A 55033-nucleotide genomic window follows, 5' to 3' on the forward strand; every position below is an offset into this window, starting at 1 on the left:
CGTGGCTGGCATCCGCAACTGCTGCGGCACACCGCGTTTCCAACCGGAAAGATGGCTGGTGTTGCCACGGCCGTCGGCGACCGACGCAACCGTACCGTCGGCTGCGTAGGTCACCTGCTGTGCCAGACGCCCGAAGGCATACGCCCGTATCGGCAACGCATTGGTCGTGTCGAACTCGGTGCGTGATTGCTCAACACCATTGACTACGCTACGCGCTGACTGACCGTTCACCCATAGCGCCAGGTTGTCGTAGTAGGTGGTTGTGCTGGTGCGGCTCTGTCCGGCTGAATTGCCCTCGACGACGCTCACCTCACGTGCAAAGGCATCGAACGTCTGCACCGTGCGGGTGAACTGCACGCCGTCCTGATCCACGACAGTGGACTGGACAGGACGGTTGTAGTGCGCCTTGAGATCGTTCGCACCGTACTTGAAGTCCTTGCCGGCTTCCTTCGGGAATGGCGCCGAGTCCAGCTGGGCGTCGGGATAGTAGTTGTTGCGATCAACGCGCACGACAGTGCCGCCCGAACGCGTCGTGGTCGACAACAGCAGACCATCATTGTAGGCAACCTCCTTGCCGAACTCGTACACACGCACGACGCCGTCGGGCAGCGTTTCGGTGGTGATCTTCGGTTCTGCCTGGCCCGGAGGAATGGCCGGTCCACCGAGATCCTGCGCGTAGGCGCCATCAAGATTGGTGTACTGATAGGTCCACTGCGCAGTGGGCATACCTGGACCACTGATTGTTTTCGCTACCAGCGACTGTGCGTCGCGATAGATCGGCGTGTAGTTCCAACCATCAGCAAACAGGTGATTGTCGCCGGAAGTCTGGCAGTCCAACTTGACGTTCTTCCGGCCGTGACGGAATGGCCGGAACAGGAACGACCCCACGGCGCCCGAAGGATGCTGGACAGTCGCGGTGATTTCAGTTGGCACAATCTTGTTCATCCGTGAACAGGTAGCCGGATAACTCATGTACTCCCAAATGTTCTGTCCCGTGTACTCGGGGTACTTGTGTGTGACCCACAGGGGCGGCAGGTTGTAGATCCACTGCGTACCATCGGGCAGTGTCACCGTTCGCATAATGTTCGCTTCGGTATAACCGTAGGTCCACGTCCGACCTGCTGCGGTAGCCGAAGCGATCAACCCGTTTGCGGTGTACGCCAGGCTGATCTCGCGTCCGTCGCTGGCGACCATGCGCTGCAGCCGGTCGCCGCTCCACTCATAGCGCACCCAGTTGCCAAAGCGATCGACGATCTGCGATGGGTACAGGAACACGCGTTTGCGTTTCAGCATTGCGTTGCTTTCCGGGCCATACGGCTGCAGGGTTGCCTCGGTGTTGTAACGGGCCACCATCCAGTCGAAGTAGTACTTTGTGCCATCCGGTGCATGGCCGAGGAATCCCTCACCCGGCTGACCGCTCTTCAATGCGGTCAAACAGCTGAAGGTCCATCCGCCTTTCGTGTTCCAAGGTGCCGGCTGACCAAACTGCGGCTGCGGCTGGCGCGGGTCACCGTTGCCGCCGAGCACCGGCTCTCCGCCGCCCCCCGGCAGGGAGAGGCGCACGCCGTCCCAGAACGTATGGGTACTGAATGTAACGATCTGGGTATTGCGGCGATTCCAGACATCGAGCGCCGGCGGCGCGCCCACCGTCGAACAGCGCGCTGCTGGCGCCCAATAGCCGGCAGCAGCAGTTTCTGGCAGGTCGCCGTAGACACCAGACAACGACGGAATATCCAGGCCCCAATCGGAGAAAGGGCTCTCGCTGCTGCCGTCACCATCGCTGTAGCTGCGGCTCAGCGTCATCGGCAAGCTGCCATTGCCCGGGATCGAAATATCCGTCGCCTTGAAGCTGATCGAACCGTCATACAGGTTGACCTGCTCACCAAAGATCTCGCCCTTCAAGGGCTCGACCAGGTCGCCGTACTTCAAGCGCTTGTCGTACTCCTCGCGCCAGGTCGGCACGATCTGGGCAGAGGCGGCGACCGGTGCGAGTACGCACAAGGCCAGTGCTGTCAGAAGCAGGCGCTTGGCGGCGCTGGCGGCGCGCGGATTGGAGGTGGCACGTGACTGCATGAAGATCCTCCCTGGATCGACCTTCCTTGAGAGCCCCGCCCACATCGCGCCACTGTCGATGATCAGATCGGACGGTGCCCACTCCGGCAGACAACCACACGCTTGAACACGGTGGGCGGGCATTGCTTCATTTATGAATGAAAAATGAAGGATGTGTCAACAAGGCGTATCCGACACACTTGGCAAAGCCAGCCGGATCAGCAACCTCCCCGCCTGCCCCCACCCCACCTAGAATGCCCCCATGAGCACCCTGACCTTCCGCGCCGCCACGCCGGCCGACATCCCCGCCCTGATCTCCCTGGTCACCTCGGCCTACCGCGGCGACGCCAGCCGCGTTGGCTGGACCACCGAAGCCGACCTGCTGGACGGCGCCCGCATCGACGCCGAAGGCATCCAGGGCGACCTGGATCGCCCGCGCTCGACCATCCTGCTGGCCGAACGCGACGGCCAGCTGGTGGCCTGTGCCCACGTCGCCGACGTCGACGGCAAGGGCTACTTCGGCATGTTCTCGGTCGACCCGGCCCAGCAGGGCGGCGGCGTTGGCAAGCAGCTGATGGACGCGGCCGAGGCCCACGCCGCGCGCGAATGGAACGTGCCGGTGATGCAGATGACGGTGATCGACGTGCGCGATGAACTGATCGCCTTCTATGAGCGCCGCGGTTACCAGCGCACCGGCATCAAGAAGCCGTTCCCGTATGGCGACGAACGCTTTGGCATCCCCAAGCGCGACGACCTGCGCTTCGAGATCCTGGAAAAGCCACTGGCCGGGGCCACCGCGTGAGCGAGGCCTGGACCTTTGTCTGCGCCGGCGCCGAACTGCTGCCGGGCGAAATGAAGAGCGTGTTCGACGAAGTGACCGGTACGCCGATCGTGGTGTTCAACCTCGACGGCGAACTGTATGCCCTGGAAGACCAGTGCACGCATGAGGAATTCGAGCTGTCCTCGGGCGAGTTCAACACCACCGAAGGCAGCGTGGAGTGCGTGCTGCACGGGGCGCGCTTCGACGTGCGCGATGGCCGTGCGCTGTGTGCCCCGGCCTATACCGCAGTGCCGAAGTTTCCGGTGAAGCGCGAGCACGACGCGGTGTGGACCCGCGACGACCGCGATTGAAGTCCAGGGCATCCACCCATGGGGTGGATCTACTGGAACAGTCTGAGGGGCCTTTCAGGGGCCCTGCGGGCCACCCGGAACCGGACGCCGGGCCCGTACATGCGAATCATTATCGTTGATGTTATCCTACGTAACATCTTCGTAATGCCCCCGCCTGTGCCATGGCTTCGTCCGCGCCCACCGCCACGCTGTGCCAGCTCGCCCGTCAGGGGTGGCCGCTGCTCGTGGCCGCGCTGCTGACGCTGCTGCTGGGCTGGTCGGCGCTGCACGAAGGACGCGGCGGTGGTCACGCCGCCAACGCAGGCTGGCAAGCGCATCTGCACGATATCGAGCAGGTCGCTCCGCTGCCGGCGCCTTCCGGCGACGAATGCCCACACCACGCCGCCCCCGCCCCGGAACCTCCGGTGGATGGTGAAGGCGGCACGCCCTGCGCCGGCACTGCCCCGCCGCGTGCTGCGCTGGTGGCCCACATCCCGTTGTGGCACTCCGATGCCCTGCGCTGGCAGCTGCACGACCCCTCGCTGCGCCTGAATCCCGGCCACGCACCTCCGGCACCACGCGCCATCTGAGGCGCCCTGCGGCCGTTGTCGCGCGCCTGATTGCGTTTCCGGCCAGCCGAGCCTGGCTCGGCTCCATAGAACCCGCCTCCTGCCTGCCGCCGCGCGCCCAGCCGTGCTGGCCGGCCCTCGCTCATTCCCTATCCAAGCCACCGCCAACCTGCCCATGACCCACATCAAGACCCGCAAGTACGCACCTCGCGTTTCGGTACTGGCCACCGCCACCCTCGCCGCCGGCTTCGCGCCGCTGGCGGCACAGGCGGCCGACGACGCCGGCGCCAGCCAGGCCACCGAACTGGACAAGGTCCAGGTGCGCGGCAGCTGGTTCAACCCGTCCTCGCCGAAGTTCACCGCCGCGCTGCTGGACACCCCGAAGTCGGTCTCGATCGTCTCGGAGAAGCTGATCGCCGAAACCGGTGCGACCAACCTGCAGGATGCGCTGCGCATGGTCCCGGGCATCACCTTCGGCGCCGGCGAAGGCGGCAACCCGACCGGTGACCGCCCCTTCATCCGCGGCTTCGACTCGCAGAGCAACATGTTCGTCGATGGCCTGCGCGACGTCGGTTCGCAGACCCGCGAAGTGTTCGACCTGGAGCAGGTGGAAGTGGTCAAGGGCCCGAGCTCGGCCTACGGCGGTCGCGACTCCGGTGGTGGCAGCCTCAACCTGGTCAGCAAGACCCCGAAGCTGAAGAACGAGACCACTGCCAGCATGGGCATCGGTACCGACAGCTACGCACGCGGCACCGTGGATGCCAACTACGTGCTGGGCGATGGCATCGCCGCACGCCTGAACCTGATGAAGCACGAGTCGGACATTGCCGGTCGTGACGCGGCCAACGTCAGCCGCTGGGGCATCGCGCCGTCGATCGCGTTCGGCCTGAACGGCCCGGCGCAGCTGATCGCCAGCCACTACCACATGCAGAGCGACGACCTGCCCGACGCAGGCGGCTTCCCGTATGGCAACCCGAACGGCGCGCCGGTGTCGAAGTGGGTCGACGGCCGCCCGATGGTGCCCGACCGCAACAACTACTACGGCCTGGTGGACCGCGATTTCCAGCGCACCCGCGCCGACATCAGCACGCTGGACGGCAGCTACGACTTCGGCAGCCACAAGCTGCGCAACATCGCGCGCCTGGGCAACACCAGCAACGATTACCTGTGGACCCAGCCGGACGACAGCCAGGGCAACCCGAACAACTACGGCACCTTGTGGCGCCGTACCAACAGCCGCGCCGTCGACGTCAAGAGCTTCGCCGACCAGCTGAGCCTGACCGGCAGCTTCCAAACCGGTGCACTGAAGCACAGCTACAGCGCCGGCGCGGAATACAGCGACGAGAAGATGACCCGTGGCAGCTACCTGATGACCCCGGGCACCAACAATCCGCTGACCAACAGCAGCAAGTGCCCGACCATCGGCGCGGCCACCGGCTACAACTGCACCAGCTTCGACAACCCGAACCCGAACGATCCGTGGGCGGCCACCCATGCGGTGTACCGCAGCGACAAGGCGCTGGACGTCGAGCAGCGCACCAAGACCAAGTCCGCTTACCTGTTCGACACCATCGAACTGAACGCGCAGTGGATGATCAACGTCGGCCTGCGTTACGACGACTTCTCCACCACCCTGACCACCCCGGTGGCCGGCAAGGCGCCGACCCGCGTGCGCAATGACAATGACTTCCTGAACTACCAGGCCGGCATTGTCTTCAAGCCGACCGCCAACGGCAGCATCTACCTGTCCTACGGCACCTCCTCCACCCCGCCGGGCATGGACGGTGGCGATGGTTCCGATGGCCTCAGCGCGGCCGTGGCCGACCTCAAGCCGCAGGACACCAAGAACCTCGAACTGGGTACCAAGTGGGACCTGTTCGACAACCGCCTGAACCTGACCGCGGCGATCTTCCACACCGTGATGGACAACGCGCGCGTGACCGTCGACAACGGCACCAGCCAGAACGCCGGCAAGAAGGAAATCAACGGCGTGGAACTGGGCTTCACCGGCCAGCTGACCGACGCCTGGAGCCTGTACGGCGGCTACACCTACCTGGATTCGGAACTGAAGGACAACGGCTTCGTCTGCGCCGTGTCCGGCCGTACCTGCCCGTCCAACATCTACGTGCCCTCGCCGTACAACGGCAACGTGTTCCCGAACACCGCCAAGCACAGCGCCACCCTGTGGACCACCTATCGCTTCCCGTTCGGCCTGACCGTCGGCGCCGGCGCCAACTACTCCGACAAGCAGTACGGTGATGTGGCCAACACCAAGTGGATCCCCAGCTACACCCGCTTCGATGCGATGGCCAGCTACGCGATCCAGGACAACATCAGCCTGCAGTTGAACGTGCAGAACCTGACCGACAAAACCTACTTCACCAAGGCCTACGCGTCGCACTACGCGAGCATCGCCCCGGGTCGTTCGGCCACCCTGGCACTGAACGTGAAGTTCTGATGTAACCCGCAGCACCCACGCGGCGGCAGGATCTCCTGCCGCCGTTTTTGTTTCCGGCGATACTCCGCGCATGGCTTCCAACATCCCCTTTGATTCCGACGCCCTGACCGACCTGCTGCTGCACGATCCGCAGGCTGCCTTCGCGCGCGTCCGCGATGCGGCGCAGGCCGGGCAGGTGGAGGCGCAACTGCTGCTGGCGCAGATGCACATGGAAGGCAAAGGCACGCCCCAGGACGCTGCTGCGGCCCTGCTCTGGTACGAGACCGCAGCCAACAACGGCGCACCGATGGCGATGAACATGCTTGGCCGCTGCCATGAGCTGGGCCAGGGCACCACCGCCAATCCTTCGCTTGCAGCGGTCTGGTACCGGCGCGCCGCCGACACCGGTCTGGACTGGGGCCTGTACAACCTGGCCAACCTGCTGGCCACCGGCCGCGGCGTACCACAGGACCGTGCACAGGCACTGGCGCTGTACACCCGCGCGGCACATCTGGGCCACGCCAAATCGATGAACCTGCTTGCCCGGCATCTGGAAGATGGATTGGACACCGGTCGCGATCCGCAGGCTGCACTGGGCTGGTATCGGCGCGCGGCCGAGGCCGGCGATTTCCGCGGCCAGGCCAACTACGCCTCCATCCTTCTGCAGGCCGGTGAGATCGAACAGGCCGTGCACTGGCTGCAGTTGGCGCTGCAGCACGGCAGTCCCGCGTTCATGGCACATATCGTGCCCGAGCTGGCCGCCTCACCCCACCCGCAGGTGCGCGCGCTGGTCGCACCGTCTGCTTGCTGAGGACTTCCGCATGCTGCTGCACATCCCCGACATCCTCAGCGCCGGACAGGTGGCTGACATCCGCCGCAGGCTCGACGCAGCCGACTGGACCGATGGCCGCGAGACCGTCGGCCACCTCGGCGCGCAGGCCAAGCACAACCAGCAGCTGCCTGAAGCTTCGCCGCTGCGCCGCGAACTGGGCGAAACCATTCTGGTGGCCCTGGCACGGCATCCGCTGTTCTTCAGCGCCGCGCTGCCCTTGAAGTACCTGCCACCGCGCTTCAACCGCTACAGCGGCGGCGGCACGTACGGCTTCCACGTCGATGGCGCGGTGATGAACCTGGCCAACGGCGAGCAGCTGCGCTCGGACATCTCCTGCACGCTGTTCCTGTCCGACCCGGACGAGTACGACGGCGGCGAGCTGATCATCAGTGATACCTACGGCGAGCACGAAGTGAAATTGCCGGCCGGTGATCTGATCGTGTATCCCTCCAGCAGCCTGCACAAGGTCAATCCGGTCACCCGCGGTGCGCGCGTGGCCTCGTTCTTCTGGGTGCAGAGCATGATCCGCGACGATGTGCAGCGTCGTCTGCTGTGGGAGATGGATACCTCCATCGAGCGCCTGCGGCAGACCGATGGCGATGCCGACGCGGTGCTGCAGCTGACCGGGGTGTACCACAACCTGCTGCGGCGCTGGAGCGAGGTCTGAGCCGATCAGGCCACCCTTGCGGCAATTTGGCAATCATTCTCATTTGCAACGGCTAACGGGTCTCATTACAATCACGCCCCGTTGACGCCGGATGTTCCGGCCAGCCAGGGATCTCCGCTTGCGTCGCCCGTTCCGCCCCCGCCCGCTTCGGCTTGTACAGCTCGGCACCGCCATGCGCGGCCGTCGGCCTGCGCTGGCCAGCCTGCTGGCGTGGGTGGCGATGCTGACGCTGTTGCTGGGCACCCTGCCGCTGCTGCCGGTCGCCCACGCTGCCGCGCCCCAGGCGCTGCAGCAGCCGCTGGAAGAGCGCGGCGGCGAAGGCCCTTTGCAGGAAGAAGCGCCGGCCAAACTGCGGCGCTGCGCCTCGGCACCGGCCAAGTCCACGGACAAGCCGATCCCGCCGCTGTTGCTGGCCAGCCACTGGCTGCGCACCGAACTTGATCTGGTTCCCTCTGCGTCGGTTCCCTCCGGCGCGCGTCCGCACTGGCCGCTGGCCGTACCGGACATGCCCTGGGCCGATGCGCCCGGGCGCCGCCAGCAACGCGGCCAGGCGCCGCCGCTCGCCTGATCCACGGCACGCCGTGACCGCCTGCGCGGTTGCGACGGCTCGCCGCTGCCTGTTTCGCCCCTGCCGCCCCTGACCGGGCCATCCCTGCCCTGCCGTGCGCGTTCCGCGCCCTGCATCGCGCTGCCCTACATCCTTCGAGGTATCTGCCATGGCCCAGCGCCATCGTGTCCGTTCGTCCCTGTCCCGACATCTGTTGACCAGCGCTGTGCTGGCTGCGGTCGCGGCGCCCGCTTACGCCAATGGTGCCGCCAGCGGCGCGCCGCAGACGCTGGACAAGGTGGTGGTGACCGCCTCCGGTTTCGAGCAGAAGGTGGTCGATGCACCGGCCAGCATCAGCGTGGTCAGCCGCGAAGAGCTGAGCAAGCGCCCCTATACCAGCCTGGTCGACGCCCTGCGCGACGTCGAAGGCATCGACGTCGGCCTGGAAGCCACCGACAAGAACGGCCGCGCCACCATCTCCATGCGCGGCCTGCCGTCCGAGTACACCCTGGTGCTGATCGACGGTCGCCGCCAGAGCAACGCCGGCCAGCTGTATCCGAACAACTTCGGTGGTGGCCAGTTCGCCTACCTGCCGCCGCTGGATGCGATCGAGCGCATCGAAGTGGTGCGTGGCCCGATGTCCACGCTGTACGGCTCGGACGCAATGGGCGGCGTCATCAACATCATCACCCGCCGCAACCAGGACAGCTGGCACGGCGCGGTCACCCAGGGCTTCACCGTGCAGCAGGACGACCAGTTCGGCGACGCGCGCAGCACCGATCTGTACCTGAGCGGCCCGCTGGTCAAGGATCGCCTGGGCCTGGCCGTGCGCGGCAGCTACTACGACGCCAAGGCATCCAATCCCGAATGGGATGCACTGACCCTGCCCGACGGCACCCTGTGGGAACGCAGCATCGGTTTCGGTGGCGGCGGCAAGTCGGTAGCCAACACCAACTGGAACACCGGCGTGCGCCTGAACTTCCACGTCAACGACGACCACGAACTGTGGCTGGACTACGACGTATCGCGGCAGAAGTACGACAACAGCGAAGGCCAGACCGGCACGCTCGACAGCCTGGCCAGCCTGTGGCGCGTCGGCAATGCGGTGATTCCCAACCCGAATGGCAGCGGCACCGTCACCCGCCGCGTGGTGCAGCCGCGCGTGGGCTACACCGCCTACCAGCGCTATGAGCGCGACCAGCTCTCGCTGACCCATCAAGGCCGCTACAGCTTCGGCACCTGGCAGACCTCGCTGACCCACAGCAAGAGCAACAACCTCGGCCGCTCGCTGCCGCTGACGCTGGACGAGCGCGCCGGCCTGCAGATCCTGTGGAACGACGTCTGCCGCCGCACCGGTGCCGCCAACAACTGTGCCGCCGGCCGCAACAACGGCCTGGCCGCACTCAACGCCAGCGAACAGGCACGCCTGCAGGCGTTCCTGCCGCGGCCGCTGCGCACCATGGAACTGGAAGGCTACGTGCTGGACACGATGCTCGACCTCGACTTCGGTGCGCACAAGCTGACCGTGGGCGGCCAGTACAACGACACCGACATGGTGGACGGTGTGTTCGGCATGGACGGTGCCGGCTACCGCAGCAACACCAAGCAGAAGCACCGCATGTGGGCGCTGTTCGCCGAGGACAACTGGTCGCTGACCGACACACTGACTGCCACCTTCGGCCTGCGCTACGACGACCACAACATCTTCGGCAGCCACCTCAGCCCGCGCGGCTACCTGGTCTGGAATGCCACCGATGCCTGGACCTTCAAGGGTGGCGTCAGCACCGGCTACAAGACCCCGCGTCCGGACCAGCTGTTCCCCGGCATCACCGGCTTTGGTGGCCAGGGCGTGCTGCCGCTGGTGGGCTCGCCCAACCTGAAGCCGGAAACGAGCACCAACTACGAGCTGGCCGCCTATTACGAGGGCCAGCGCTGGGGCTTCAACGTCACCGGTTTCATCAACAAGTTCGAAGACAAGATCGCCAGCGGCGGCACGTTCCCCAACTGTGAAGTCGCGCCGGCCGGCAGTGGCTACTGCGTGGACATTGGCCCGGGCTGGGCGTCGCTGGGCTACAGCACCTTCACCCAGAGCGTGAACATCGACAAGGCCGAGACACGTGGCGCAGAACTGGCCGGCCACGTCGACCTGCTGGACACCCTGCAGCTGCGCGGCAACTACACCTGGACCAAGAGCGAGCAGACCGCCGGTTCCGGCAAGGGCCTGCCGATCACCGGCACCATGCCGGCCAAGCACATGGCCAACGCCAGCCTCAACTGGCAGCTCAACGACGCCATCAGCCTGTCGTTGATCGGCGAAGGCCGCTACGACCGCTACCGCGACACGATCCTCGATGCCGCCGGTGCCAGTCACACCCGTTACTACGAGGACTACACCATCTTCCACCTCGGTGGCAGCTGGAAGGCCACGCAGTGGCTGACGGTCAACGCGCGAGTCAACAACCTGTTCGGCAAGAACTTCGTCTCGCAGTCGTGCCTGCTGACCAGCCCCAGCGAATACAACTGCGTGGACGACTACGCCACCAAGGACCAGCGACGCAGCTACTGGATCTCGCTCAACGCGAAGTTCTGATCGTCGCTCTGGTGGGTGCCGACCTTGGTCGGCACCGCTCCATCCACGCATGGCGTGGATCTACCGGTCAGCGGTAGTGGTAGTGGTAGTGGTAGTGGTAGTGGTAGTGGTAGTGGTAGTGCCGGCCGCTGGCCGGCAACCGCGCGATGTTTTCAGGTGTCATGGGATTGCCGGCCAGCGGCCGGCACTACCCCTTCAGAGATACACAACGACATCTAATTGCGAGCAATTCTCATCAATGATGTAATGGCCAGTATTCATCCGTCCCGAACCGTGCCGTGAGCCGTCCCGCATCTTCCACCGTGCAGCAGCAGAGCCGCGGCTTCTGGCTGCGTACCCTGCACCAGTGGCACTGGATCAGCTCTGCGGTCTGCCTGATCGGCATGCTGCTGTTCGCGGTGACCGGCCTGACGCTGAACCATGCCGCGAAGATCGAGGCCAAGCCACAGGTGCAGAACCAGCACCTGGAACTGCCGGCGGAACTGCTCGGCGGTCTGGGCTCCCGCGAGGACGGCAATGCACCACTGCCACGCCCGGCCCGGCAATGGCTCGACGATCAGCTGGGCATCTCCATTGGCGGTCGACCCGCCGAATGGTCGGCCGAGGAAATCTATCTGTCACTGCCACGCCCCGGCGGCGACGCCTGGCTGAGCATCGACCGCGAAACCGGCGCGGTGGAGTACGAATCCACCTCGCGCGGCGCGGTGTCCTATCTCAACGACCTGCACAAGGGCCGCAATGCCGGCCCCGCATGGGGCTGGTTCCTGGACGTGTTCGCCGTGGCCTGCCTGGTGTTCTGCATCACCGGCCTGTTCCTGCTGCACCTGCATGCGCGGCAGCGGCGCATGACCTGGCCACTGGTCGGCCTGGGCCTGATGATCCCGCTGCTGATCGCCCTGCTGCTGATCCACTGACTTCCACCGTGTATTCCATCCGTTCTTCCGGAGCCGCCCCATGCGCGTCACCCTGACCATCGCCCTAAGCGGCCTGCTGGCCACCTCGCCGGCCTACGCCACCACCCTCGACATCAACGTCGAAGTGCCCAAGCTCAACGTGGCCGAATACCACCGCCCGTACGTGGCGGTGTGGCTGGAAGGCGCCGACCAGAAGGTCGCCGCCAACCTGTCGGTCTGGTACCAGCAGACCAGCAACAGCGAAGGCCATGGCACCAAGTGGCTGCCCGACCTGCGCCAGTGGTGGCGCAAGAGCGGTCGCACCCTGCAGGTGCCGGTGGACGGCGTGACCGGCCCGACCCGCCCGGCCGGCAAGCACGCGCTGTCGTTCAACGACAAGCAGCCGGCACTGAAGCAGCTGGCCCCGGGCAACTACACCCTGGTGGTGGAAGCGGTGCGCGAAGTCGGCGGCCGTGAACTGCTGAAGATCCCCTTCACCTGGCCGGCCAGCGCCGCACAGAACGGCCGCGCGCAGGGCGCCACCGAACTGGGCCAGGTCACCCTCGCCGTCAAACCCTGATTGAGTGGGGTCGGATCCCTTCCGCAGGAAGGGCTCTGACCCCATCGCCCTACCCTCGGGGTCAGAGCCCTTTCCGTTGGAAAGGGATCCGCTCCCTCCCAACTGGAGTCTTCCGCATGAAGCGCACGCTCGTCCTCGCCGCCGCTCTGGCCGCTGCCCTTCCCTTCTCTGCCCTGGCCCACAAGGCCTGGCTGCTGCCCTCGCAGACCGTGATCGCCGGCAACACGCCGTGGATCACCGTCGACGGTGCGGTCTCCAACGACCTGTTCTACTTCAATCACGTGCCGCTGCGCCTGGAATCGGTGGTGATCACCGCCCCGGATGGCAGCACCGTGCAGGCGCAGAACGCGGCCACCGGCAAGTACCGCAGCGTGTTCGACCTCGAGCTGAAGCAGCAGGGCACCTACCGCATCGCCTCGGTCAACGACGGCCTGTCGGCCACCTATGAGCTGAACGGCGAGCGCAAGCGCTGGCGCGGTACCGCCGCTACCTTCGGCGAACTGCCCAAGGATGCGAAGAAGCTGGAAGTGAGCCAGTCGGTCGGCCGCGTGGAGACCTTCGTCACCAACGGGGCGCCGAACGACACCGCGCTGAAGCCGACCAACCGCGGCATCGAACTGGTGGCCGTCGGTCACCCGAACGACCTGTTCGCCGGCGAGGAAGCCACCTTCCGCGTATTGGTCGACGGCAAGCCGACCGCAGGCCTGGAGTTCGAGATCGTGCGCGGCGGCACCCGCTACCGCAACGCGCAGGACGAGCAGAAGCTGACCAGCGACGCCAAGGGCGAGATCAAGGTGACCTGGCCGGAAGCCGGCATGTACTGGCTGGAAACCGGCACCGAGGACAAGAAGACCTCGGTCAAGCAGGCCGCCAAGCGCCGCCTCAGCTACGTCGCCACGCTGGAAGTGCTGCCGCAGTAAAGACAGCGCTGCGATACCCGGCACGCCCTGGTATCGCAGCCTGCCACGCATGCCGATGACCTCTACCGCACTCGACATCACCCGGCTGGGCGGCACCACCATGGGCACCACCTGGAGCGTGTCACTGGTCGTACCGCGCCAGCGCGACCTGCATCCACTGCATGCTGGCATCCAGGCACGTCTGGATGAAGTGGTCGCACAGATGAGCACCTGGGAAGCGGGTTCCGACCTGAGCCGCTACAACCGTGCCGACGCAGGTCAGTACCTCGTGCTTCCCATCGAAACACGCCATGTGTTGGCCTGCGCGCAGGCCATCGCTGCAGCCAGCGGCGGTGCGTTCGACCCCACCGTCGGCCCGCTCGTGGCGCTGTGGGGCTTCGGCGCCCATGCCGGCGCACGGCGCGCACCCGATGCCGCCACGTTGCAGGCAACCCGTGCACGCTGCGGCTGGCAGCGCCTGCACTGGGAGGAGGATGCGCTGCTGCAGCCCGGTGGCCTGGAGCTGGATCTTTCGGCGATCGCCAAGGGCTTCGGTGTCGACCACGTCGCTGCCTGGCTGCGCGGCCAGGGTGTCGATGCCGCACTGATTGAAGTCGGTGGGGAACTGGCCGGTTACGGCCGCAAGCCCGACGGCCAGCCGTGGCGCGTGCTGGTGGAGTCGGCGCCGGAAGAAGATGCCCACACCGAAACGCCACCGCGTGTCCTGGCGCTGGACGGAAAGGCGGTGGCCACCTCCGGCGATCGCTGGCACCACTATCACGACGATGACGTGGCCTACAGCCACAGCCTTGACCCGCGCAGCGGCACGCCGGTACGGCAGGTCGCAGCCGCCGTCACCGTGGTCGCCAGCGACGCGATGCACGCTGACGCGTGGGCCACCGCGCTGACCGTGCTCGGTCGCGACGCGGGCATCGCCCTGGCAGAACGCGAAGGGCTGGCCGTGCGCTACCTGGAACGCTCCGCCGATGGCCCATGCGAAACCCTCAGCAGTGCCTTCCAGCAGCTGCTGGATGAGCAGGCTGGATGAGCATGCGTTTCCCGCGCGCGACCGTTGGCAACGTCATGGTACTGGCCCTGCTGGCCGTGATCGGCGGGGCACTGCTGCGTCTGCACCTGGGCGAAGCGTGGTGGCAGGGTGCGCCGCCGGCCCGGCAATGGGGCATCGCGCTCGCCGCCACCGCGCTGTATCTGCTGGCGTGTGGCGTGCTGTGGTGGCGCAGCCGTCCGCACGACGACACGTCCGAAGGCGGCAACCCACCGATGCTGCTGGTCTGGTCCAGCCAGACCGGCTTCGCCCGCGAACTGGCCGAGCGCAGTGCGCAGGCTCTGCGCTCGGCCGGCATGTCGGTGCGCCTGCGCGGTCTGCACGAAGTCGATGCCCCCCTGCTGGCGGGCAGCGCGCGTGCACTGTTCATCGTCAGCACCACCGGCGAAGGCGATGCACCCGACCATGCCCTGCCCTTCCTGCGCAAGGTGATGGGCACGCCGCCGCCGCTGCACCACGTGCAGTACGGCGTGCTCGCACTGGGTGATCGCAGCTACGGGCATTTCTGCGCGTTCGGCCACCAGCTGCACGACTGGCTGCGCCAGCACGGAGCACATCCGCTGTTCGATGCCATTGAAGTCGACAACGCCGATCCAGCTGCCCTGCGCCACTGGCAGCAACTGCTTGGCCAGCTCGGCGGCGACGCGAGCGAACTTCCCGATTGGACACCGGCCGAGTACCAGCCGTGGACGCTGCTGCAGCGTACCCACCTCAACCCCGGCAGCGCCGGTGGTCCGGTCTATTGGCTGCGCCTGCAGCCCCCGACCGGCAGCGGCGCGCAGTGGCAGGCCGGTGACATCGCCGAGGTCGGTCCGCAGCATGCCGAACAGAGTACGCGCGACTGGCTGCAGACGCAGGGCTTCGATGCGGACACCGTGTTGGACGACGGCACTACGCTGCTCGCCCGCGTTGCGCGCTCGCACCTGCCGTCATTGGTTGCAGCAGGCGATCTGCCTGGGCTGTTGGCGGCACTGCAGCCCCTGCCACATCGCGAATACTCCATCGCCTCGGTGATGGACGACGGCGCGGTGGAACTGCTGCTGCGCCGGCAGCTGCGTGCCGATGGCACGCCGGGCATCGGCAGTGGCTGGTTGTGCGACCACGCCGTCATCGGCGAACCGCTGCAGGTGCGACTGCGCCGCAACGAGAATTTCCATGGCGTCGCCGCCGACGTTCCATTGCTGCTGATCGGCAACGGCACCGGTATCGCCGGCCTGCGCGCGCACCTGCACGAACGCGCACGCATTGGCGGTGCCCGCACCTGGCTGTTGTTCGGCGAACGCACGGCCGCGCATGATTTCCACTTCGGCGATGAACTGCAGGCGATGCTCGGCAACGGCACGCTGACCCGCCTGGATACGGTATTCAGCCGTGATGGCGGCGCACATCGCTACGTTCAGGATCGCCTGCTGGCCGAAGCATCCACGCTGCGGCAGTGGGTCGATGACGGCGCGACGATCCTGGTGTGCGGCAGCCTGCAGGGCATGGCCCCGGCAGTGGATGCGGTGATCGAGCAGGTGCTCGGTGCCGACGGCAAGGAAGCGCTGCTGCTGGCCGGTCGTTACCGGCGCGACGTGTATTGAGCGAACGTTTGGGGCAAACCGCCTCTTGTGGGTGTGAACCTCGGTTCGCACCCTGCTGCGATATCGGCTGCCACATCCACGCATGGCGTGGATCTACTGAACGGCTGGCGGCGATCCCTTGTTGGCACCCTGCTGCGATATCGGCTGCTGCATCCACGCATGGCGTGGATCTACTGAACGGCTGGCGGCGATCCCTTGTTGGCACCCTGCTGCGATATCGGCTGCTGCATCCACGCATGGCGTGGATCTACGCGGATCCAGGGTGACAACCATGCTGCAGTAGATCCACGCCATGCGTGGATGATTGCCTCCGGGCGCCGACTCTGGCTCAGCCGCCCGCCGCGCTCACCCGTATCGCCAACAACTCGCCGCCGCCCTGCAATGCATGCCGCTGACGCTCACCGGCGGCCAACCACGCGGTATCGCCGGCCTGCATCGCGGGCAATCCACTGTCCGCGCCGAACATGGCCTGCCCGCCCAACAGGTGCAGGGCCCAGGCCACGCCCGGCTCGCAGAAGAAGAACATCGGCCCGACCAGTGGACGATGCAGCAGCTCGGCCTGCAGCAGTCCGCGCTTCCACATCAGGTTGAAATCGTGGGTGGTGCCGTCCACCAGCTCGCCGTGCAGCGCAGCCTCACCGGCAAAACGCACGCGCCCATGCGGTGGCAGCACCTCGGCTACGCGGCCGTCCTCGAAACGCAGGCGCACGCCATTGCCCTGCAGCAGCACCAGTTCGCGCTCGACGCCCGGGAATGCGGAAAACGCGGCGTCCTGCTCGATCTCGGCCACCGACAGGCGCAACGCCCAATCATCGCCCTGCGCTGGCAACCGCAGGATCTCGCGGGTCCAGCCGAGGCCGTTGCGCCAGCGTTCGCGGCGGTAGTCCAGGCTGGAAATCACCTGGCTCGGGGTCTGCAGCAGGGAGTCGATGTTCATGCGCGCATTGCATCATGCCGCGCGCCGCAACGCATCAACGCGTTGCAAGACCCGCAGCCGTACCGCAATCGCCGCCCAGCAGCTGTGAGTGCTTGAGCCAGTCCTTGTCGGGGTAGTACGCAAACACCATCGTGCCGCCTCGCAGCGCGTCGATCAGCGGCTTGGCCACCGACAACCGCACCGCCGGGCAGCCCAGACTGCGCCCCAACCGCCCCTGCAACTGCGCAGTGGACGGATTCACATACGGCGCACCGTGGATGACGATGGCGCGCTCGCGTGCACGATCGTTGAACCCCGGCTCCAACCCTGCCAGCCGCAGCGAATAGCCGTTGCCGCCCATGTAGGTTTCCTGCGCGGTGAACGCACCGATGCTGGACATGAAGCTGCCATCGCGGTTGGAGAAATGTTCGGTGCGGTTCTCGCCGCTGTTGCGGCCGTGCGCCACCCACTCCTCAAACAACAGCCGCTGGCGGGCGAGATCGAAGACCCACATCCGCGGCTCGGTGGACGGCCGCGAGTAATCGATCACGCTCAGGCGTTCACTGCTGACTCCCAGCTCCGGCCGCTGCAGTGCGCAGCGCATGGCGTGGGCAGCCAACTGCAGAACCCGACGGTCGGCCTTGGGCGCGGTGCGTGCCAGCTGCGCGGCGAGGTCGTCGGCGCTGATGGCGGCAATGGGCGTCTGTGCCCCGGCCGGGGCACTGGCAGTGGTTGCCAGCAGGACAAGGGCGGCCAGCCGGCACAGGCGGGAAGCAGACATGGGCACGTAGGGAGGTCTCAGGATCCCTTGAGGGTGGACGCTGGCGGCTCTGATTCCAAGACCGGCTGCATTCCCGATTCAGCCGCGCTTGGGCGCACCGCCGGCAGCGACGTCACCAGCAGGGTCGTGCCCGGCACCAGCACCTGGTACAGCTGACGGGCGAAATCAGCCGGCAGTGCCATCGGTAACGACGGCGTGGCCAGCAGGTCCGGCGTGGCCTGGGCGCGGTCCTGGCCGAGCAGCGGATACGCCGTCCACTGGTGCAGGCGCTGCTGTGCATCAAGCGGGCTGGGCGTATCGCTGTAGCCCTGGCCCATCACGAACAGGGTGGTGCCCTGGAACGCTGGCAGCGCGTCGGCCTTCAGCGGCGACTCACCGATCATCACGCCATCGCGCAGCACGTACAGGCGCTGGTCGTGCAGGCTGACCAGGATGCCGACCTGGCCACTGGGTGCCGCCGCATCATCCCACCAGGCCTTGTCGGGAGCTCCGCCCTCGCCTTCCGGCAGGGCTTGGCCGCGTGCATTCACCGGCGCCAGTACCGCCGGATAGGCCAGCGTCATCGGCGCGCTCTTGGCATCGGCCACGACCACCGTATCGCCGCGCTTGGTTTCGCTGAACAGCTTCTGGGCGAAGGCCTGCGGCAGGCGCACGCAGCCATGCGAGGCCGGGTGCCCGGGCAGGCTGCCGCCGTGAAGGGCGATGCCGTCCCAGGTCAGCCGCTGCATGTACGGCATGGGTGCGCTGTTGTAGAGGTTGGAGCGGTGGTCCTTGTCCTTCTGCAGGATGGTGAACACACCGGTCGGCGTCTCATGGCCGGTCTTGCCCGAGCTGATCGTGGTCAGGCCGATGGCAATGCCATTGCGGTACACGTAAGCCCGTTGCTCATCCAGGCTCACCACCAGCACGATCGGACCGGCCGGCGAGACTTCCGGATGCCACAGGTACTCGCCCGGCTTGAGGTCGGTCGGCCCGCGTACTTCGGAAGTCGTGGCCACGACAGGCTTGGAGGGGGCGGCCGCCTGTGCGGCGCACGGCAGTGCCAAGGCCACGGCGAGCATCAAGGTCAAACGGTGCAGGTGCATCCAGCAGGTTCCATTCCATGCGAAGGCCCCACCGTACACCATGGGCACGTCGCAGCCGCGCCAAAAGAAATTGCCCGGCGACACAGCCATGTGTCGTACCGGGCAATCGTCACGTCCCTGTCGGCCTGCTGCCACCCCCTCGCATCCTGCGAAGCGGGGGCGGCGTTGCGTCCTGCACGCGGCCGCGTCTGTCCTGTTTGTATCTCAGCCCCTTCCACAGGTCTGTGATGCCACCATCCTGGTGATTGGTGCCGCATCCCTGCGACGGTCGGCGGCTGCAGCCATCCTGTCCGCAGCCATTGAACCTGCATCCTGCAGATTCCGACGATTCCTGTTGTCAGCGCCTGGGTACGGTTCGCACCGGTACCGATCCGGGTACCGGATCCGCAGGCAACATCGTGTTGCCAACGGTGATCCGTCGTCGATTCCGTTCGACGATCGATGTCCCTATCCCCTTCACCTGCGTCAGGTCCTCGACGCGGTGAAACGGGCCGTGTCTGCGCCGGTGCTCGACGATCGCCGCTGCCTTGGTGGCCCCGACCATCGTCAATCCCTGCTGCAGCGCCTGGGCATCGGCCCGGTTGATGTCGATCGGCTCGGCAGCTTGCGCTCCCGCGATCCACATTCCCAGCACCAGCGCCCTTAACACGACAAACCAAGGCACTACGTGTATCTCCTTGTGGTTCTGACCGTCCCGACCGGCAATCCCGTCGGTCGAAACAGTGTCCGTCACCACATGCACACAGCGTATAGGTTTCACGGATTTCTAAAAGCCAGCCAAATACCCGACGTGATGTAGGGAAAACCCTACCCTTGGCCGAGGCGTAGAATGGGCGGATCAGCCATGCAACCGGAGTTTCAGATGGACAGCGCCAAGCTCGGCCAATTCGTCAATGACAAGTGGGACAGCGAAATCGTCCCGCAGTTGGTCGACTACATCCGCATTCCCAACAAGTCGCCGATGTTCGACGCCAACTGGGTGCAGAACGGCTACATGGAGCAGGCGGTCACCCTGATGGAAAGCTGGGCCAAGGCCCAGGACCTGCCCGGGCTGAACGTCGAAGTGGTCCGCCTGGAAGGCCGTACCCCGCTGATTCTGCTGGAAATTCCGGCTACCGGCGCCGAAACCGGCGACGACACCATCCTGCTCTACGGGCACTTGGACAAGCAGCCGGAGATGACCGGCTGGGACGACGACCTGGGCCCGTGGACCCCGGTCCTGCGCGGCGACAAGCTGTATGGCCGTGGCGGTGCCGATGACGGCTACGCCATCTTCGGCTCGCTGGCCGCCGTGCTGGCACTGCAGGCCCAGGGCTTGCCGCATGCCCGCTGCGTGGTGCTGATCGAAGCCTGTGAAGAGTCGGGCAGCTACGACCTGCCGGCCTACGTGGACCATCTGGCTGACCGCATCGGCAAGCCGTCGCTGGTGGTCTGCCTGGATTCGGGCTGTGCCAACTACGACCAGTTGTGGTGCACCACTTCGCTGCGCGGCCTGACCGGCGGCAACTTCTCGGTGAAGGTGCTCAACGAAGGCGTGCACTCCGGTGACGCCTCCGGCGTGGTGCCGTCCAGCTTCCGCCTGCTGCGCCAGCTGCTGTCGCGCATCGAGGACCAGGACACCGGCCGCATCCTGATCGACGGCATGAACGTGGAGATTCCGGCCGAGCGCCTGGAACAGGCCAAGCGCGCCGCCGACGTGGTCGATACCGCGATCTTCGAAAAATTCCCGCTGGTCGACGGCCTCAAGCCGATGAACGACGACCTGACCGAGCTGGTGCTCAACCGCACCTGGCGCCCTGCCCTGTCGGTGACCGGCATCGGCGGCATGCCGCCGCTGGAATCGGCCGGCAACGTGTTGCGCCCGCATACTGCGGTGAAGCTGTCGCTGCGCCTGCCGCCGACCGCCGATGGCAAGACCTGCGGCGAGCTGCTGAAGGAAGCGCTGCTGCGCGATCCGCCGAACGGCGCGCAGGTCACCCTGGACCTGGAAAAGGCCTCCACCGGCTGGAACGCGCCGGCGATGGCACCGTGGCTGACCAAGGCCATCGACGATGCCAGCCAGACCTTCTTCGGCAAGCCGGCGATGTACATGGGCGAAGGCGGCTCGATCCCGTTCATGGGCATGCTGGGCGAGAAGTTCCCGGGCGCCCAGTTCATGATCACCGGCGTGCTCGGCCCACACTCCAACGCCCACGGTCCGAACGAGTTCCTGCACATTCCGATGGGCAAGAAGGTCACCTCGTGCGTGTCCAAGGTGATCAGCGAGCACTACGCGGCAAGCCTGCGTGGCGAGACCAGCGGTTCGCCGGTGGCTGCCGACAGCGGCACCCGCCACGGCGACCACGGCTGCTGCTGATCCAGACACACCGTGACGGACGCAGCCCGGCCTTGCTAGGCTGCGTCCATCCTTCGAGAGCACTGATTGCATGAACGGTCTGTTTGGCAGCACCAGCTGGCTCTACATCATCCTGGTCGGCTTCTTCGTCGGCCTGCTGGGACGCTTCTTCATGCCCGGCAACAACCGCATGGGCTGCCTGCTGACCATCGTGCTGGGCATCATCGGCGCGCTGCTGGCCGGCTGGTTCGGCCAGTACATGGGCTGGTACGCGCCCGGTGAACCGGCCGGCTTCCTCGGCGCGGTGCTGGGTGCGGTCGTCGTGCTGGCGATCCTGCGCCTGTTCAGCGGCCGCCGCTGAGCCGCCACCTCCTTTTTCATTCTGCCCCGACGTTGGCGCGCCCGGCGCGCCCGGATATGCCTGCATGACCGAACCCGCCTCTGATCCCCTGCGCAGCGCACAGCGTCTGCAATGGGCCCGCACCCAGCTCGACGACGGCAACGCCGTGGTCGAACGCGCCTCGGTCGATGCCGGCATGCGCAGCTACTGGCGCACCACCAGCCAGCGCGGCAGCCACATCGTGATGGACGCCCCACCGGGGCTGGAAGACCCCACGCCGTGGCTGCGCATGCGCGGCCTGCTGCACGATCACGGCCTGCGCGTACCCGCGCTGCTTGCCCAGGACCTCGACGCCGGCTTCCTGCTGCTGGAAGACTTGGGCGGCCCGACGCTGGCGAAGATCCTCGACGAACGCAATGCCGACGAGTGGTTCAGCCGATCCATCGATCAGCTGCTGCGCCTGCAGGCCATTCCGGTGCCGGCCGATTTCGGCCAGTTCGGCGAAGCGCTGCTGCAGCGTGATGCCGGCCTGTTCGACGAGTGGTTCCTGCAACGCCATCTTGGCCTTGAACTGGACTGCGGCGAGATCGAAGGCCTGCAGCTGGTGCACCGTCGGCTGATGGACAACGCGCTGGGCCAGGCCCAGCTGATGACCCACCGCGACTACATGCCGCGCAACCTGATGCCGGTGGATGGCGGCCCCGCGGTGCTGGATTTCCAGGACCTGGTGCGTGGCCCGATCGCCTACGACGCGGTAAGTCTGTTCAAGGATGCCTTCCTGAGCTGGCCGCTGCAGCGCGTGGACGAATGGCTGGCGCAGTATCACCAGCGCGCGCGCGACGCCGGCTTGCCGATACCCGACCGTGCCACCTTCCTGCGCGATGCCGACTGGATGGGCATCCAGCGCCACGTGAAGATCCTCGGCCTGTTCTGTCGCCTGCGCTATCGCGACAACAAGGGCCACTACCTGGACGATGCGCCGCGCTTCATCGCCTACCTCGATGAAGTGCTGCCGCGCTACCGCGAACTGGCGCCCCTGCAGCAGTTGCTGGAAACGCGCATCAAACCGGCACTGGCCGAGCTGTCCGCGCCGATGCGCGTGCTGCGCTGAAGGCCGCATCGATGAAGGCACTGATTTTCGCCGCCGGCCTGGGCGAGCGCATGCGTCCCCTCACCCTGCACACGCCCAAGCCGCTGCTGTCGGTGGCCGGCAAACCCCTGATCGTGTGGCATCTGGAGCGATTGGCTGCGCTCGGCATCCACGATGTGGTGATCAATACCGCATGGCTCGCCGAGCAGTTCCCGGCCGCATTGGGCGATGGCAGCCAGTGGGGCCTGCGCCTGCATTTCATGCACGAAGGCGATACCCCGCTGGAAACCGGTGGCGGCATCCTCAATGCATTGCCGGTGCTGGGGGACGATCCGTTCCTGGTAGTGAACGGCGATATCTGGACCGATTTCGATTTCGCCACGCTGCCGCGTGAACCGGCCAGCCAAGCGCATCTGGTACTGGTCGACAACCCGGCGCAGCACCCCAATGGTGACTACCGGCTGGACGCGCACGGTGTGCTGCACCATGACCGCGAAGGCCCGTGCCTGACCTATGCGGGCATCGGCGTCTATCGTCCTTCGATCGTGGCCGATTGGCGCGCGGTGATCGGTGAGGCACCTGGCAGCGAGCGCGTGCCACCGAAGTTCTCGGTGGTGCCGTTACAGAAGCATTTCATGGCACAGGGGTTGATGACGGGGCAGCACCATCGCGGGCGCTGGACCGATGTCGGGACGGTGGATCGCCTGCGCGCGCTGGATGTTGAGTTGGCTGCGAGCGGCTGAGCCCCTCGTGGTTGGTCGCATCTGAAGCAGAAGCCTTGCTTGGCCGGGCGGGATGGGCTGCGCAGGGGACGCTGCAAGTACGTCCATGTAAGCTCGGTCGCCGCATCCATGCGGCTCACGCCCCTGCGCAACCCACCCCGCCCGGCCTCTGACAGTTTCCGTGGGCGTCCAGCCACGGAAGAAAGAAAAAAGCAGAAGCGGGTCGCCTCGCTGCGCTTGCTCTGGTGACGACCAACGGTCGCCACCCACCACAAGCAGAGAACGTCGGATCCAAGGCAGTCCTTCCCCGGAAAGTCTCATCCACGCATGGCGTGGATCTACTTGTCGCCATCATGGCGCCAACGCCCCTGCATGGCTCACCCGCCCGGCCTCTGACAGTCTGCGTGTGCGTCCAGCCACGGAAAAGAAGGAAAAGCAGAAGCGGGTCGCTTCGCTCTGGTGACGACCAACGGTCGTCACCCACCACAAGCAAGACACGTGTCGACCAAGGTCGACACCCACCAACAGCAGTGCAGAACGCCGACACACCAGATCGCGGGAACCTGTCGAAGGCGGGGTGGCTCAGGTTGCGGGGGCGTGAGCGCCATGGATGGCGCGACCGAGGCTACATGGACGTACTTGCGCCGTCCCCCGCAACCTGAGCCGCCCCGCCATCCCTCAGGAAGCCAGCTTTTGACGTTGACGTTGCTTCGGCGGGTGCAGGGCGCAGCCCTGCCGGACAACATCCCTCAGTAGCGGGGACGGCCTTCTTCCAGTACCTGGCGCAGGAACGGCACGGTGATCCGCCGCTTCGCCGCCAGCGATTCGCGATCCAGCCAGTCCAGCAACGTGATCAGCCCACCCAGCTCGCGCCCGGTGTGCGACAGCAGCCACTCGATGGCGGCCTCGTCGATCGCCAGCCCCCTGCGCAGCGCGCGCTCGCGCAACACCGCCGCGCGGCCTTCCTCGTCCAGCGGCTGCAGCAGCACGCGCACGCATTGGCCCAGGCGCGAGCGCAGGTCCGGCAGCACCAGGCCCAGTTCGCCCGGTGACTTCTGTGCGGTGTACAGCACCGTCACGTCGGCAGCGCGCGCGCGGTTGTGGAAATCGAACAGCGCGATTTCGTCCTCACGATTGCCTGCCACCGCATCCAGGCCATCCAGCGCCACCAGCTCGCGCTGCTCCAGCCCTTCCAGCGCCACCCGCACCCGGCCGACCACGCTGGCCAGCGGTACATAGGTCGGCAGGCGCCCGGCCTGCTCGGCGCTGGAACACATCGCCAGCGCCTGGTGGGTCTTGCCGGTGCCGGCCGCGCCTTCCAGGTACACCCAGTCGTGGCTGGCCCCTACCGCGATGGCATGCAGCTGCGCCAGCGCGCCGTCCGGCGCGCCGATGAAGCTTTCCAGCCGCTGGTCCCGCGGGTAATGCAGGGCCAGCGGAAGTTGCGGCACACCAATCACTTCAGTTCCGGACCCTTGTCATTGCCAGGCACGATGATATGGGGCTGGTCGATCACACCATCAAGCACGATCGCGGGCTTCTCGCCGGCGTACAGCTCACTCTGGCGGTAACGCTGGTGCGCATAGCGCAACAGCACATTGCTGACCGCCGCCACCGGCAGCGCCAGCAGCATGCCCAGGAAGCCGAACAGCTGGCCACCGGCCATCACCGCGAAGATCACCGCCACCGGGTGCAGGCCGATCTTGTCGCCGACGATGCGCGGGGTCAGCACGTAGCTCTCCAGCAGCTGGCCAACGGTGAACACCACGCCCACCAGGATCAGCAGTTTCAGGTCGAACCCCTGCGCCTGCACCAGCGCAGCCACGATCGCCATCAGGATGCCGGTGGTCGCGCCCAGGTAGGGAATGAAGCTGATCAGGCCGGCGATCAGGCCAATCAACAGGCCCAGCTTGAGCCCGACCAGCGACAGGCCACCGGCGTAGATCACACCCAGCGCCAGCATCACCAGGAACTGCCCGCGGATGAACGCACCGAGCACTTCGTTGGATTCACGCGCCAGCGCGGTGATCGTGCCGATCTGGTTGCGCGGAATCACCGACGCCACGCGCTCGACCAGCTTGTCCCAATCACGCAGGAAGTAGAACGCCAGGATCGGCAGCAGCAGCAGGTTGACCACCCATGTGACCACCGTGAACCCCGAGCGCGAAACATAGCCCATGAAGGTCGTTGCGAACCCGCCGGCCTGCTGCCAATGGCTGCGCACCCACTCGATCAGGCGGTCCGGGTCCATCCACTGCATCACTTCCAGCCCGGTCTTCTGCTCGAACCAGGGAATGCCCTTCTCCATCAGCCAGGCCTGCGCCTGCGGGGCCGCTGCGATCAGCGTGGTGATCTGGCGCTCGATCATCGGCACCAGCACCAGCAACAGTGCCGTGATCACCAGCACCATCGCCACGAACACCAGCACCACACCGGTCATGCGCGAGCGGCCAGTGGCCTCGATGCGGTCCACCAGCGGGTCGCCCAGCCAGGCCAGCGCCAGCGCCAGCACGAACGGGGTCAGGATCGGTGCCAGCAGCCAGACGATCCAGCCGATCAGGCCCGCCAGCAGGATGTACTTCAGCCGTCGCAGGAACTGCGCGATTTCCGCTTCCGGGGACAGGATCATCGCAGGCGGTACTCGTTGCTGACCGGCGCCGGTGCCGGTGCACCGGTCGTATCGTCGATCGGGGTCGGCAAGGCCGGCAGGGTCGCCGACGGCACCAGCACGCCGTTGTCGCCGAGCATGCGGTTGAAGCCGGCCAGGCCGGTGGTCAGTTCCAGATTCAGCTCCAGATGGTCGGCGGTCGCGCGCAGCGGAGTGACGTTGCGCACCACCGCGACTTCACGCAGGCCAGCGGCCAGGCGCAGGTATTCGTCCGCGCTGTTGATGCCGGTCACCACCACGCGGTAGGTGCCCGCCTGGCCGGTGGCCGCACCGGCCTTGGCATAACGCTTGACCAGCGCGTCGGCAGCGCCATCGGCACCGGCGGCCATCGCGCGCATGGCGTTGGCGTCCTTGCTGGTCCACTTGTTCAGTTCACGGCCGTTGTCGACGAACACCCAGTCCGCCTGCCAGCCGCCATTGGCACGGTACAGCTTGCCGATCAGCTGCATCGGCGGCGAGTAGCGCGACGAGGCCCGGGCGACAGCGGCGCTGTCCTGGCGCCAGATGGCACCGGCCAGGGCCTGCTCGGCGGCGCCACCACTGGGCAGGCCGAGCTTGTAGCCGCGCTCGATGGCCCGGCTCAGCAGCGGCCGCGCAGCATTGGCCTGCTGCACGCTGACCAGGCGCGGACCACTGCCGTCGTCGACGGCCAGCCACAGCACCGGCTTCGGCCGGGGCTGCGGCCATAGCGGCAGGCCCAGGGCCGACACCAGCCCGTCCACGTCATCCTCGCGGAAGCGCGCGACCAGCAGGGTACGGAAGCTCGGCGCACCGCTGGCGCCCACGCTCTGGTCCTGCTTGTAGTCGTAGCTGGCCACGTAGTCCTTGGCATTGCGCAACGCCTGCGCCACGCCGGGGCGCGACATGACGCTGCGATCGCCGGATAATTTGCCCAGTACAACGCTCAACGCGCGGGCAAGTGCACCGTTGCGGTCAGCCTCGGCTTGGCTGTTGACGGGCACTTCGGCCTCGTACGCACCACTGGCAGTGGCAACATCCCCCTCGGTTCGCATGCCGCTCTGGGCCATCGTGGCCACCGGCAGGCACAGCGCAAGGAGCAGGGTCAAAAACAGGCTGCGGCGCATCAGGACATCCATTGGCTCGACGTATCCGGGGGGAATTGTTGCCCGAATACGGCCTTTGCGCCAATGCGGCCTGTTAAAATCGGCGATTCAACCCCTGCCAGCGCCGACGCCCGTGACCAACAGCCCGTCTTCCGCCCCTTCTCCCCTCACCTACCGTGACGCGGGTGTCGACATCGACGCCGGCAACGAACTGGTCGAGCGGATCAAGCCCCTGGTCAAGCGCAGCTTCCGTCCGGAGGTGATGGGCGGCCTGGGTGGCTTCGGTGCCCTGTTCGACCTGTCCAACAAGTACCGCGAACCGGTGCTGGTGTCGGGCACCGACGGCGTCGGCACCAAGCTGAAGCTGGCCCACCAGCTGAACCGCCACGATACGATCGGCATCGACCTGGTCGCCATGTGCGTGAACGACGTGCTGGTGCAGGGCGCCGAGCCGTTGTTCTTCCTGGACTACTTCGCCACCGGCAAGCTGGACATCGACACCGCCGCCGCGGTCGTGGGCGGCATCGCCAATGGCTGCACCGAGGCCGGCTGCGCCCTGATCGGTGGCGAAACCGCCGAGATGCCCGACATGTACGCGCCGGGTGAGTACGACCTGGCCGGCTTCACCGTCGCTGCAGTGGAAAAGAGCGAGCTGAAGGACGGCGCCCATGTCGCCGCCGGCGACGTGCTGATCGGCATCGCCTCGTCCGGCCCGCACTCCAACGGCTATTCGCTGGTCCGTCGCATCTACGACCGCGCCGGCCGCCCGGCCGAGCTGGAACTGGAAGGCGGGGTCAAGCTGGTCGATGCGCTGATGGCCCCCACCCGCCTGTACGTCAAGCCGATCCTGTCGTTGCTGAAGTCGCACGGCGATGCCATCCACGGCATGGCCCACATCACCGGTGGCGGCCTGACCGAGAACATCATCCGCGTGGTGCCCGAAGGCCTCGGCCTGGACATCCAGGCCTCGTCGTGGACCCTGCCGCCGGTGTTCCAGTGGCTGCAGAAGGAAGGCGCGGTGGCAGACAGCGAGATGTGGCGCACCTTCAACTGCGGCATCGGCTTCGTGCTGATCATCGCTGCGGAACAGCTCGAGGCCGTATCCGCTGCGGTCAAGGCGGAAGGCCTGGAGCACTGGACGATCGGCCAGGTGGTCACCGCCCAGGGCGGCGAACGCGTCCACATCGCCTGATCCACTGGACAAAGGAACCCGCATGGACGCACCTCCTCCCTTGTCGACGCCGCCGGCTCCGCCGGTGCTGCCGCCGAACCCGGCCGTGCCGGTGTTCGGCCCGCAGGACGCCACCCAGCTGCGCCAGCTGGCGATCGGCCACTATGTGGTCGCTGGCCTGATGGCGGTGTTCTCGCTGGTCTTCGTCCTGCACATCGTGCTGGGCATCGCCATGCTGTCCGGCTCGCTGCCGATGAAGTCCGGCGGTGAACCGTCATCGCCGGAAGAGCAGCAGTTCGTCGGCTGGCTGTTCACCGTGATGGGCGTCTGCATCGTGCTCGGCGGGCTGACCCTGGCAGGCTTCGTGGCCTATGCCGGCCGCTGCCTGTCACAGCAGCGCCGCTACCTGCTGTGCATGATCGTGGCGGGGCTGGCGTGCCTGTTCACCCCCATCGGCACCATCCTCGGCGTGTTCACCCTGGTCGTGCTGCTGCGCCCGCAGGTGAAGGCCACCTTCGCTGGCCAGGCGGGTGTGGCATGAGCGATGGCATGAAGCCACCGCCGCTGCCACGGCAGCCCCTGGCGGACCTGCAGACCGCAAGCCACCTGCGCAACCTGAAGATCCTGTTCTACGCGCTGGCCGGCTTCCATTGGCTGGCAGCGCTGGTGTTCCTCGGCTTTGTCGGCATCGTCGCCTTCGAACGCGGAATGGACGACGGCGCGGTGCTGGCGACGGTGTACGGCGCGGTGTCGCTGCTGGCCATCGGCTTGGGCTTCCTGCAACTGCGCACCGCGCGGCTGCTTGGCCAGCGCAGCCACCTGGCTTGGTGTCGCGGCGCGGCCTGGGCAGCGGTGATGGCCGGCCCACTGGGCATGGCCCTGACCGCCTACGCGGTGTATTTCCTGCGCAAGCCGGAGATCGCCGCACTGTTCGACCGTGGCGACCACGTCAGCGTCTGAGCTGGCAAGCGCATGTTCCGTCTCTTCTGCTGATCGCCCCGACATGTCCACGCCCGCTGCCCCCACGCTCGCCCGCAACCGCGCCAGCCACTCACTGTCGGCACCGAAGAAGGCCGCACTGGTCGCGGTGCTGGGCATCTTCGCCGCCACCTGGATCCATCCCCTGTGGCCGCTCGAGCAGACCCTGCACAGTTCGCTGACGGTGATCGGCCTGCTGGCCCTGTGGTGGGTGGACCGGCGCTGGCAGCTGGGCAACGGCGCGTTCATCGCCATCTGCGGCTTCATCGCCATCCACTGCGTGGCCGCGCGCTGGCTGTACTCCAACGTCCCGTATGACGCATGGCTGCAGTCGCTGCTCGGGTGGTCGCCGGACGCAGCCTTTGGCTGGCAGCGCAACCACTTCGATCGCCTGATCCACTTCCTCTATGGCGTCTGCTTCACCCCGGCGTTGCTGCAGCTGGCGCGACATTCCTGGCCTGCGCTGCGCATCGGCCAGGCATTCACCCTGTCACTGATGGCGGTGATGTGCTCCAGCCTGGTGTATGAGTGGCTGGAATGGGGCATCGCCCTTGCCCTGTCGCCGGAAGCGGCCGAGGCCTACAACGGCCAGCAGGGCGACATGTGGGACGCGCATGCGGACATGCTGCTGGCGACCCTGGGCAGCCTGTTGCTGTGGCCGCTGGTACGCCGGAGCGTGGTGCGATGAGCATCTGCCGAATCGCCGTGCTGGCATCCGGGCGCGGCAGCAACCTGCAGGCCATTGTCGACGCCATCGCGGCAGGGCGACTGCAGGCCGAGATTGTCGGCGTGTTCTCCGATCGTCCCGATGCGACCGCCCTGGAGCGGGTGGCAACGGATCGGCGCTGGGGGCATGCGCCGAAGGAATTCAGCAACCGCGCCGCCTACGAGCAGGCGCTGGGTGATGCGCTGGCAGCATCCACGCCGGACTGGATCGTCTGCGCCGGCTACATGCGTATCCTCGGCGCCGATTTCGTACAGCGGTTCAATGGCCGCCTGGTCAACATCCATCCCTCGCTGCTGCCGCTGCACAAGGGCCTGCACACCCATGCACGGGCGCTTGAAGCCGGTGACGTCGAGCACGGCGCCAGCGTCCACCTGGTGGTACCGGAACTGGATGCCGGCGCGGTGCTGGCGCAGGCGCGGGTTCCGGTGCTTGCAGGCGATGATGCGCAGACCCTGGCAGAACGCGTGCTCGCAGTGGAGCATCCGCTGCTGATCGGGACGCTGGAACTGCTCTGTGCAGGCCGCCTGACTGAACGGGAAGGCCAGCCGACATTCGACGGTCACCCCCTGTTTAGCCCGTTGGCTCTAGATTCCGCCGGGAACCTGAACCGGTAACGCCCGTGCACACGCCCCGCTGACTGCGCGGCTGGCATCCTGCTCCCCTCCTGCGGTTCCTGTCGGCCATGAAGACCACGTCCCTGCTGCGTACAACCCTGCTGCTGCCGCTTGCCGTCCTTGCCTGTGCGGGCTGGGGCCAGGCAACGGCGCCTGCTGCGCCGGCACCTGCCGAGGTGGCACCGCCGGTGCTGCCCGCCCTGGCTTGGGAGCCGCCGCCGCTGCAGCCGTTCAGCGCGACCTATCAGGCGTTCTACAGGGGCAAGGAAGCAGGCGATGCGACCATGCAGGTGACCCACACCGGCGGCAGCCAGTGGCGGGTGGACATGCAGGTGGTCGGCCGCCGCGGCTTTGCCAGCGTGCTCGGCCTGAACATCGAGCAGAGCACGGTGTTCGAAGAGCGCAGCGGTGTGTACGCGCCGCTCAGCCAGAGCACGGTGCGCAAGGGCCTGTTCCTCGGCAAGAAGGCGGTCGGCACCTACAACTGGCAGGCCGGCACCGCGCAGTGGAGCGGCGACGTGGAAAAGAAGCGCGCCCAGCCGATTCCACTGCAGGCCGGCGACCAGAGCGCGTTGCTGATCAACCTGGCGATCATGCGCGACGCGCGTCCCGGCGCGGCTATGCACTATCGCTACGTCGACATGGGCAAGGTGCGCCAGCACGATTACCAGGCCGCGCCGCAGACCGAGAACGTCGAGGTCGGCGACCTGTCCTACAACGCGCTGCGGGTGTATCGCACCAACGGCGGCAACAATGAAACCATTCTCTGGATCGCCAACGGTGTCCCCACCCCGGTGCGCATCCTGCAACGTGAAGACGGCGAAGATCGCGTCGATCTGCGCCTGATCGAATACCAAGGAGTCTGAGCATGAACACCCTGACCCGCCCCCTGACCTGGATCGCCGCTGCCGCACTGTCGGTGGCCAGCCTGCCGGCCATGGCCCTGCAGCCGTTCAAGGCCGACTACCTCGCCAGCTACATGGGCATGCAGGCCAACGGCAGCATGACCCTGGCCAGCGAAGGCACCAACAAGTGGCGTTACAGCCTGCAGGTCAAGAACCAGCTGGCGGACCTGAGCCAGACCACCGTGTTCGAGGAAGTGCGTGGGCAGCTGCGTCCGCTCAGCAGTCAGGACCGCTCTGCGCTGCTGGTGAAAAAGCGCAATGTGCAGGCCAACTACAACTGGACCAGCAACCAGGCCACCTGGACCGGCGACATCAAGCCTGACCGCGCCGGACCGATCGCCCTGAAGGCCGGCGACATGGACGCGCTGCTGATCAATCTGGCCATCGCCCGCGACCTGGCTGCCGGCAAGCCGCTGACCTATCGCATGGTCGACGAGGGCCGCATCAAGAACATGACCTACCGCGTGGTGGGCAAGGAATCGGTCACCGTTGGCGGCAAGAGCTACGAGGCGACCAAGGTCTCGCGCGTCGACGGCAACAAGGAGCTGATTGCCTGGATCGTGCCGGAGTTCCCGGTGCCGGCGCGCATGCTGCAGCGTGAGAGCGGCCGCGATGCGCTGGACCTGACCATCAAAGCGATGAACTGACCGACGATGCGCGCCATCCACGCATGGCGTGGATCTACTGGGACGCAAAGTAGATCCACGCCATGCGTGGATGGATGTCCCAGAAAAAACGCCCGCTTTCGCGGGCGTTTTCTTTATTTCTTCGGCGTTTCCGCCGGCGCGAACTCGGTGCGGCAGTCCACCCGGATCTGCTCGCCCGTGGATCGACGCACGAAGGTACGGCAATGGCGGTTGCCGTCCTGGCTGTCGTTGACCGCCACCGCGTAGAACGACTGGATGATCTCGTCACGGGTTACCGTGCCGTCGCCGTTCCAGTCCATGTCCTTCTGCTCGATGCCCTTGGTGATGGCGATGTTGGCGTACCAGGCATAGCCCAGCCACGCCAGCACGATCAGCACCAGCACCAGAAGCGCCTTGCGGCGACGGCTGAACCTGCCGCGCAGGATCATGCGGCCACGCGCCGGATGGTGGCGCCGAGCGAAGACAGCTTCTCTTCGATGTTCTCGTAGCCGCGATCAAGGTGGTAGATGCGATCGATGGTGGTATCGCCATCGGCCATCAAGCCGGCCAGGATCAGCGACGCGGACGCGCGCAGGTCGGTTGCCATCACCGGTGCACCGCTCAGGCGCTCGTGACCACGCACGATGGCCGTGTGGCCTTCCACCTGCACATCCGCGCCGAGGCGCAGCAGCTCGTTGACGTGCATGAAACGGTTCTCGAAGATCGTTTCATTGATCACGCCTACGCCGTCGGCGACGCAGTTGAGCGCCATGAACTGCGCCTGCATGTCGGTCGGGAACGCCGGATACGGCGCGGTGGTCAGGTTGACTGCCTTCGGCCGCTTGCCGTGCATGTCCAGGGTGATGCTGTCTTCGGTGGTCTCGATGGTCGCGCCGGCTTCCACCAGCTTGGCCAGCACCGCGTCCATGGTGTTCGGGCGCGCGCGGTTGACGGTGACCTTGCCACCGGTCATCGCTGCAGCCACCAGGAAGGTGCCGGTTTCGATGCGGTCGGGCAGCACTTCATGGCGGCCACCGGACAGGCGTTCGACGCCTTCGATGACCAGGCGGGCGGTGCCCAGGCCTTCGATCTTCGCGCCGAGAGCGATCAGGCAATGCGCCAGGTCGGTGACTTCCGGTTCCATCGCCGCGTTGTCGAGGATGGTGGTGCCTTCGGCCAGCACTGCGGCCATCAGCACGTTCTCGGTACCGGTCACGCTAACCATGTCGAAGGTGAAGTGGCCACCCTTCAGGCGCTTGGCGGTGGCCTTGATGAAGCCGTTCTCGACCACGATGTCGGCACCGAGTGCCTGCAGGCCCTTGATGTGCTGGTCGACCGGGCGCGAACCGATCGCGCAGCCGCCGGGCAGCGATACTTCGGCGGCGCCGAAGCGGGCCAGCAGCGGGCCCAGCACCAGGATCGAGGCACGCATGGTCCTGACCAGCTCATACGGAGCCACATGCTGGTTGACCGGGCGCGGGTCGACCACGATCGCGCTGCCGCGCGACAGCGTGCCCTGGTCGATGGTCACTTTCGCGCCCAGTTCGCCCAGCAGCTTCACCGTGGTCACCACGTCGTGCAGATGCGGCACGTTGGTGATCTCCACCGGCGCGTCGGCCAGCAGGGTTGCGCACAGGATGGGGAGGACGGCGTTCTTGGCGCCGGAGATGCTTACTTCACCGTGCAGCGCAGCGCCGCCGGTCACAACGATCTTGGCCATGTATTGGGGATCTTCTGCGGTTCAGCCGGCTTCGGCCGGGGTCACGGTTTTCAATGCGAGCGCGTGGATCGCGCCGCCCATCAGGTCGCCCAGAGTGGCATACACCATCCGGTGGCGGGCCAGCGGCATCTTGCCGGTAAAGGCCTCGCTGACCACGGTCGCTTCGAAATGCACGCCATCGTCACCCTGCACGTCGGCGCGGGCGCCGGGCAGGCCGGTTTCGATCAGATTGCGGATGGTGTCGGCGTCCAACGGGCTTTCCTAATAAAATGTGCGTCCATTCTACTTCCGCTGCGTGGCGTCCGCATGGCCGAATCCCTGTTGCCCCCCCGTTCCGCCGACCCTGCCGCCCTGGTCGCCAGTGGCCGGCGCGTGTTCGAGATCGAACGGCAGGCGCTGGACGCCGTGGCCGACCGCCTCGGCGACGCCTTCCAGCAGGCCTGCCGGGCGATCCTGGGCGGCCGCGGCCGGGTGGTCGCCACCGGCATGGGCAAGTCCGGCCATGTCGCGCGCAAGATCGCCGCCACCCTGGCCTCCACCGGCACCCCGGCGTTCTACGTGCACCCGGGCGAGGCCGGCCACGGCGACCTGGGCATGATCACCGAGGACGACGTGGTGCTGGCCCTCTCCTATTCGGGTGAATCGGATGAGCTGCTGATGCTGCTGCCGGTGCTCAAGCGCCAGGGCAATGTGCTGATCGCCATGACCGGCCGCCCGCAGTCGAGCCTGGCCAGCGCCGCCGATTTCCACCTGGATGTGAGCGTGCCGGCCGAAGCCTGCCCGCTGGCGCTGGCGCCCACCTCCAGCACCACCGCCTCGCTGGCGATGGGCGACGCCCTGGCGGTGGCCCTGCTGGACGCGCGCGGCTTCACCGCCGACGATTTCGCCCGCTCGCACCCGGCCGGCAGCCTCGGCCGCCGACTGCTGCTGCACATCACCGACGTCATGCACACCGGTGAGGACCTGCCCAAGGTCGATGTCGGCGCCAGCCTCAGCGAAGCGCTGATGGAGATGAGCCGCAAGCGCCTGGGCATGACCGCGGTTGTCGACGACCAGGGTGTGCTGATCGGCCTGTTCACCGACGGCGACCTGCGCCGCGCCCTGGACACCGACCTGGACGTGCGCACCGCGAAGATTGCCGATGTGATGACCCGGCAACCGCGCACCATCAGCGCCGACAAGCTGGCGGTAGAGGCTGCGCGGCTGATGGAAACCCACAAGATCACCGGCCTGATCGTGGTCGACAGCCAGGGCCGCGCGGTCGGCGCCCTGAACATTCATGACCTGTTGCGGGCCCGGGTGGTTTAACCGACAGTCCGTAGACCCCATTCAGTCTGTACCAACGAGCCCGCAACCACTGAGTCCGATGCCCTGATGCCCTGGTCCCCCCTGCCCGCCTTCCCCGCCCATCTGCATGCCGTTGCGGCCAATATCCGCCTGGCCTGCTTCGACGTGGACGGCACCCTCACCGACGGTCGGCTGTACTACGACAAGGATGGCAACGAGAGCAAGGCGTACTTCGTGCAGGATGGCCTGGGCCTGAAACTGCTGCAGCAGCACGGTATCCACCCCGTGCTGATCACCGCGCGCAACAGCCAGTCCGCGCTCAAGCGCGGCGCCGACCTGGGCATTGACACCCAGATTGCCGTCGGCGACAAGCTGGCCAGCGTGCAGGCGCTGTGCGCGCAGCACGGCATCGGCCTGGGGCAGGTGGCCTTCATGGGTGACGACCTGCCGGACCTGGCGCCGCTGGGCGCGGTCGGCCTGGCCGTAGCCCCGGCCAATGCGCATCCGTGGATCGCCGAGCGCGTGCACTGGATCACCCGCGCCGACGGTGGCCGTGGTGCCGCGCGCGAGCTGTGCGACGTGCTGCTGGCCGCACAGGGCCGCCTGGACGCCGTGCTGGCGAGGTTCGGCGCATGAATGCCCCCTCCTTGAACTGGCGGATGATCCTCGGCGTCGGCCTGCTGCTGGCTGCCCTGCTGAGCAGTTGGGCCGCGCTGCGCAACCGTGAAAAGGCACCTGTCGTCGAAGGCCAGGACGCCGGTGTGGACTACATCCTGCACGACTTCCAGATCGTCGCCCTGGACGAACACGGCAAGGAATCGACCACCCTGCGCGCGCCCCTGCTGGAACGCCAGCGTGGCGACCAGACGCTCAACATCACCACCCCGCTGTTCGAAATGCCCGACAAGGATGGCAAGCACTGGACGCTGCGTGCCGAGACCGGCTGGCTCAGTGCCAAGGGCGATGAGATGAAGCTGCGGGGCAACGTCGCCGGCGACAGCCCGGCCGATCCCGGCGTGGTCCCGACCACTTTCCGCACCGACCACCTGGATGTATTCCCGAAGGACAACCGCGCCCGTACCGATGCCCTGGTGACCATGACCCGGCCGGGCATGGAGCAGTCCGGCGTCGGGTTCGAGGTGGATTCGAAGAACAACACGTATCATTTCCTCAGCCAGTCCAAGGGCCGTTACACGCCCAAGCGCTGATTCCGCCGCCCGCCCGCGACGTCTTCCCGACAGGCGCGAAGCAGGCAGCCCCCACCCGCCGCCCCCGGTCCCGCCGGAGGGCCACCACCGGTAGAACGGACCCCGATGAAGATTCCCTTTGCAGCCGTGCTCGCGCTCAGTCTTCTTGTCCCCGCTGTCGCCTTTGCCAAGTCGACGGACCGCAATGAAGCGATGAACATTGATTCCGGCGCGCAGTCCGGCACCCTCACCGGTGATGGCAAGACCGTGCTGTCCGGTGGCGTGATCATCACCCAGGGCACCCTGGACCTGCGCTCATCCGAAGCGGAGATCTACCTCAAGGGCGGCGAAGCCGTGCGTGCGGTGTTCACCGGCAAGCAGGCCAAGATGAAGCAGCAGCTCGACGATGGCACCTGGATGGATGCGGTGGCCGACCGGATCGACTACGACATCACCACCGAGATCATCACCCTGACCGGCAACTACAAGGTCACCAGCGCGCGCGGCACCAATGCGGGCCAGCGCATGGTCTACAACACCCGCAGCGGTGAAATGAACTCCGGCGGCGACGGCAGCCGCGTGCGCACCGTGATCCCGCCGAAGAACAAGACGCCAGCGGCCGCCCCGGCTGCGGCCCCGGCGGGAGGCAAGAAGTAATGCTCGTCGCAACTGGCCTGCGCAAACGCTACAAGCAGCGCGAAGTCGTCAAGGACTTCGGGCTGACCCTGGACGCCGGTGAAGTGGTCGGCCTGCTCGGTCCCAACGGTGCCGGCAAGACCACCTGCTTCTACATGATCGTGGGCCTGGTCGGTGCCGATGCCGGCAGCATCGTGCTGGACGGCAAGGACATCACCAGCGACCCGATGTACACCCGCGCCAAGCAGGGTGTGGGCTACCTGCCGCAGGAACCGTCGGTGTTCCGCAAGCTGACCGTGGCCGACAACCTGCGCCTGGTGCTGGAACTGCGCGAGGACCTGGATTCGGCGGGCCGCGAGCGCGAACTGAACAGCCTGCTCGACGAACTGCAGCTTGGGCATGTATCCGAACAGCTCGGCGCCAGCCTGTCCGGTGGTGAGCGCCGTCGCTGCGAGATCGCCCGTGCACTGGCCGCCAAGCCGCGGCTGATCCTGCTCGACGAACCCTTCGCCGGTGTCGACCCGATCTCGGTCGGTGAAATCCAGCGCATCGTCACCCATCTCAAGCAACGCGGCATCGGTGTGCTGATCACCGACCACAACGTGCGCGAGACCTTGGGAATCTGCGACCGCGCGTATATCCTCGCAGAGGGCACCGTGCTGGCCCAGGGCTCGCCCGAGGCGATCCTGGACAATGCCGACGTGCGCCGCGTCTACCTTGGGGATTCCTTCAAGCTGTAACCGCGGCCGTCGGGGCCTCTCCCTTCCGTTCGGCACAGGCATGAAGACTCGGCTGCAGACATCGTTGGGACAGCAGCTGGTGCTTACGCCCCAGCTGCAGCAGGCGATCAAGCTGCTGCAGATGTCCACGACCGAGCTGGAGCTGGAAATCGCACAGGCGGTGGAGAGCAATCCGCTGCTGGACTGGTCCGACAGCAGCGACGAAGGCGCCGGTGTCGACAAGGACGGCAGCAGCGAGGACGCGGGCGGCGACAATGACGCCCCGCCCGACAACGCTGAAAGCAACGGCGACGACTGGGCGCCTGCCGAGCTGGACTGGAGCAGTGGCGGCAGCGGCGGTAGTTTCGATGACGACGACGACAACGGCAGTGCCGCCGAACGCGTTGCCGAAACCGAAACCCTGGCCGACCACCTGCTGTGGCAGCTGCACCTGACCCACCTGTCCAAGCGCGACCGCAGCATCGGCGCCGCGCTGATCGATTCGCTGGAAGACGATGGCTATCTGCGCGAACCGCTCTCGGCCATCGCCGAAGCGCTGTTGCCGGCGATCCACGCCGGTGAAGACGAAATCCTGACCGTGCTGCACCAGATCCAGCGCTTCGACCCCGTTGGCGTGGCCGCACGCAGCCTTGGCGAATGCCTGCAACTGCAGCTGGACGTGCTTCCTGCTGATACCCCGTGCCTGGCCCTGGCCCGGCAGGTTGCTGCCGGCCCACTGGAGCAACTGCCGCGCTCGGGCGTGACCGGCCTGGCCCAGCAGTTGAAGCAGCCGCTGGCCGAGGTCGAGACCGCCGTGGCCCTGCTGCGCTCGCTGGACCCGCGCCCCGGCACCCAGATCGCCCCGCTCGCCCAGGATACCTACGTGGTACCCGACGTGGTCGTATGGCGGCAGAACGGCATCTGGCGCGCCGCGCTGGCCGCCCATGCCGGCCCCAAGCTGGTGATCCACCGCGGTTACGAGCAGATGATCCGTCACTGCGGTGACGCCGATGCCGGTTATCTGCGCGGCCAGCTGCAGGAAGCGCGCTGGCTGCTGAAGGGCCTGCAGGCGCGTGGCGAGACGCTGCTGCGGGTGGTGCGCAGCCTGATCCAGCAGCAGGCGGGCTTCCTTGAATTCGGCGAACAGGCACTGCGCCCGCTGACCCTGCGCGAGATCGCCGGCGAACTGGGCCTGCACGAATCCACCGTATCGCGCGCGATCGCCCGCAAACATGTGCGTACGCCACGCGGCACCCTGCCGCTGCGCGCCTTCTTCGCCTCGGGCATCGACACCGACGGCGGTGGCGAAGCGTCCAGCACCGCCATCCAGGCCATGATCCGGCGTCTGATCGATGACGAGAACCCACGCAAGCCGCTTTCTGACGCCAAGCTGGCTGACCTGCTCAAAACATCGGGAATCCCAGTAGCGCGGCGCACCGTGGCGAAGTATCGTGAGGCCATGAACATCTCCGCCTCGCACGAAAGAGTCAGAATCGTTTGACGCGCCGCCGCGCCCGGCGGAGAGGTTCATTGGCACTTCCGATCAAAGGAGAAACCCGATGCGCATCGAAACGTTTGGCAAAGATGTCGAAGTCACCCCGGCCCTGCAGTCCTATGTAGAGGAGAAGCTGGCCCGGGTCGGCAAACACTTCGACCAGCACTGCGAAGCGCGGGTGACCCTCAAGCTGCAGAAGACTGAGCACCACGTCGATGCCAGCCTCAATATCCCGGGTCAGACCCTGCACGCTGAAGCCAATGCGCAGACCATGTATGCGGCGATCGACCTGCTGGCGGACAAGCTTGACCGCCTGGTGATCAAGCACAAGGAGAAAAAACAGCAGCACGCACCGCTGCCGGTGGGCGACAATGGTGGCTGATCGCCACCGCTCCCCGCAGACATGCCCCTGACTGACCTCCTGGCGGCCGTGCAGACCCAGCTCTGCACGGCCACCGACCGCGACAGCGTCCTGCAGGCCGCGGCCGGATTGCTGGCCTGCCGCCAGGCCAACGCCGAACAGATCTATCTCAACCTGTGCCAGCGCGAAGCGTTGGGCAGTACCGCGATCGGCTACGGCATCGCCATCCCGCATGGTCGTGCGCCGACCCTGGATCGCCCCCGTGGCGCGCTGCTGCGCCTGCAGGCCCCGGTCGATTTCGGTGGCGACGAGCCGGTGGACCTGGTGTTCGCCATGGCCGTTCCCGCCCACTACACCCATCAACACCTGATGCTGCTGTCCGAGCTGGCCGAGCTGTTTTCCGCGCCCTGCATCCGCCAGGCGCTGCGCGAGGCCGGCGATGCACGGGAGCTGCGCCAGGCCCTGGACCTGACCCCACCGGCGAGCGCCGCATGAATACCAGCATCACTGCCCGCGAACTGTTCGAACAGCAGCGTGAGCGGCTCGGCCTGCGTTGGGCAGCGGGCAAATCCGGTGAGAAGCGCGAGCTGGAGGCCGGCAATACGGTCTCGCGACGCCCTTCGCTGGCCGGCTATCTCAATGCGATCTATCCCAACAAGGTGCAGATCCTCGGTACCGAGGAACTATCCTGGCTGGACGCGCTGGAACCACGCCAGCGCTGGGAAACCATCGAAAAGATCATGCAGTCGCATCCGCTGGCGCTGGTGCTTACCCGCAACCAGCCGTGCCCGGAAGACCTGCGCGCGGCCGCCGATGAATCCGGCACGCCGCTGTGGTTGTCACCCAAGCGCGGCCACGAACTGCTCAACCATCTGTCCTACCACCTGGCCCGGACGCTGGCGCCGCGGGTGATCCTGCATGGCGTGTTCATGGAGATCTACTCCATCGGCGTGCTGATCACCGGTGAAGCGGGGTCAGGCAAGAGCGAGCTGGCCCTGGAACTGCTCAGCCGCGGTCACCGCCTGGTGGCCGACGATGCCCCCGAGTTCACCCAGATCGCCCCCGACGTGCTCGATGGCACCTGCCCGGAACTGCTGCAGGACCTGCTGGAAGTGCGCGGCCTGGGCGTGCTGAACGTGCGCGAGATGTTCGGCGACACCGCTGTAAAGAAGAACAAGTACCTTCGGCTGATCGTCCACCTGACCAAGCCGATGACCGAGCCCACCCCCCATGGTTACGAGCGCCTGACCGGTGACTCGGGCACGCGCCACGTGCTGGACCTGGACGTGCCGCTGATCACCCTGCCGGTGATGCCCGGCCGCAACCTTGCCGTTCTGACCGAGGCGGCCACCCGCCTGCACATTCTGCGTACCAAGGGTATCGACCCAGCGGCAATGTTCATCGCCCGCCACAGTAACCTGCTGGAACGGCGAACGCCCTGACCCCCTGTCCTTCGAAGAGCCCGTCCATGAGCACCGTCATTCCCACCGCCCCGACCCTGATCATCGTCAGTGGCCTGTCCGGCTCGGGTAAATCCGTCGCCCTGAAGACCTTCGAGGACCAGGACTACTACTGCTCGGACAACCTGCCGATCCAGCTGCTGCCGGATTTCGTGCGCAATGTGCTGAGCCACCACGACGGCGCGGCATCGCGTCGGTTGGCGGTGGGCATCGATGTGCGCGGGCAGAGCGACCTGACCCAGTTGTCCAGCTGGCGGCAGCTGGCCACCGATGCCGGCGTCGACGCCAAGGTGCTGTTTTTCGAGGCCAGCGATGAAACGGTGCTCAAGCGCTACGCCGACACCCGCCGCCGGCACCCGCTGAGCCAGCTGGGCCTGTCGCTGCCCGAAGCGATTGCCCGTGAGCGCGAGCTGATCGCGCCGCTGCGCCGCGAAGCCGATGCGGTGATCGATACCAGTGCGTTGAACGTGCATCAGCTGCGCCGCCGCATCATCACCGAATTCGCGATGGGCCATGCCACCCGCCTGTCGCTGCTGTTCGAATCGTTCGCCTATAAGCGTGGCGTGCCGGCCGAGGCCGATTTCGTGTTCGACGCGCGCGTGCTGCCCAACCCGCATTGGGATCCGGAACTGCGTGCGTTGAGCGGCCGCGAACCCGGCGTGCGCGACTACCTGGAGGCGCAGCCGGATGTGCAGCGCTACCTGGCGCAGCTGATGGATTTCCTGGATACCTGGCTGCCCAAGCTGGGTGACGGCACCCGCAGCTATGTGACGGTGGCCTTCGGCTGCACCGGCGGCAAGCACCGCTCGGTGTTCCTGGCCGAACGCCTGGCTCGCCATGCGCGTGAGATGGGCTGGGAAGACGTGGCGACGTACCACCGCGAGCAGGATTGAGGGGGGTCGGCCGGGCTGCGCCCGGCACCCGCAGAAACCACGGCAACGTCAACGGCAAGAGCCGGATTACGTGGGATGGCGGCGCATCGTCGTTTGGCTGTTGGTGGGTGTCGACCTTGGTCGACACAGTAGATCCACGCCATGCGTGGATGAATCTCTGTCAGGCATCGAAAAAACGGATGGGGTCGGGTCCCTTTTTCAACGGAAAAGGGCTCTGACCCGAACAACGCTGAATACGGGACACAGTGCCCCTCTCCTGCTGCTATCGCCAATTCACCTTGACCTGTTAACGTGCAGTAATGACCTGTGGCATTCTCCTCGTAACACATCCTGGGGTCGGGATCGCCCTGCTCGACGTGGCGACCCGGCTTCTGCGGCAGTTGCCGCTGAAGACCGAAGCTTTCGAAGTACCGTTCGACGCAGACCTGGATGCTCTGCTCCCGCTCGCCTCGGCCGCTCTGCGGCGGGTCGATGGGGGTGAGGGCGTGCTGATCCTGACCGACCTGTACGGTGCCAGCCCCGCCAACCTTGCCGGGCAGCTGGCCCGGTTGGGGACCCCGGTTCGCCGGGTGTCGGCGCTGAGTCTGCCGATGTTGCTGCGGGTGATGAATTATCCGGAACAGGGACTGGATCAACTGCCTGCCACTGCGGCGGCGGGCACCCGTAATGGAGCGATAGTCGACGATGCTTGAACGAGAACTCATTGTGAGCAACCGCCTGGGCCTGCATGCCCGGGCCACCGCCAAGCTGGTGCAGACCCTGGCGCCGTTCCGCTGCAACGTGACCATGGCCGCCAAGGGCCGTGAAATCAACGCCAAGAGCATCATGGGCGTGATGCTGCTGGCGGCCGGGCAAGGCACGCCGGTCACCATCCGCATCAACGGCGAAGACGAAGTCGCCGCGATGGACGCGGTGGTTGAGCTGTTCGAGCGTCGCTTCGACGAGGACAACTGAGCGTGCCGCGCGCGCGCGCCGGCCAAGCCCCCACCGGCCAACGGCCGGTACAGCTGCTGGCCGGACACGGCGCCGCCCGAGGTACTGCGATGGGCCGCGCCCGCGTGCGCCTGCCGCATGCACTGGAAGTAGCCGAACAGCGCGTCGCCCCCTCCCAGGTTGAATCCGAGCTGGCACGCCTGCATCGCGCCGTGGACGCGGCGCGCACGGAGATGCACGAACTGCGCCAGCGCCTGCATGGCGCGCTGAACCAGGAAGTGGGCGAGTTCCTCGACCTGCATGCACTGCTGCTGGACGATCCCGAACTGCTGTTCGGCCTGGACGAACTGATCCGCAGTGGTCCCTACAGTGCCGGCTACGCGCTGCGCCTGCAGCGCGACCGCTTGGCCAAAGTCTTCGACGGCATGGACGATGCCTACCTGAAGAGCCGCATGGACGATCTCGACCATGTGATCGGGCGCATCCACGCGTTCCTGCAGCCGGAACGGCCCGCAGCGGTGAAGGGCCTGGCCGGCGAAATCCTGGTCTGCGACAACATCGCCCCTTCCGAGCTGGCCCAACTGCAATCGCACGGTGTGGTCGGCATCGTCACCAGCGCTGGCAGCGCGCTTTCGCACAGTGCGATCCTCGCCCGCAGCCTGCACCTGCCGTTGATCGTCAGCGTGCCGCAGCTGCTGAGCAAGGTGATCGACGGCGACGTGCTGATCATCGATGGCGCCGACGGCAGCATCACCGTCAACCCGCAGGCCGACAACCTGCGTGATTACCGGGCGCGCCTGAAGGAGCACGCACGCGAGCAGCGCGAGCTCGGCCGCCTGCGCAGCAAGCCCAGCCGCACCCGCGACCAGGTCGACATCGCACTGCTGGCCAACGCCGAATCGCTGGAAGATGTGACCCAGGCGCATGCGCTGGGCGCCCACGGCCTGGGCCTGTACCGCACCGAATTCCTGTTCCTGCAGCGCAACGAGCTGCCGGACGAAGAAGAACAGTTCCAGACCTACCGCGATGCGGCGCTGGGCATGAGTGGCCGGCCGGTGACCATCCGCACCCTCGACCTGGGTGCAGACAAGGCCGACCGCACCGGCCTGACCCTGAGCAACGAGGAAAACCCGGCGCTGGGCCTGCGCGGCGTGCGCCTGTCGCTGGCGCGGCCCAAGGTGGCCGACACCCAGATGCGCGCGATCCTGCGTGCCTCGGCCTACGGCAAGCTGCGCGTGCTGGTGCCCATGGTCAGCACCCGCGACGAACTGCTGGCGGTGCGCCGGCGCATGCTGAAACTGGGCGAGCAACTGCGCGCCGAGGGCCACATGGTGGCCGAGCACGTGCCACTGGGCGCGATGATCGAAGTACCCGCCGCCGCGCTGGCGCTGGAGAGCTTCATCGATCTGGTCGACTTCCTGTCGATCGGCACCAACGATCTGGTTCAGTACCTGCTGGCCGCCGACCGCAACAACGAAGCACTGGGCGAACTGTATTCGCCGCTGCATCCGGCCGTGCTGCGCCTGTTGCAGATGGTGATCGAGACCGGCGCACGCCATCGCATTCCGGTGGCGGTATGCGGCGAAATCGCGGGCGACGCACGGATGACCCCGCTGCTGCTGGCACTGGGCCTGACCGAGTTCAGCCTGCACCCGGGCACCCTGCTGGAAGTACGCCGTGCTGTCCGTGATGCCGATCTGGGGGCCCTGCGTGCCCGCGCACCGAAGCTGCTGGGCATGCGCGACCGCCGCGGCATCGAGCGCTGGCTGGCGCTTGTGGCGGACGCGTCCTGATTCCCGACGGTAGTGCCGGCCGCTGGCAGGCAACCTCATGGGCCTTCGGTAGGCATGTTGCAGTTGCCGGCCAGCGGCCGGCACTACCAACGCCCGGCATAGCCGCCATGCCCGGCGGCTATGCGCTGAAACATCCCCTTGCGATAATGACGCGCTGAACACCCCTGTTGCCGCATCCTTGCCAGGATCGCGGCTTTTCTTATCCCCGCGGGAGCTGCGATGGCTGAGGCTGTACGCCACGACAAGACTGCGCGCCAGTTGCGGATGCTGTCCGATGCACTGGACAGCGGTCGGCTGGGCCCGGTACGCCGTCTGGTCAATACTCTGGCGCCGGCCGAGATCGGCAACCTGCTCGAATCGCTGCCGCCGGGCAAGCGCGAGATCGTCTGGGGCCTGGTCGATCCGGAAGATGACGGAGAGGTACTGGTCCACGTCGGCGACGACGTGCGCGAAAGCCTGCTCGCGGACATGGACCCGGACGAGATCATCGCCGCGGTCGAAGACCTCGACATCGACGATCTGGCCGACCTGGTCGAAGACCTGCCGGACACGGTCATCGACGAAGTCCTCAAGTCGATGGACCGCGAGAACCGCGAGCGCCTGGAGCAGGTGCTGTCCTACCCCGAGGACAGCGCTGGCCGCTTGATGAACCCGGACGTGGTGACGGTGCGCGCCGACGTCAACGTCGATGTGGTGCTGCGCTACCTGCGGCTGCGCGGCGAACTGCCCGACCACACCGATCACCTGTTCGTAGTCAGCCGCCGTCACCAGTACCTGGGCCGCGTGTCGCTGGCCTCGCTGGTGACCCACGAAGACACCACCCCGATCAACCGCCTGATCGACGATGAGCAGCCTGCCATCGATGTCGGCGAGAGCGACCAGGAAGTGGCGCGGCAGTTCTCCGACCATGACTGGATCTCCGCGCCGGTGGTGGATGACAACAACATCCTGATCGGCCGCATCACCATCGATGACGTGGTCGACATCATCCGTGGCCAGGCCGAGCACCAGGCGCTGGGCGCCGCCGGCCTGGACGAGGACGAGGACCTGTTCAGCCCGGTCTGGCGCGCGATGCGCCGCCGCTTGATGTGGCTGTCGGTGAATCTGTGCACAGCCTTCCTGGCCTCCAGCGTGGTCGGCCACTTCGAGGGCACCATCGACAAGCTGGTCGCACTGGCAGTGTTGATGCCGATCGTCGCCGGACTCGGCGGCAACGCCGGCACCCAGGTGCTGGCGCTGATGGTGCGCGGCCTGGCGCTGGGCCAGGTCGGCAGTTCCAACGCACGCACGCTGCTGTGGAAGGAAGTGCGGGTGGCCCTGCTCAATGGCGTGGTACTCGGCTCGGTGCTGGGCCTGATCGTGCTCGCCTGGTTCCACTCGCCCGGGCTCTCGGCCGTGATCGCCATCGCGCTGACCTGCAACCTGTTGTTCGCGGCGCTTGCCGGCGTGCTGGTGCCCCTGGGCCTGAAGCGCTTCGGCTTTGATCCGGCGCTGGCCAGCGGCATCTTCCTGACAGCGGTGACCGACTCGATGGGCTTCTTTACTTTCCTCGGCCTGGCCACCATGGTCCTGCTGCACTGACTGGAACTGCCATGGCAACGACGATCGAAAACTACTTTACACCGGGTTGGCGCGACCAGCTTCACACCTGTGCCGCCTGCGAGTGGAAGGGCAGTTCGCGGGCAATGGTGATGGAACTGGACGAGGACGCCACCGAGTATGTGTGCCCGGTGTGCGAGAACCCGTTGCTGGTGGTGCTGCACCCGGACATGGCGCAGGTGCAGGCCGCGGCCGCAGGCGGCAATGCCGAAGCACAGGAGCAGCTGGAGATCATCGCCAGCTTCCCGCGCCCGCAGTGATGCGGCGCACGATGCCGGGCCGGTCGCGGCGCACTACCATCGAGGCGACATCGCCCTCATGGGAACCGCCATGCTTCGATCGCTTCTGCGCTGGCTGCCGCTGCTGGCCCTGCTGATGTTGACCGGGTGTGCCAGTACGCCGCCCGGTGCCCGCGGCCACTTCGAGGCACGTGCGGTGAAGGTGGACGGCGACACCGCCTACTACCAGGTGTTCATACCGGCCGCCGCCGCGCGCGCGGCTGGTCCGCTGCCGGTGGTGCTGTTCCTGCACGGCTCCGGCGAGCGCGGCGGCGATGGCGTGAAGCAGACCCACGCAGGCCTGGGCCCGTACCTGCGTCGGCACGCGGCCGACTTCCCCGCGCTGGCGGTGTTTCCGCAGGTTCCCGGCGACGAGGAATGGAGCGGCCGCAACAACCGTGTGGCGATCGCGGCACTGGACGCCACGATCGCCGAATTCGGCGCTGACCCGGCAAGGCAGTACCTGACCGGAATGTCGATGGGCGGCTATGGCAGCTGGAACATCGCGCTGGACGATCCGAAGCGCTTTGCCGCGATCGTGCCGGTGTGCGGTGCGGTGCTGGCACCACGTGCGGTACGCCCTACCCTGTTCGTCGAGCAGGTGGCGAACGAAGCGGATCCCTATGCGGTGATCGCGCAACGGTTGCAGCGCACCCCGATCTGGATCTTCCACGGCGCGCTGGATGATGTGGTGCCACCGGATGATGATCGCCGGCTGCATGCCGCGTTCCAGACCGCCGGCGCGCGCGACGTGCGCTATACCGAGTACGCGGAGGGCAACCACAATGCCTGGGATGCCACCTACGCCGACGCGGCGATGTGGGCGTGGCTGTTCGCCCAGAAGCGCTGAGTCACGGTCCCTGCTGGAAAACGCGTGTGTCGGTGGGTGCCGACCGTTGGTCGGCACTATCTCTCCAATCCAATGTGTTCAATTGCCTGGAACCTCCCTTCGATCTCCCATCGACACCACGCATAGGGATATTCACCAAGCTGTGCGGTCAGCCCTGCCCTGATCGGATTCCCCAACACGTACATCGCATGCCGGTACAGTGATTCATCGGAGCGGATCGCGTGATCGTGATAGCTCGATTGCCAGAAGCGCCCTGATCGGCCGAACATGCGGTTGATCCGCAATGCACTGCTCGGTTTGAAGCGTTGCATGATGTAATCCAGCGAGAACGCGCGGAGCTCCACAAGCCAATGGATGTGTTCCGGCATGACCGCATAGGCAAGTGAGTGTGTCAGGCCTTCAGCATCAATGCGGCGGACCACGTCCATCACCACCTGCGCCGCAGTGGCATCGTCGAAGTGGCGTCGATGCCCCTGAGTGACGGTGGTCAGGATGTAGGATTGCCCGATCCGGGAATGGCGGCCAAGGCATAGACGTGCACGGTTCATGGGCACAAGCGTGTGCCTACCGGCAGTGCCCTTCTATCGGGCAACTACTCCGATGCAGGTAGGCCTGTAGCCAATCAATGGTTGCGCCCAGCGCTTCACGGGACTGATTGCTCTGTGCCGACCGACGGTCGGCACCCACCAAGGCAGTTCAAGGTGATCCCCCTATGTGCCGACCAACGGTCGGCACCCACCAAGGCAGTTCAAGGTGATTCCCCTATGTGCCGACCAACGGTCGGCACCCACCAAGGTAGTTCAAGGTGAATTCCCACCCAACCGGGACGCGGGGTATCAACCCAGCAGGGTTTCCAGCACGGCCATGCGCACGGCAACGCCGTTGGCGACCTGGCGCAGCACCCACGACTGCGGGCCGTCGGCCACTTCGTCGGTCACTTCCACGCCGCGGTTGATCGGCCCCGGGTGCAGCACGGCGGCATCCTTGCCGGCGCGGGCCAGGCGTGCGGCGTTCAGGCCGTACTGAGCGTGGTACTGCTCCAGCGACGGCACCAGGCCTTCTTCCATGCGCTCGCGCTGCAGGCGCAACATCATCAGCGCGTCGACGCCTTCCAGCATCGCGTCGAAATCATCACCGACCACGCAGCCCTTGAGGGTGTCGTCGTCGGGCAGCAGCGACTGCGGGCCGCATACGCGGATCTCGCCCACGCCCAGCGTGCGCAGGGCATGCAGGTCAGTGCGGGCAACGCGCGAGTGCTTGACGTCACCGACAATCACCACCTTCATCTTCGAGAAGTCCGGGCCCTTGGCCTGGCGCAGGGTCAGCATGTCCAGCAGGCCCTGGGTCGGGTGCGAGCTGCGGCCGTCGCCGGCATTGACCAGCGCGGTGCCCTCGCCCGCCACGGCAGCCAGCGCCGCCACGGCGCCGTCATCGGGGTGGCGCACCACGAAACCGCGCACGCCCATCGCTTCCAGGTTCTTCAGCGTATCGCAGGCGGTTTCGCCCTTGCGCGTGGACGAGGTGGAGGCGTCGAAGTTCAGCACGTCCGCACCCAGCCGCTGCGCCGCCAGATGGAACGAGCTGCGGGTACGGGTGGAAGGTTCGAAGAACAACGTGCACACCGCCGATCCGCCCAGCACGTGGCGCTTGTTGCCGACACGGCCGACCGCGGCATCGCGGATCTGGCCAGCGCGGTCGAGCAGTTGCACCAGGGTGTCGCGGGGAAGACCTTCAAGCGTCAACAGGTGGCGCAGGCGGCCGGAGTCATCGAGTTGCTGGGCGGTCATGGCGGGGTTCGTATCGTCAGGGAATGGGAATGGCGTCGTCCGGCGACGACAACCAGCGGTCGATGATCACCGCCGCGGCCACGGCATCGAGCGCAGCCGCGTCGCGGCGACGCTTGCGCCCTTCGGCGCGCTCGACGGCGAAACGACGGGCGGCCTCGACCGAGCTGGAACGTTCGTCGATCATCACCACCGGCAGCTTGAAACGTTCCCGCAGCTGGCGGGCAAAGCCCTGCGCGCGCTTGCGGTTGGGCTGGTCCTGGCCGTCCAGGGTCAGCGGATCGCCGACCACCAGGCCATCGGGCTTCCATTCCTTGAGCAGGCGTTCGATCGCCGCCCAGTCGGGGCCATTGCCGTGCACATCGACCACGGCCACCGCGCGTGCATGCGCGGCGAAGGCACTGCCGATCGCCACGCCGATCCGGCGCGAGCCGACATCGAAACCGAGTACGGTGCCATCGCGACGGATGAGGGCCGGCTCAGACATGGCCGCTGTAATCGGTCAGCCGGAACAGATCGACGCCAATGCGCGACGCGGCGCCCTGCCAGCGCTGTTCCAGCGGCAGCTGGAACACCAGTTCGGCATCGGCCGGCACGGTCAGCCAGCTGTTTTCGGACAGTTCGCTTTCCAGCTGGCCGGCACTCCAGCCCGCGCAGCCCAGGGTGACCACGGCATTGGCGGGGCCTTCGCCACGCGCCATCGCCTCGAGGATGTCACGCGAGGTGGTCAGGTACAGGCCCTCACCGACGACGAGGCTGGAATCCCACGCGCGCGCGTCGTCATGGATGACGAAGCCACGCTCGGGATGCACCGGTCCGCCATTGAGCACCGGACGCGCCTGCAGGACGCCATCGCCGGTAGCGATCTCCATCTGCGCAAGCACTTCGCCCAGGGTGTACTCGGACGGCTGGTTGACCAGCACCCCCATTGCCCCGTTCTCGTCGTGCTGGCAGATCAGCGCGACGGTGCGGGCGAAGGTGGCGTCGATCAGCGACGGCAGCGCCACGAGCAGGTGATTGGCGAGGGAAGTCGGCGTTACTGGCATGGGCGCCATTCTAACCGCTGCGACCGGATGCGGGCGCGAAGGGATGGGCTAGGATGGCCCTCTTGCAAGCAGGACGACCCGATGCAGCAGGATGCAACGCTGTCATGGCCCACCCGCAGCATGATCGTGTTGATCGCACTGCTCCAGGGGCTGATGCTTTTCGCGGCCCAGGAACTGGCGGATCAATGGCCGTTCCGGGACATCGGCTGGCGCTACTGCTGGTATGCCTGGGTATTGACCGTGCCCACCGCAGTGGCCTTGACGCTGGTCGATCTGAAGGCCTGGCGCCTGTGGCTGCACGCCGGGTTGGCCTCGTTGCTGGTCCTCGCGCTGGCCGCCTGGACCGCCTGGAACCTGAGCGGAGAAACCGCGCTGTACGCGGCCGTGCTGCAGGTTCCGCTCTCGATCTGCCTGGCCGTTGCCACGTTCATTGCCCTGCCGTGGTGGCAGTTCCGCCTGCATGCCGGACATTGGCGGGCCGACTATGGCGCGTTGTTCGAACGCGCCTGGCAGAACGGGCTGACCCTGGTGCTGGCGGCGGTGTTCACCGGCTTGACCTGGCTGCTGCTGTGGCTGTGGGCGGCGCTGTTCCGGATGGTCAAGGTCGACTTTTTCCACGTCCTGTTCGGTAGCGATGCCTTCATCGCCTTGGCCACCGGCATGCTGGCAGGCTTCGGCGTGCTGATCGGGCGCACCCAGCATCGCGCGATGCAGATCACCCGCCAGGTGCTCTTCGCGATCTGCCGCGGCCTGCTGCCATTGCTGTCGTTCATCGCGGTGCTGTTCGTGCTGTCGCTGCCGTTCACCGGGCTGGCGCCGCTGTGGGCCACGCGTTCGGCCGCCAGCCTGCTGCTGGTGCTGGCGGTGCTGCTGATCAGCCTGGCCAACGCGGTCTACCAGCACGACGACGGCACCCCGCCCTACCCGGCATGGCTGCGCCGGCTGGTCGAGGCCAGCCTGCTGGCACTGCCGATCTACGCCGGCCTGGCGCTGTATGCGATGTCCCTGCGGGTCAGCCAGTACGGCTGGACCCTCTCGCGCTTCTGGGGCGCGGCGGTCGCGGTGCTGATTGCCGGCTATGCCATCGGCTACGCCTTCGCCGCACTGCGCCGGCACGGGCGTTGGCTGCATCGGCTTGAGCCGGTCAACCGCTGGATGTGCTGGGCCGTGCTGGCAACCGCACTGCTGGCCATCTCGCCGGTGATCGACCCGGTGCGCATCACCCTGGCCAGCCAGATGAAGCGCCTGCGCGCCGATCCGGCGTTGATGACCGCGGACGCCGCAAATCAGCTGCGTTTCGAGCTGGGCCGTCGAGGTGTGCAGGCGCTGCGCACGCTGCAGAAAGCACCGTCATTGGCGGCCGACACGCGCGCCTCCAGCATCATCGTGCAGGCCCTGGCCCGGCAGAAGCGCGAGTCACGCTGGGATAACGACATCGACGATGGCGTGCGCGACCTCGCCAGCCTGAAGTCACGGATCGTGCAGGCCAAGGGCACCGCCTCGCCAGCCGATGACTGGTGGCAGGCGATACTGGACCGTCGCTTGCACGCGGGCGATTGCCTGGACGACGACAAGACCGGCGACAACCGCTGCGTCACCCTGCGCCGTGACCTGGACGGCGATGGAGAAGACGACGTGCTGCTGTGCATGACCAGTCTGTACAGCGGTCCGCGCTGCCAGCTGCACGTGCGCGAACCGGCTGGCTGGAGAAAGGAGGGTGATGTTTCCTTCCAGGACGTTGACCAGCGCACCTCGGACGGGGCCCCACAGGCCCTGCGCGACGGCCGCCTGACCATGCAGCCGCCGCGCTGGCCGACGCTGCTGCTTGACGGCGCGGCGGGCCAGCTGGAGATTGATCGCAGCAACGACCGCGCGGAGGCGGCCACACCATGAGCGGATACTGCCGCATCGCCCCGGGCCATCCGGTGCACGAGTACTACCACGCCAATGAATATGGTTTCCCGCAGCGCGATGAGCGTGAACTGTTCGAGCGCCTGCTGCTGGAGATCAACCAGGCTGGTCTGAGCTGGGAGACCATCCTGAAGAAGCGCGAGGGATTCCGCGCGGCCTATGACGCGTTCGACGTTGATCGCGTGGCGGCCTACGCCGAGCAGGACATCGAGCGCCTGCTGTCGGACCCGGGCATCATCCGCAACCGCTTGAAGGTGCTGGCGGCGATCCACAACGCGCAGGTGATCCAGCAGCTGCGCCAGAGCCACGGCAGCTTCGCCGCCTGGCTGGACGCACACCATCCGCGCAGCAAGGCCGACTGGGTGAAGCTGTTCAAGAAGACGTTCCGCTTCACCGGCGGCGAGATCACCGGCGAGTTCCTGATGAGCCTGGGCTACCTGCCGGGCGCGCATGCCGAGGACTGCCCGGTGCATGCAACGCTGCTGAAGCTGGCACCGCCGTGGGTACAGGCAGCGCGCGGCTGATGCGCATCCGCCGGCCATGGCCCGGCGCTGCCGGGGCGGGTGGCGCCTGGGCGGGTGGCGCCTGGGCGGGCGATCCGCCGAATGCGGAATCAGACGCCCATGTAGCGGCCCGGGCGGTGGTTGAACATCAGCACCAGGCTGAGCACCACCGCACCGATGGCCGAGTACATCACTTTCGACGGCGACAGCACGAAGAACGCGGCCACCATCAGGCACGCATCGAAGGACATCTGCACTTTGCCGGCGCTCCAGCCGCGGGTGCGCTGCAGGTACACCGCCAGGATGCCGATGCCGCCGAGGCTGGCGCGGTGGCGGATGAAGAACAGGATGCCCAGGCCGGACAGCGCGCCCCCGACCAGCGCCGAGTACAGCGGCGCGATATGCGAAAAGTCCGCCCAGCGCGGCAGGATGTCGGTGAGCAGGCCGCAGGCAGTGACCGCTGCGAACGTCTTCAGGGTGAATTCCCAGCCCATGCGGCGCACGGCCACCCAGTAGAACGGCAGGTTGACCAGCACGAACACCAGACCGAAGTTCCAGCCCATCGAATAGTGCAGCAGGAAGGCCATGCCGGCCATGCCGCCGATCATCAGCCCGCCCTTGGCGAAGATCGCCAGGCCCAGTGAGGCCACGAGCATGGCCAGCACCATGCCCTGCACGTCCTCGGCGACCGAGTGGCGCAGCGCCTTCTCATCGGCGGGGGTGCCGGCAACATCGGGCGGCGGGGTCAGCGGGCCAGCGGTGACCAGGTGGCCGTCAGCGTCGTCGCACGGCGCCGGGCCATGGGATTGGAGGGACATACAGGTGGGGGCACTACGGGTGGGGAGCGGTATTAGACACGATCTGCATGACAGTTGCAGATGAAATCGTTCAGTTGGGAGTTGCGGCGAACGGCGCAGCCCCTCGCGGCTGGGCGGCGTAATGCCTCCGAATCTGGCAGTGGGCCGGGCGGGTGGGCTGTGCAGGGGGCGCTGCAAGTACGTCCATGTAAGCTCGGTCGCCGCATCCATGCGGCTCACGCCCCTGCACAGCCCACCCGCCCGGCCTTGGACAATTTCCGTGCGCGTCCAGCCACGTAAAGAGAAAAGAAGAGCAGAAGCGGGTCGCTGCGCTCGATGGAGCGGTGGGTTCAGCGCTGGGTGGCCAGGTGATGGGCGACCAGGGCGTTTGCGTGGCCATGGCCCAGCCCGTGCTCGGATTTCAGGAAGCTGACCAGCTCCATATGCTTCAAGCCCGGCCGTTTGGCCAGCAGCCCCAGCCAATGCGTCACCGGCTGCCCGTAGGTCTTTTCGATGGAAGGGAAATAGGACGCCGGGCCCTTGGGTTTGCTGTCGCTGCTCATGTGCTGCTCCCTGTTGTTTGGAAAGTACCCATTCGACGAACCACGGAACCACAAATCGACATCGGCATTTACCGACCAGCGCCGGTACCACCGGGTACGCATCCACGCATGGCGGGGATCTACGTGTCGACCAAGGTCGACACCTACCAACAGCATCTACCAACAGCACCGGGAAACTGTCGAAGGCGGGGTGGGTCCGGTTGCAGGGGCGTGAGCGCCATGGATGGCGCGACCGAGCTTACAGGGACGTACTTGCAGCGTCCCCTGCAACCGGACCCACCCCGCCATCCCACAGGAACCCAGCTTTTGCTCTTGCTTCGGCTGTTGCTGTTGAGGTTGCCGGCCAGCGGCCGGCACTACCTCGGGCGCCGGGCGCAGCCCGGCCGTATCATCCCCTCATGCCGCGTGAAAACCTCAACGACCTGCAAGCCTTCGTCCACGTTGCCCGCGAAGGCAGCTTCACCAAGGCCGCTGCCCAGCTTGGCGTCTCCCAGTCCGCCCTCAGTCACGCCATGCGCGGGCTGGAAGAACGACTGGGCGTGCGCCTGCTGACCCGCACCACCCGCAGCGTCGCCACCACCGAGGCCGGTGCCCGCCTGCTGGAAACCCTGGCCCCGCGCCTGGCCGAGATCGAAGACGAACTGGCCGCGCTGGCCGAGTACCGCGAGCGGCCCGCAGGCACCATCCGCATCAATGCCACCGGCCACGCCGCCGAGTACCTGGCGTGGCCAAGGCTGGCACCGCTGCTGCAGCAGTACCCGGACCTGAAGGTTGAACTGACCACCGATTACGGCTTGGCCGACATCGTCGCCGAACGCTACGACATCGGCATCCGTCTCGGTGAGCGCCTGGCACGCGACATGGTGGCGCTGCCGATCAGTCCGCCGCTGCGCATGCGCGTGGTGGGTGCACCGTCGTACTTCCGCCAGCACGTGGCGCCGGTGCATCCGCACGATCTGGCCGCGCACAACTGCATCACCCTGCGCCTGCCCACCCATGGCGGCCTGATGCCGTGGGATTTCGGCCAGGATGGCAACGAGCTGAGCATCCGCGTCTCTGGCCAGTGGACCTTCAACACCATGGGCATGACGCGGGCTGCGGCGCTGGCCGGCAGCGGACTGGCCTGGCTGCCCGAAGACCAGGTGCAGGCGGCCCTGCTGGAAGGCCGCCTGCAATCAACACTGGATGACTGGTGCCCGCATTTCGATGGCTACTACGCGTATTACCCGTCACGCCGGCACGTCACCGTGGCGATGCGTACCGTGCTTGATGCGCTGCGCGGGCCGATGGTGGGGTGAGGCGTGCGGACCAACGGTCCGCACCCACCACAGGACGAGAGTCCGCGCCCACCACAGACCGAAAGACCGCACC

60 protein-coding genes (1 of these 60 running past the window's edge) are annotated in these 55033 nt (G+C 66.6%); 43 read left to right on the top strand and 17 right to left on the bottom strand.

Features of this window, described 5'->3' with window-relative positions:
- Nucleotides 1–2073, bottom strand: partial view of a wall-associated protein gene (locus AC1DKR_RS04905; protein WP_478031459.1) — the 5' portion only. It extends 3246 nt beyond the left edge of the window; the window shows 2073 of its 5319 coding nt (coding positions 1–2073); its start codon is at nt 2071–2073; its stop codon lies off the left edge, out of view.
- Between the two features lie 241 nt (nt 2074–2314).
- On the opposite strand from AC1DKR_RS04905, the gene AC1DKR_RS04910 reads away from it, so the two are divergent.
- The 13 genes from AC1DKR_RS04910 to AC1DKR_RS04970 all read left to right on the top strand — a co-directional run bounded on the left by AC1DKR_RS04910 (nt 2315) and on the right by AC1DKR_RS04970 (nt 15825).
- On the top strand, nt 2315–2854 hold the full coding sequence (locus AC1DKR_RS04910; protein ID WP_088101587.1) for a GNAT family N-acetyltransferase: 540 nt from the start codon (nt 2315–2317) through the stop codon (nt 2852–2854).
- A complete protein-coding gene (locus tag AC1DKR_RS04915; RefSeq protein WP_088101588.1) occupies nt 2851–3183 on the top strand; it encodes a non-heme iron oxygenase ferredoxin subunit in 333 nt (110 codons plus the stop codon). The genes AC1DKR_RS04910 and AC1DKR_RS04915 overlap by 4 nt, the downstream gene beginning before the upstream one ends.
- Before the next feature lie 161 nt (nt 3184–3344).
- On the top strand, nt 3345–3752 hold the full coding sequence (locus tag AC1DKR_RS04920; protein ID WP_088101589.1) for a hypothetical protein: 408 nt from the start codon (nt 3345–3347) through the stop codon (nt 3750–3752).
- A gap of 154 nt (nt 3753–3906) precedes the next feature.
- Nucleotides 3907–6189 (top strand): TonB-dependent receptor, encoded by a 2283-nt coding sequence (locus AC1DKR_RS04925; RefSeq protein WP_478031463.1) that lies wholly within the window; start codon nt 3907–3909, stop codon nt 6187–6189.
- Nucleotides 6190–6259: 70 nt separating this feature from the next.
- Entirely contained in the window at nt 6260–6979 is a 720-nt protein-coding gene (locus tag AC1DKR_RS04930) for a tetratricopeptide repeat protein (protein ID WP_117309723.1), read from the top strand.
- Between the two features lie 10 nt (nt 6980–6989).
- A complete protein-coding gene (locus AC1DKR_RS04935) occupies nt 6990–7667 on the top strand; it encodes a Fe2+-dependent dioxygenase (protein WP_100551754.1) in 678 nt (225 codons plus the stop codon).
- A gap of 172 nt (nt 7668–7839) precedes the next feature.
- Nucleotides 7840–8235, top strand: coding sequence for a hypothetical protein (locus AC1DKR_RS04940; RefSeq protein ID WP_080149535.1), 396 nt, complete (start codon nt 7840–7842; stop codon nt 8233–8235).
- A gap of 148 nt (nt 8236–8383) precedes the next feature.
- Entirely contained in the window at nt 8384–10804 is a 2421-nt protein-coding gene (locus tag AC1DKR_RS04945) for a TonB-dependent receptor domain-containing protein (protein ID WP_478031468.1), read from the top strand.
- Nucleotides 10805–11082: 278 nt separating this feature from the next.
- Nucleotides 11083–11718: a PepSY-associated TM helix domain-containing protein gene (locus tag AC1DKR_RS04950; protein WP_033830536.1), complete on the top strand. Its 636-nt coding sequence runs from the start codon at nt 11083–11085 to the stop codon at nt 11716–11718.
- Between the two features lie 40 nt (nt 11719–11758).
- Complete coding sequence (locus tag AC1DKR_RS04955) at nt 11759–12277, top strand: DUF2271 domain-containing protein (protein ID WP_394196245.1); 519 nt, start codon at nt 11759–11761, stop codon at nt 12275–12277.
- A gap of 116 nt (nt 12278–12393) precedes the next feature.
- Complete coding sequence (locus AC1DKR_RS04960; protein WP_478031477.1) at nt 12394–13197, top strand: DUF4198 domain-containing protein; 804 nt, start codon at nt 12394–12396, stop codon at nt 13195–13197.
- A 55-nt stretch (nt 13198–13252) separates the two neighbouring features.
- The gene (locus AC1DKR_RS04965) at nt 13253–14224 is read left to right on the top strand and encodes an FAD:protein FMN transferase (RefSeq protein WP_442243875.1); all 972 of its coding nucleotides are present in this window, start codon (nt 13253–13255) and stop codon (nt 14222–14224) included.
- Nucleotides 14221–15825 carry a sulfite reductase subunit alpha gene (locus tag AC1DKR_RS04970; protein ID WP_478031482.1) on the top strand — a complete coding sequence of 535 codons (1605 nt, stop codon included), beginning with the start codon at nt 14221–14223 and terminating at the stop codon, nt 15823–15825. The genes AC1DKR_RS04965 and AC1DKR_RS04970 overlap by 4 nt, the downstream gene beginning before the upstream one ends.
- A gap of 328 nt (nt 15826–16153) precedes the next feature.
- Here AC1DKR_RS04970 and AC1DKR_RS04975 read toward each other — a convergent pair whose 3' ends face one another.
- The 4 genes from AC1DKR_RS04975 to AC1DKR_RS04990 form a co-directional block, all read right to left on the bottom strand.
- Nucleotides 16154–16762 (bottom strand): HutD/Ves family protein, encoded by a 609-nt coding sequence (locus AC1DKR_RS04975; RefSeq protein WP_223494429.1) that lies wholly within the window; start codon nt 16760–16762, stop codon nt 16154–16156.
- Between the two features lie 34 nt (nt 16763–16796).
- Nucleotides 16797–17522: a murein L,D-transpeptidase catalytic domain family protein gene (locus AC1DKR_RS04980; RefSeq protein ID WP_478031486.1), complete on the bottom strand. Its 726-nt coding sequence runs from the start codon at nt 17520–17522 to the stop codon at nt 16797–16799.
- A 17-nt stretch (nt 17523–17539) separates the two neighbouring features.
- Nucleotides 17540–18607, bottom strand: coding sequence for a L,D-transpeptidase (locus AC1DKR_RS04985; RefSeq protein ID WP_105164937.1), 1068 nt, complete (start codon nt 18605–18607; stop codon nt 17540–17542).
- 337 nt (nt 18608–18944) lie between these two features.
- On the bottom strand, nt 18945–19271 hold the full coding sequence (locus AC1DKR_RS04990) for a ComEA family DNA-binding protein (protein ID WP_025873998.1): 327 nt from the start codon (nt 19269–19271) through the stop codon (nt 18945–18947).
- 198 nt (nt 19272–19469) lie between these two features.
- Between AC1DKR_RS04990 and AC1DKR_RS04995 the strand changes: the two genes are divergently transcribed.
- From AC1DKR_RS04995 to murU, 4 genes are all read left to right on the top strand, one after another.
- A complete protein-coding gene (locus tag AC1DKR_RS04995) occupies nt 19470–20963 on the top strand; it encodes a M20 family metallopeptidase (protein ID WP_223494426.1) in 1494 nt (497 codons plus the stop codon).
- Nucleotides 20964–21033: 70 nt separating this feature from the next.
- Complete coding sequence (locus AC1DKR_RS05000) at nt 21034–21303, top strand: GlsB/YeaQ/YmgE family stress response membrane protein (RefSeq protein ID WP_025874000.1); 270 nt, start codon at nt 21034–21036, stop codon at nt 21301–21303.
- Nucleotides 21304–21367: 64 nt separating this feature from the next.
- Complete coding sequence (locus AC1DKR_RS05005) at nt 21368–22393, top strand: aminoglycoside phosphotransferase family protein (RefSeq protein ID WP_478031489.1); 1026 nt, start codon at nt 21368–21370, stop codon at nt 22391–22393.
- Between the two features lie 11 nt (nt 22394–22404).
- The gene (gene murU, locus AC1DKR_RS05010; RefSeq protein WP_478031491.1) at nt 22405–23115 is read left to right on the top strand and encodes an N-acetylmuramate alpha-1-phosphate uridylyltransferase MurU; all 711 of its coding nucleotides are present in this window, start codon (nt 22405–22407) and stop codon (nt 23113–23115) included.
- 728 nt (nt 23116–23843) lie between these two features.
- Here the strand turns inward: murU and hda are convergent.
- Genes hda through AC1DKR_RS05025 form a run of 3 tightly spaced genes read right to left on the bottom strand, consistent with a single transcriptional unit; the run spans nt 23844 to nt 26847 of the window.
- Nucleotides 23844–24551, bottom strand: a complete 708-nt coding sequence (gene hda / locus AC1DKR_RS05015) for a DnaA regulatory inactivator Hda (RefSeq protein ID WP_032977533.1) — start codon at nt 24549–24551, stop codon at nt 23844–23846.
- Nucleotides 24551–25723: an AI-2E family transporter gene (locus AC1DKR_RS05020; protein ID WP_478031493.1), complete on the bottom strand. Its 1173-nt coding sequence runs from the start codon at nt 25721–25723 to the stop codon at nt 24551–24553. Before AC1DKR_RS05020 ends, hda begins: the two co-directional genes overlap by 1 nt.
- Nucleotides 25720–26847 carry a DUF2066 domain-containing protein gene (locus AC1DKR_RS05025; RefSeq protein ID WP_230112806.1) on the bottom strand — a complete coding sequence of 376 codons (1128 nt, stop codon included), beginning with the start codon at nt 26845–26847 and terminating at the stop codon, nt 25720–25722. Before AC1DKR_RS05025 ends, AC1DKR_RS05020 begins: the two co-directional genes overlap by 4 nt.
- Before the next feature lie 112 nt (nt 26848–26959).
- Here AC1DKR_RS05025 and purM point away from each other — a divergent pair, with 112 nt between their 5' ends.
- From purM to AC1DKR_RS05060, 7 genes are all read left to right on the top strand, one after another.
- Nucleotides 26960–28018: a phosphoribosylformylglycinamidine cyclo-ligase gene (gene purM, locus AC1DKR_RS05030; RefSeq protein WP_478031500.1), complete on the top strand. Its 1059-nt coding sequence runs from the start codon at nt 26960–26962 to the stop codon at nt 28016–28018.
- 22 nt (nt 28019–28040) lie between these two features.
- Nucleotides 28041–28538 carry a hypothetical protein gene (locus tag AC1DKR_RS05035; RefSeq protein ID WP_140224784.1) on the top strand — a complete coding sequence of 166 codons (498 nt, stop codon included), beginning with the start codon at nt 28041–28043 and terminating at the stop codon, nt 28536–28538.
- A complete protein-coding gene (locus AC1DKR_RS05040) occupies nt 28535–28957 on the top strand; it encodes a hypothetical protein (protein WP_478031506.1) in 423 nt (140 codons plus the stop codon). The genes AC1DKR_RS05035 and AC1DKR_RS05040 overlap by 4 nt, the downstream gene beginning before the upstream one ends.
- 94 nt (nt 28958–29051) lie before the next feature.
- The gene (locus AC1DKR_RS05045) at nt 29052–29663 is read left to right on the top strand and encodes a DUF2238 domain-containing protein (protein WP_478031800.1); all 612 of its coding nucleotides are present in this window, start codon (nt 29052–29054) and stop codon (nt 29661–29663) included.
- Complete coding sequence (gene purN, locus AC1DKR_RS05050; RefSeq protein WP_478031508.1) at nt 29660–30316, top strand: phosphoribosylglycinamide formyltransferase; 657 nt, start codon at nt 29660–29662, stop codon at nt 30314–30316. Before AC1DKR_RS05045 ends, purN begins: the two co-directional genes overlap by 4 nt.
- 68 nt (nt 30317–30384) lie before the next feature.
- Nucleotides 30385–31182, top strand: a complete 798-nt coding sequence (locus AC1DKR_RS05055) for a DUF3108 domain-containing protein (RefSeq protein ID WP_394196262.1) — start codon at nt 30385–30387, stop codon at nt 31180–31182.
- A gap of 2 nt (nt 31183–31184) precedes the next feature.
- The gene (locus AC1DKR_RS05060; RefSeq protein WP_025874011.1) at nt 31185–31868 is read left to right on the top strand and encodes a DUF3108 domain-containing protein; all 684 of its coding nucleotides are present in this window, start codon (nt 31185–31187) and stop codon (nt 31866–31868) included.
- 113 nt (nt 31869–31981) lie between these two features.
- Here AC1DKR_RS05060 and AC1DKR_RS05065 read toward each other — a convergent pair whose 3' ends face one another.
- The 3 genes from AC1DKR_RS05065 to AC1DKR_RS05075 are packed head-to-tail and all read right to left on the bottom strand — an operon-like array spanning nt 31982 to nt 33819.
- Nucleotides 31982–32296 carry an EF-hand domain-containing protein gene (locus AC1DKR_RS05065; RefSeq protein ID WP_223484809.1) on the bottom strand — a complete coding sequence of 105 codons (315 nt, stop codon included), beginning with the start codon at nt 32294–32296 and terminating at the stop codon, nt 31982–31984.
- Nucleotides 32293–33567, bottom strand: a complete 1275-nt coding sequence (gene murA / locus AC1DKR_RS05070) for a UDP-N-acetylglucosamine 1-carboxyvinyltransferase (RefSeq protein ID WP_191078840.1) — start codon at nt 33565–33567, stop codon at nt 32293–32295. Before murA ends, AC1DKR_RS05065 begins: the two co-directional genes overlap by 4 nt.
- 21 nt (nt 33568–33588) lie before the next feature.
- Nucleotides 33589–33819, bottom strand: a complete 231-nt coding sequence (locus AC1DKR_RS05075; protein ID WP_478031513.1) for a BolA family protein — start codon at nt 33817–33819, stop codon at nt 33589–33591.
- Nucleotides 33820–33873: 54 nt separating this feature from the next.
- On the opposite strand from AC1DKR_RS05075, the gene AC1DKR_RS05080 reads away from it, so the two are divergent.
- The 16 genes from AC1DKR_RS05080 to AC1DKR_RS05155 all read left to right on the top strand — a co-directional run bounded on the left by AC1DKR_RS05080 (nt 33874) and on the right by AC1DKR_RS05155 (nt 47058).
- Nucleotides 33874–34875 (top strand): KpsF/GutQ family sugar-phosphate isomerase, encoded by a 1002-nt coding sequence (locus AC1DKR_RS05080; protein ID WP_353101476.1) that lies wholly within the window; start codon nt 33874–33876, stop codon nt 34873–34875.
- A gap of 66 nt (nt 34876–34941) precedes the next feature.
- A complete protein-coding gene (locus AC1DKR_RS05085) occupies nt 34942–35490 on the top strand; it encodes a KdsC family phosphatase (RefSeq protein ID WP_478031516.1) in 549 nt (182 codons plus the stop codon).
- Nucleotides 35487–36062, top strand: coding sequence for an LPS export ABC transporter periplasmic protein LptC (gene lptC / locus AC1DKR_RS05090; protein WP_478031519.1), 576 nt, complete (start codon nt 35487–35489; stop codon nt 36060–36062). The genes AC1DKR_RS05085 and lptC overlap by 4 nt, the downstream gene beginning before the upstream one ends.
- A gap of 105 nt (nt 36063–36167) precedes the next feature.
- Nucleotides 36168–36698: a lipopolysaccharide transport periplasmic protein LptA gene (lptA, locus tag AC1DKR_RS05095; RefSeq protein ID WP_089239301.1), complete on the top strand. Its 531-nt coding sequence runs from the start codon at nt 36168–36170 to the stop codon at nt 36696–36698.
- Nucleotides 36698–37417 carry an LPS export ABC transporter ATP-binding protein gene (lptB, locus tag AC1DKR_RS05100; protein WP_478031525.1) on the top strand — a complete coding sequence of 240 codons (720 nt, stop codon included), beginning with the start codon at nt 36698–36700 and terminating at the stop codon, nt 37415–37417. Before lptA ends, lptB begins: the two co-directional genes overlap by 1 nt.
- Nucleotides 37418–37457: 40 nt before the next feature.
- Nucleotides 37458–38897, top strand: a complete 1440-nt coding sequence (locus AC1DKR_RS05105; protein ID WP_478031527.1) for an RNA polymerase factor sigma-54 — start codon at nt 37458–37460, stop codon at nt 38895–38897.
- Nucleotides 38898–38955: 58 nt separating this feature from the next.
- Nucleotides 38956–39273, top strand: coding sequence for a ribosome hibernation-promoting factor, HPF/YfiA family (gene hpf / locus AC1DKR_RS05110; protein ID WP_312109583.1), 318 nt, complete (start codon nt 38956–38958; stop codon nt 39271–39273).
- A 21-nt stretch (nt 39274–39294) separates the two neighbouring features.
- Complete coding sequence (locus AC1DKR_RS05115) at nt 39295–39747, top strand: PTS sugar transporter subunit IIA (protein WP_312787177.1); 453 nt, start codon at nt 39295–39297, stop codon at nt 39745–39747.
- Complete coding sequence (gene hprK / locus AC1DKR_RS05120; protein WP_004147299.1) at nt 39744–40694, top strand: HPr(Ser) kinase/phosphatase; 951 nt, start codon at nt 39744–39746, stop codon at nt 40692–40694. Before AC1DKR_RS05115 ends, hprK begins: the two co-directional genes overlap by 4 nt.
- Before the next feature lie 26 nt (nt 40695–40720).
- A complete protein-coding gene (gene rapZ, locus AC1DKR_RS05125) occupies nt 40721–41605 on the top strand; it encodes an RNase adapter RapZ (protein WP_230113210.1) in 885 nt (294 codons plus the stop codon).
- Nucleotides 41606–41904: 299 nt separating this feature from the next.
- Nucleotides 41905–42297, top strand: coding sequence for a PTS sugar transporter subunit IIA (locus tag AC1DKR_RS05130; protein WP_089239297.1), 393 nt, complete (start codon nt 41905–41907; stop codon nt 42295–42297).
- Nucleotides 42290–42559: an HPr family phosphocarrier protein gene (locus tag AC1DKR_RS05135; protein WP_230113211.1), complete on the top strand. Its 270-nt coding sequence runs from the start codon at nt 42290–42292 to the stop codon at nt 42557–42559. The genes AC1DKR_RS05130 and AC1DKR_RS05135 overlap by 8 nt, the downstream gene beginning before the upstream one ends.
- A gap of 2 nt (nt 42560–42561) precedes the next feature.
- Nucleotides 42562–44331, top strand: a complete 1770-nt coding sequence (ptsP, locus tag AC1DKR_RS05140) for a phosphoenolpyruvate--protein phosphotransferase (protein WP_394196273.1) — start codon at nt 42562–42564, stop codon at nt 44329–44331.
- Between the two features lie 219 nt (nt 44332–44550).
- A complete protein-coding gene (gene mgtE / locus AC1DKR_RS05145) occupies nt 44551–45912 on the top strand; it encodes a magnesium transporter (RefSeq protein WP_025874026.1) in 1362 nt (453 codons plus the stop codon).
- 11 nt (nt 45913–45923) lie between these two features.
- Nucleotides 45924–46190 carry a hypothetical protein gene (locus tag AC1DKR_RS05150; RefSeq protein ID WP_478031535.1) on the top strand — a complete coding sequence of 89 codons (267 nt, stop codon included), beginning with the start codon at nt 45924–45926 and terminating at the stop codon, nt 46188–46190.
- Between the two features lie 70 nt (nt 46191–46260).
- The gene (locus AC1DKR_RS05155) at nt 46261–47058 is read left to right on the top strand and encodes a carboxylesterase family protein (protein ID WP_025874028.1); all 798 of its coding nucleotides are present in this window, start codon (nt 46261–46263) and stop codon (nt 47056–47058) included.
- A gap of 56 nt (nt 47059–47114) precedes the next feature.
- Here the strand turns inward: AC1DKR_RS05155 and AC1DKR_RS05160 are convergent, their stop codons facing one another.
- From AC1DKR_RS05160 to AC1DKR_RS05175, 4 genes are all read right to left on the bottom strand, one after another.
- On the bottom strand, nt 47115–47606 hold the full coding sequence (locus tag AC1DKR_RS05160) for an REP-associated tyrosine transposase (RefSeq protein WP_478031537.1): 492 nt from the start codon (nt 47604–47606) through the stop codon (nt 47115–47117).
- A 288-nt stretch (nt 47607–47894) separates the two neighbouring features.
- Nucleotides 47895–48845 carry an aspartate carbamoyltransferase catalytic subunit gene (locus AC1DKR_RS05165; RefSeq protein ID WP_088099851.1) on the bottom strand — a complete coding sequence of 317 codons (951 nt, stop codon included), beginning with the start codon at nt 48843–48845 and terminating at the stop codon, nt 47895–47897.
- Between the two features lie 16 nt (nt 48846–48861).
- On the bottom strand, nt 48862–49329 hold the full coding sequence (gene ruvX / locus AC1DKR_RS05170) for a Holliday junction resolvase RuvX (RefSeq protein WP_025874031.1): 468 nt from the start codon (nt 49327–49329) through the stop codon (nt 48862–48864).
- On the bottom strand, nt 49322–49888 hold the full coding sequence (locus tag AC1DKR_RS05175; protein WP_088099852.1) for a YqgE/AlgH family protein: 567 nt from the start codon (nt 49886–49888) through the stop codon (nt 49322–49324). The genes ruvX and AC1DKR_RS05175 overlap by 8 nt, the downstream gene beginning before the upstream one ends.
- A gap of 81 nt (nt 49889–49969) precedes the next feature.
- Between AC1DKR_RS05175 and AC1DKR_RS05180 the strand changes: the two genes are divergently transcribed.
- Complete coding sequence (locus AC1DKR_RS05180; protein ID WP_478031540.1) at nt 49970–51781, top strand: DUF4153 domain-containing protein; 1812 nt, start codon at nt 49970–49972, stop codon at nt 51779–51781.
- The gene (locus AC1DKR_RS05185; RefSeq protein ID WP_025874034.1) at nt 51778–52323 is read left to right on the top strand and encodes a DNA-3-methyladenine glycosylase I; all 546 of its coding nucleotides are present in this window, start codon (nt 51778–51780) and stop codon (nt 52321–52323) included. The genes AC1DKR_RS05180 and AC1DKR_RS05185 overlap by 4 nt, the downstream gene beginning before the upstream one ends.
- An 89-nt stretch (nt 52324–52412) precedes the next feature.
- Here the strand turns inward: AC1DKR_RS05185 and AC1DKR_RS05190 are convergent, their stop codons facing one another.
- Nucleotides 52413–53120: a YitT family protein gene (locus AC1DKR_RS05190; RefSeq protein WP_025874035.1), complete on the bottom strand. Its 708-nt coding sequence runs from the start codon at nt 53118–53120 to the stop codon at nt 52413–52415.
- A 329-nt stretch (nt 53121–53449) separates the two neighbouring features.
- Nucleotides 53450–53662 (bottom strand): DUF4287 domain-containing protein, encoded by a 213-nt coding sequence (locus AC1DKR_RS05195; RefSeq protein WP_315829639.1) that lies wholly within the window; start codon nt 53660–53662, stop codon nt 53450–53452.
- 398 nt (nt 53663–54060) lie between these two features.
- Between AC1DKR_RS05195 and AC1DKR_RS05200 the strand changes: the two genes are divergently transcribed.
- A complete protein-coding gene (locus AC1DKR_RS05200; protein WP_033830519.1) occupies nt 54061–54960 on the top strand; it encodes a LysR family transcriptional regulator in 900 nt (299 codons plus the stop codon).
- The last annotated feature ends 73 nt before the right edge of the window (nt 54961–55033 follow it).

The organism is Stenotrophomonas sp. 01N47 (assembly GCF_056399165.1).

Bases quoted from the DNA above. Each gene is read 5' to 3' on its own strand.
- AC1DKR_RS05055 (WP_394196262.1), top strand. From the start codon at position 30,385: ATGAAGACCACGTCCCTGCTGCGTACAACCCTGCTGCTGCCGCTTGCC.
- AC1DKR_RS05065 (WP_223484809.1), bottom strand. From the start codon at position 32,296: ATGATCCTGCGCGGCAGGTTCAGCCGTCGCCGCAAGGCGCTTCTGGTG.
- mgtE (WP_025874026.1), top strand. From the start codon at position 44,551: ATGGCTGAGGCTGTACGCCACGACAAGACTGCGCGCCAGTTGCGGATG.
- AC1DKR_RS05190 (WP_025874035.1), bottom strand. From the start codon at position 53,120: ATGTCCCTCCAATCCCATGGCCCGGCGCCGTGCGACGACGCTGACGGC.
- hpf (WP_312109583.1), top strand. From the start codon at position 38,956: ATGCGCATCGAAACGTTTGGCAAAGATGTCGAAGTCACCCCGGCCCTG.
- lptA (WP_089239301.1), top strand. From the start codon at position 36,168: ATGAAGATTCCCTTTGCAGCCGTGCTCGCGCTCAGTCTTCTTGTCCCC.
- AC1DKR_RS05040 (WP_478031506.1), top strand. From the start codon at position 28,535: ATGAGCGATGGCATGAAGCCACCGCCGCTGCCACGGCAGCCCCTGGCG.
- AC1DKR_RS05060 (WP_025874011.1), top strand. From the start codon at position 31,185: ATGAACACCCTGACCCGCCCCCTGACCTGGATCGCCGCTGCCGCACTG.
- AC1DKR_RS04930 (WP_117309723.1), top strand. From the start codon at position 6,260: ATGGCTTCCAACATCCCCTTTGATTCCGACGCCCTGACCGACCTGCTG.
- AC1DKR_RS04920 (WP_088101589.1), top strand. From the start codon at position 3,345: ATGGCTTCGTCCGCGCCCACCGCCACGCTGTGCCAGCTCGCCCGTCAG.
- AC1DKR_RS05200 (WP_033830519.1), top strand. From the start codon at position 54,061: ATGCCGCGTGAAAACCTCAACGACCTGCAAGCCTTCGTCCACGTTGCC.
- hprK (WP_004147299.1), top strand. From the start codon at position 39,744: ATGAATACCAGCATCACTGCCCGCGAACTGTTCGAACAGCAGCGTGAG.
- AC1DKR_RS05135 (WP_230113211.1), top strand. From the start codon at position 42,290: ATGCTTGAACGAGAACTCATTGTGAGCAACCGCCTGGGCCTGCATGCC.
- AC1DKR_RS05180 (WP_478031540.1), top strand. From the start codon at position 49,970: ATGCAGCAGGATGCAACGCTGTCATGGCCCACCCGCAGCATGATCGTG.
- AC1DKR_RS05035 (WP_140224784.1), top strand. From the start codon at position 28,041: ATGGACGCACCTCCTCCCTTGTCGACGCCGCCGGCTCCGCCGGTGCTG.
- AC1DKR_RS05025 (WP_230112806.1), bottom strand. From the start codon at position 26,847: ATGCGCCGCAGCCTGTTTTTGACCCTGCTCCTTGCGCTGTGCCTGCCG.
- AC1DKR_RS04995 (WP_223494426.1), top strand. From the start codon at position 19,470: ATGGACAGCGCCAAGCTCGGCCAATTCGTCAATGACAAGTGGGACAGC.
- AC1DKR_RS05195 (WP_315829639.1), bottom strand. From the start codon at position 53,662: ATGAGCAGCGACAGCAAACCCAAGGGCCCGGCGTCCTATTTCCCTTCC.
- AC1DKR_RS05000 (WP_025874000.1), top strand. From the start codon at position 21,034: ATGAACGGTCTGTTTGGCAGCACCAGCTGGCTCTACATCATCCTGGTC.
- AC1DKR_RS04980 (WP_478031486.1), bottom strand. From the start codon at position 17,522: ATGTCTGCTTCCCGCCTGTGCCGGCTGGCCGCCCTTGTCCTGCTGGCA.
- AC1DKR_RS05175 (WP_088099852.1), bottom strand. From the start codon at position 49,888: ATGCCAGTAACGCCGACTTCCCTCGCCAATCACCTGCTCGTGGCGCTG.
- AC1DKR_RS05165 (WP_088099851.1), bottom strand. From the start codon at position 48,845: ATGACCGCCCAGCAACTCGATGACTCCGGCCGCCTGCGCCACCTGTTG.
- AC1DKR_RS05105 (WP_478031527.1), top strand. From the start codon at position 37,458: ATGAAGACTCGGCTGCAGACATCGTTGGGACAGCAGCTGGTGCTTACG.
- AC1DKR_RS05155 (WP_025874028.1), top strand. From the start codon at position 46,261: ATGCTTCGATCGCTTCTGCGCTGGCTGCCGCTGCTGGCCCTGCTGATG.
- AC1DKR_RS05130 (WP_089239297.1), top strand. From the start codon at position 41,905: ATGACCTGTGGCATTCTCCTCGTAACACATCCTGGGGTCGGGATCGCC.
- purN (WP_478031508.1), top strand. From the start codon at position 29,660: ATGAGCATCTGCCGAATCGCCGTGCTGGCATCCGGGCGCGGCAGCAAC.
- AC1DKR_RS05160 (WP_478031537.1), bottom strand. From the start codon at position 47,606: ATGAACCGTGCACGTCTATGCCTTGGCCGCCATTCCCGGATCGGGCAA.
- AC1DKR_RS04960 (WP_478031477.1), top strand. From the start codon at position 12,394: ATGAAGCGCACGCTCGTCCTCGCCGCCGCTCTGGCCGCTGCCCTTCCC.
- AC1DKR_RS05150 (WP_478031535.1), top strand. From the start codon at position 45,924: ATGGCAACGACGATCGAAAACTACTTTACACCGGGTTGGCGCGACCAG.
- ruvX (WP_025874031.1), bottom strand. From the start codon at position 49,329: ATGTCTGAGCCGGCCCTCATCCGTCGCGATGGCACCGTACTCGGTTTC.
- AC1DKR_RS05185 (WP_025874034.1), top strand. From the start codon at position 51,778: ATGAGCGGATACTGCCGCATCGCCCCGGGCCATCCGGTGCACGAGTAC.
- AC1DKR_RS05085 (WP_478031516.1), top strand. From the start codon at position 34,942: ATGCCCTGGTCCCCCCTGCCCGCCTTCCCCGCCCATCTGCATGCCGTT.
- AC1DKR_RS04935 (WP_100551754.1), top strand. From the start codon at position 6,990: ATGCTGCTGCACATCCCCGACATCCTCAGCGCCGGACAGGTGGCTGAC.
- AC1DKR_RS04955 (WP_394196245.1), top strand. From the start codon at position 11,759: ATGCGCGTCACCCTGACCATCGCCCTAAGCGGCCTGCTGGCCACCTCG.
- AC1DKR_RS04970 (WP_478031482.1), top strand. From the start codon at position 14,221: ATGAGCATGCGTTTCCCGCGCGCGACCGTTGGCAACGTCATGGTACTG.
- AC1DKR_RS04925 (WP_478031463.1), top strand. From the start codon at position 3,907: ATGACCCACATCAAGACCCGCAAGTACGCACCTCGCGTTTCGGTACTG.
- AC1DKR_RS04945 (WP_478031468.1), top strand. From the start codon at position 8,384: ATGGCCCAGCGCCATCGTGTCCGTTCGTCCCTGTCCCGACATCTGTTG.
- lptC (WP_478031519.1), top strand. From the start codon at position 35,487: ATGAATGCCCCCTCCTTGAACTGGCGGATGATCCTCGGCGTCGGCCTG.
- AC1DKR_RS04985 (WP_105164937.1), bottom strand. From the start codon at position 18,607: ATGCACCTGCACCGTTTGACCTTGATGCTCGCCGTGGCCTTGGCACTG.
- AC1DKR_RS04910 (WP_088101587.1), top strand. From the start codon at position 2,315: ATGAGCACCCTGACCTTCCGCGCCGCCACGCCGGCCGACATCCCCGCC.
- rapZ (WP_230113210.1), top strand. From the start codon at position 40,721: ATGAGCACCGTCATTCCCACCGCCCCGACCCTGATCATCGTCAGTGGC.
- AC1DKR_RS05020 (WP_478031493.1), bottom strand. From the start codon at position 25,723: ATGATCCTGTCCCCGGAAGCGGAAATCGCGCAGTTCCTGCGACGGCTG.
- AC1DKR_RS05080 (WP_353101476.1), top strand. From the start codon at position 33,874: ATGGCCGAATCCCTGTTGCCCCCCCGTTCCGCCGACCCTGCCGCCCTG.
- lptB (WP_478031525.1), top strand. From the start codon at position 36,698: ATGCTCGTCGCAACTGGCCTGCGCAAACGCTACAAGCAGCGCGAAGTC.
- murU (WP_478031491.1), top strand. From the start codon at position 22,405: ATGAAGGCACTGATTTTCGCCGCCGGCCTGGGCGAGCGCATGCGTCCC.
- AC1DKR_RS04940 (WP_080149535.1), top strand. From the start codon at position 7,840: ATGCGCGGCCGTCGGCCTGCGCTGGCCAGCCTGCTGGCGTGGGTGGCG.
- AC1DKR_RS05115 (WP_312787177.1), top strand. From the start codon at position 39,295: ATGCCCCTGACTGACCTCCTGGCGGCCGTGCAGACCCAGCTCTGCACG.
- murA (WP_191078840.1), bottom strand. From the start codon at position 33,567: ATGGCCAAGATCGTTGTGACCGGCGGCGCTGCGCTGCACGGTGAAGTA.
- AC1DKR_RS04965 (WP_442243875.1), top strand. From the start codon at position 13,253: ATGACCTCTACCGCACTCGACATCACCCGGCTGGGCGGCACCACCATG.
- AC1DKR_RS04975 (WP_223494429.1), bottom strand. From the start codon at position 16,762: ATGAACATCGACTCCCTGCTGCAGACCCCGAGCCAGGTGATTTCCAGC.
- AC1DKR_RS05005 (WP_478031489.1), top strand. From the start codon at position 21,368: ATGACCGAACCCGCCTCTGATCCCCTGCGCAGCGCACAGCGTCTGCAA.